Annotated in this window: 42 protein-coding genes, 1 tRNA gene and 5 pseudogenes (1 of these 48 running past the window's edge); 29 read left to right on the top strand and 19 right to left on the bottom strand. The window is 66.8% G+C overall.

Annotated features, from left to right (window positions below; genetic code table 11):
* From ASG92_RS29615 to ASG92_RS06810, 7 genes and pseudogenes are all read left to right on the top strand, one after another.
* Positions 1-410, top strand: a pseudogene (locus ASG92_RS29615) (ABC transporter substrate-binding protein); the annotation flags it as partial.
* Between the two features lies 1 nt (position 411).
* Positions 412-615, top strand: a pseudogene (locus ASG92_RS29610) (sulfonate ABC transporter substrate-binding protein); the annotation flags it as partial.
* Positions 616-667: 52 nt separating this feature from the next.
* Positions 668-1393 (top strand): ABC transporter ATP-binding protein, encoded by a 726-nt coding sequence (locus ASG92_RS06830; protein WP_056626272.1) that lies wholly within the window; start codon positions 668-670, stop codon positions 1391-1393.
* Positions 1383-2465, top strand: coding sequence for an ABC transporter permease (locus tag ASG92_RS06825; RefSeq protein WP_240987031.1), 1083 nt, complete (start codon positions 1383-1385; stop codon positions 2463-2465). The genes ASG92_RS06830 and ASG92_RS06825 overlap by 11 nt, the downstream gene beginning before the upstream one ends.
* Positions 2466-2708: 243 nt before the next feature.
* Positions 2709-3005, top strand: a complete 297-nt coding sequence (locus ASG92_RS06820; RefSeq protein ID WP_056626270.1) for a hypothetical protein — start codon at positions 2709-2711, stop codon at positions 3003-3005.
* Between the two features lie 122 nt (positions 3006-3127).
* Positions 3128-4426, top strand: coding sequence for a uroporphyrinogen-III C-methyltransferase (gene cobA, locus ASG92_RS06815; RefSeq protein WP_056626269.1), 1299 nt, complete (start codon positions 3128-3130; stop codon positions 4424-4426).
* Between the two features lie 101 nt (positions 4427-4527).
* Positions 4528-5994 carry an FAD-dependent oxidoreductase gene (locus ASG92_RS06810; RefSeq protein WP_056626267.1) on the top strand — a complete coding sequence of 489 codons (1467 nt, stop codon included), beginning with the start codon at positions 4528-4530 and terminating at the stop codon, positions 5992-5994.
* Between the two features lie 448 nt (positions 5995-6442).
* On the opposite strand, the gene ASG92_RS06805 is transcribed toward ASG92_RS06810, so the two are convergent.
* The 3 genes and pseudogenes from ASG92_RS06805 to ASG92_RS06800 all read right to left on the bottom strand — a co-directional run bounded on the left by ASG92_RS06805 (position 6443) and on the right by ASG92_RS06800 (position 7926).
* Positions 6443-6733: a hypothetical protein gene (locus ASG92_RS06805; protein ID WP_056626265.1), complete on the bottom strand. Its 291-nt coding sequence runs from the start codon at positions 6731-6733 to the stop codon at positions 6443-6445.
* A 173-nt stretch (positions 6734-6906) separates the two neighbouring features.
* A pseudogene (locus ASG92_RS29605) lies at positions 6907-7029 on the bottom strand (AI-2E family transporter); the annotation flags it as partial.
* Positions 7030-7122: 93 nt separating this feature from the next.
* The gene (locus tag ASG92_RS06800; protein ID WP_056626263.1) at positions 7123-7926 is read right to left on the bottom strand and encodes an IclR family transcriptional regulator; all 804 of its coding nucleotides are present in this window, start codon (positions 7924-7926) and stop codon (positions 7123-7125) included.
* Positions 7927-8107: 181 nt separating this feature from the next.
* Between ASG92_RS06800 and ASG92_RS06795 the strand changes: the two genes are divergently transcribed.
* The 4 genes from ASG92_RS06795 to ASG92_RS06780 all read left to right on the top strand — a co-directional run bounded on the left by ASG92_RS06795 (position 8108) and on the right by ASG92_RS06780 (position 12276).
* Entirely contained in the window at positions 8108-8830 is a 723-nt protein-coding gene (locus tag ASG92_RS06795) for a CoA transferase subunit A (protein WP_056626261.1), read from the top strand.
* A 62-nt stretch (positions 8831-8892) separates the two neighbouring features.
* On the top strand, positions 8893-10323 hold the full coding sequence (locus ASG92_RS06790; RefSeq protein ID WP_056626260.1) for a TIGR00366 family protein: 1431 nt from the start codon (positions 8893-8895) through the stop codon (positions 10321-10323).
* An 88-nt stretch (positions 10324-10411) separates the two neighbouring features.
* A complete protein-coding gene (locus ASG92_RS06785) occupies positions 10412-11080 on the top strand; it encodes a CoA transferase subunit B (protein ID WP_056626258.1) in 669 nt (222 codons plus the stop codon).
* Positions 11077-12276: an acetyl-CoA acetyltransferase gene (locus ASG92_RS06780; protein WP_056626255.1), complete on the top strand. Its 1200-nt coding sequence runs from the start codon at positions 11077-11079 to the stop codon at positions 12274-12276. Before ASG92_RS06785 ends, ASG92_RS06780 begins: the two co-directional genes overlap by 4 nt.
* A gap of 101 nt (positions 12277-12377) precedes the next feature.
* On the opposite strand, the pseudogene ASG92_RS29600 reads toward ASG92_RS06780, so the two are convergent.
* From ASG92_RS29600 to ASG92_RS06765, 4 genes and pseudogenes are all read right to left on the bottom strand, one after another.
* Positions 12378-12504, bottom strand: a pseudogene (locus ASG92_RS29600) (AI-2E family transporter); the annotation flags it as partial.
* 72 nt (positions 12505-12576) lie between these two features.
* Complete coding sequence (locus ASG92_RS06775; protein WP_056626254.1) at positions 12577-13152, bottom strand: hypothetical protein; 576 nt, start codon at positions 13150-13152, stop codon at positions 12577-12579.
* 266 nt (positions 13153-13418) lie between these two features.
* A complete protein-coding gene (locus ASG92_RS06770) occupies positions 13419-14099 on the bottom strand; it encodes a FadR/GntR family transcriptional regulator (protein ID WP_056626252.1) in 681 nt (226 codons plus the stop codon).
* Positions 14100-14105: 6 nt separating this feature from the next.
* Complete coding sequence (locus tag ASG92_RS06765; protein ID WP_056626249.1) at positions 14106-15344, bottom strand: MFS transporter; 1239 nt, start codon at positions 15342-15344, stop codon at positions 14106-14108.
* A 142-nt stretch (positions 15345-15486) separates the two neighbouring features.
* Here ASG92_RS06765 and ASG92_RS06760 point away from each other — a divergent pair, with 142 nt between their 5' ends.
* The gene (locus ASG92_RS06760) at positions 15487-17145 is read left to right on the top strand and encodes a CYTH and CHAD domain-containing protein (protein WP_056626247.1); all 1659 of its coding nucleotides are present in this window, start codon (positions 15487-15489) and stop codon (positions 17143-17145) included.
* Between the two features lie 25 nt (positions 17146-17170).
* On the opposite strand, the gene ASG92_RS06755 is transcribed toward ASG92_RS06760, so the two are convergent.
* Positions 17171-18604, bottom strand: coding sequence for a PucR family transcriptional regulator (locus ASG92_RS06755; protein ID WP_056626245.1), 1434 nt, complete (start codon positions 18602-18604; stop codon positions 17171-17173).
* A 144-nt stretch (positions 18605-18748) separates the two neighbouring features.
* Here ASG92_RS06755 and ASG92_RS06750 point away from each other — a divergent pair, with 144 nt between their 5' ends.
* From ASG92_RS06750 to ASG92_RS06740, 3 genes are all read left to right on the top strand, one after another.
* Positions 18749-20179 carry a gamma-aminobutyraldehyde dehydrogenase gene (locus tag ASG92_RS06750; RefSeq protein WP_056626374.1) on the top strand — a complete coding sequence of 477 codons (1431 nt, stop codon included), beginning with the start codon at positions 18749-18751 and terminating at the stop codon, positions 20177-20179.
* A gap of 130 nt (positions 20180-20309) precedes the next feature.
* On the top strand, positions 20310-21674 hold the full coding sequence (gene gabT / locus ASG92_RS06745) for a 4-aminobutyrate--2-oxoglutarate transaminase (protein WP_056626373.1): 1365 nt from the start codon (positions 20310-20312) through the stop codon (positions 21672-21674).
* Positions 21675-21900: 226 nt separating this feature from the next.
* A complete protein-coding gene (locus tag ASG92_RS06740; protein WP_056626243.1) occupies positions 21901-22740 on the top strand; it encodes a universal stress protein in 840 nt (279 codons plus the stop codon).
* Positions 22741-22884: 144 nt separating this feature from the next.
* Here the strand turns inward: ASG92_RS06740 and rarD are convergent, their stop codons facing one another.
* Positions 22885-23949: an EamA family transporter RarD gene (gene rarD / locus ASG92_RS06735; protein ID WP_082579351.1), complete on the bottom strand. Its 1065-nt coding sequence runs from the start codon at positions 23947-23949 to the stop codon at positions 22885-22887.
* Positions 23950-24063: 114 nt separating this feature from the next.
* On the opposite strand from rarD, the pseudogene ASG92_RS06730 reads away from it, so the two are divergent.
* Both ASG92_RS06730 and ASG92_RS06725 read left to right on the top strand, forming a co-directional pair.
* Positions 24064-25061: pseudogene (locus tag ASG92_RS06730) on the top strand (DNA topoisomerase IB).
* Positions 25062-25164: 103 nt separating this feature from the next.
* On the top strand, positions 25165-26598 hold the full coding sequence (locus ASG92_RS06725; protein WP_056626239.1) for an FAD-dependent oxidoreductase: 1434 nt from the start codon (positions 25165-25167) through the stop codon (positions 26596-26598).
* A gap of 72 nt (positions 26599-26670) precedes the next feature.
* On the opposite strand, the gene ASG92_RS06720 is transcribed toward ASG92_RS06725, so the two are convergent.
* Positions 26671-27615 (bottom strand): sigma-70 family RNA polymerase sigma factor, encoded by a 945-nt coding sequence (locus ASG92_RS06720; protein WP_056626237.1) that lies wholly within the window; start codon positions 27613-27615, stop codon positions 26671-26673.
* Positions 27616-27702: 87 nt separating this feature from the next.
* On the opposite strand from ASG92_RS06720, the gene ASG92_RS06715 reads away from it, so the two are divergent.
* The 7 genes from ASG92_RS06715 (at position 27703) to ASG92_RS06685 (ending at position 40518) form a co-directional block, all read left to right on the top strand.
* Positions 27703-28089, top strand: coding sequence for a VOC family protein (locus tag ASG92_RS06715; protein ID WP_056626235.1), 387 nt, complete (start codon positions 27703-27705; stop codon positions 28087-28089).
* 207 nt (positions 28090-28296) lie between these two features.
* A complete protein-coding gene (locus ASG92_RS06710) occupies positions 28297-29694 on the top strand; it encodes a GAF domain-containing protein (RefSeq protein ID WP_056626234.1) in 1398 nt (465 codons plus the stop codon).
* Between the two features lie 196 nt (positions 29695-29890).
* Positions 29891-31414 carry an aldehyde dehydrogenase family protein gene (locus ASG92_RS06705; protein ID WP_056626233.1) on the top strand — a complete coding sequence of 508 codons (1524 nt, stop codon included), beginning with the start codon at positions 29891-29893 and terminating at the stop codon, positions 31412-31414.
* 108 nt (positions 31415-31522) lie between these two features.
* Complete coding sequence (adhP, locus tag ASG92_RS06700; RefSeq protein WP_200951899.1) at positions 31523-32545, top strand: alcohol dehydrogenase AdhP; 1023 nt, start codon at positions 31523-31525, stop codon at positions 32543-32545.
* 15 nt (positions 32546-32560) lie between these two features.
* The gene (locus ASG92_RS06695; RefSeq protein ID WP_056626230.1) at positions 32561-32992 is read left to right on the top strand and encodes a DUF779 domain-containing protein; all 432 of its coding nucleotides are present in this window, start codon (positions 32561-32563) and stop codon (positions 32990-32992) included.
* Between the two features lie 239 nt (positions 32993-33231).
* Positions 33232-38736 (top strand): peroxidase family protein, encoded by a 5505-nt coding sequence (locus tag ASG92_RS06690; protein WP_082579350.1) that lies wholly within the window; start codon positions 33232-33234, stop codon positions 38734-38736.
* A 234-nt stretch (positions 38737-38970) separates the two neighbouring features.
* A complete protein-coding gene (locus ASG92_RS06685; RefSeq protein ID WP_056626227.1) occupies positions 38971-40518 on the top strand; it encodes an amino acid permease in 1548 nt (515 codons plus the stop codon).
* 36 nt (positions 40519-40554) lie between these two features.
* On the opposite strand, the gene ASG92_RS06680 is transcribed toward ASG92_RS06685, so the two are convergent.
* From ASG92_RS06680 to ASG92_RS06660, 5 genes are all read right to left on the bottom strand, one after another.
* A complete protein-coding gene (locus ASG92_RS06680; RefSeq protein WP_056626225.1) occupies positions 40555-41193 on the bottom strand; it encodes a DUF2461 domain-containing protein in 639 nt (212 codons plus the stop codon).
* Positions 41194-41292: 99 nt separating this feature from the next.
* Complete coding sequence (locus ASG92_RS06675; protein ID WP_056626223.1) at positions 41293-43320, bottom strand: DUF6541 family protein; 2028 nt, start codon at positions 43318-43320, stop codon at positions 41293-41295.
* A gap of 7 nt (positions 43321-43327) precedes the next feature.
* Positions 43328-44533, bottom strand: a complete 1206-nt coding sequence (locus ASG92_RS06670) for a polysaccharide pyruvyl transferase family protein (RefSeq protein ID WP_157372130.1) — start codon at positions 44531-44533, stop codon at positions 43328-43330.
* 137 nt (positions 44534-44670) lie between these two features.
* On the bottom strand, positions 44671-46176 hold the full coding sequence (locus ASG92_RS06665; protein WP_056626219.1) for a catalase: 1506 nt from the start codon (positions 46174-46176) through the stop codon (positions 44671-44673).
* Between the two features lie 27 nt (positions 46177-46203).
* Positions 46204-46671, bottom strand: coding sequence for a Fur family transcriptional regulator (locus ASG92_RS06660; RefSeq protein ID WP_056626217.1), 468 nt, complete (start codon positions 46669-46671; stop codon positions 46204-46206).
* 76 nt (positions 46672-46747) lie between these two features.
* On the opposite strand from ASG92_RS06660, the gene ASG92_RS06655 reads away from it, so the two are divergent.
* The gene (locus ASG92_RS06655; RefSeq protein ID WP_056626215.1) at positions 46748-48019 is read left to right on the top strand and encodes an MFS transporter; all 1272 of its coding nucleotides are present in this window, start codon (positions 46748-46750) and stop codon (positions 48017-48019) included.
* A gap of 48 nt (positions 48020-48067) precedes the next feature.
* Positions 48068-48937 (top strand): zinc metalloprotease HtpX, encoded by an 870-nt coding sequence (htpX, locus tag ASG92_RS06650; protein WP_056626213.1) that lies wholly within the window; start codon positions 48068-48070, stop codon positions 48935-48937.
* Positions 48938-49086: 149 nt separating this feature from the next.
* Here htpX and ASG92_RS06645 read toward each other — a convergent pair whose 3' ends face one another.
* From ASG92_RS06645 to ASG92_RS06630, 4 genes are all read right to left on the bottom strand, one after another.
* On the bottom strand, positions 49087-49572 hold the full coding sequence (locus ASG92_RS06645) for a GNAT family N-acetyltransferase (RefSeq protein WP_056626212.1): 486 nt from the start codon (positions 49570-49572) through the stop codon (positions 49087-49089).
* A complete protein-coding gene (efeB, locus tag ASG92_RS06640) occupies positions 49569-50849 on the bottom strand; it encodes an iron uptake transporter deferrochelatase/peroxidase subunit (protein ID WP_082579349.1) in 1281 nt (426 codons plus the stop codon). Before efeB ends, ASG92_RS06645 begins: the two co-directional genes overlap by 4 nt.
* Positions 50846-52060 carry an iron uptake system protein EfeO gene (gene efeO / locus ASG92_RS06635; RefSeq protein WP_056626210.1) on the bottom strand — a complete coding sequence of 405 codons (1215 nt, stop codon included), beginning with the start codon at positions 52058-52060 and terminating at the stop codon, positions 50846-50848. Before efeO ends, efeB begins: the two co-directional genes overlap by 4 nt.
* Positions 52061-52307: 247 nt before the next feature.
* A complete protein-coding gene (locus tag ASG92_RS06630) occupies positions 52308-52799 on the bottom strand; it encodes a YajQ family cyclic di-GMP-binding protein (protein ID WP_056626208.1) in 492 nt (163 codons plus the stop codon).
* A 203-nt stretch (positions 52800-53002) separates the two neighbouring features.
* Here ASG92_RS06630 and ASG92_RS06625 point away from each other — a divergent pair, with 203 nt between their 5' ends.
* From ASG92_RS06625 to ASG92_RS06615, 3 genes are all read left to right on the top strand, one after another.
* A complete protein-coding gene (locus ASG92_RS06625) occupies positions 53003-53257 on the top strand; it encodes a hypothetical protein (RefSeq protein ID WP_056626205.1) in 255 nt (84 codons plus the stop codon).
* A 115-nt stretch (positions 53258-53372) separates the two neighbouring features.
* Positions 53373-53454, top strand: a tRNA-Tyr gene (locus tag ASG92_RS06620).
* 128 nt (positions 53455-53582) lie between these two features.
* A protein-coding gene (locus ASG92_RS06615) for a hypothetical protein (protein ID WP_056626202.1) crosses the window boundary here: on the top strand, positions 53583-53636 show its start. Its footprint extends 162 nt past the window's final position; only the first 54 of its 216 coding nucleotides appear in the window; it begins with the start codon at positions 53583-53585; the stop codon falls past the right edge of the window.

The following is a 53636-nucleotide window of genomic DNA, read 5'->3' as shown; positions in this document are numbered from 1 at the left end:
AGCTGTTCCAGGACGGCAAGCTCGACGGCGCGTGGCTGCCGGAGCCGTGGGCCTCCCGGCTGGTGCTCCAGGCCGGCGCGAAGGTCCTGGTGGACGAGAAGGACCTGTGGGACGGGTCGCTGACCGGGAAGCCGGGCGAGTTCCCCACCACCATCCTGATCGTGAACAGGAAGTTCGCCGCCGAACACCCGGAAACCGTGGAGGGGCTGCTCAGGGGGCACGTCGAAGCGGTGAAGTGGCTCAACGACACCCCGGCCGCGCAGAAGGCCGCCGTGGTCAATGCCGCCCTGAAGCAGGACTCGGGCAAGGCGCTGCCGCAGGACGTCATCGACCGCTCGCTGAAGAACATCGTGTTCACCGTTGACCCGCTGGCCGGAACCTTCACCAAGCTCCTGCAGGACGGCGTGGACNCTGCCGCAGGACGTCATCGACCGCTCGCTGAAGAACATCGTGTTCACCGTTGACCCGCTGGCCGGAACCTTCACCAAGCTCCTGCAGGACGGCGTGGACGCCGGCACCACTAAAAAGGCCGACATCAACGGCCTCCTCGACCTCACCACGCTGAATTCCGTATCCGAGGAAAAGACCTCGGCAGCAGGGCTGGGCCAGGACTAGCCGCAGCCCGCGCTCCACCGCACTCCGAACACCACGAACAAAGGACGGGACCATGCCAGTCGTACTGGAAAACCTGGGCAAACGCTTCGGCGACGGCGCCCCGGTGCTGGACGACGTCAACGCCACCATCGGCAAGGGCGAGTTCGTCGCCCTCCTCGGTGCGTCCGGCTGCGGCAAGTCCACCCTGCTGAACATCATGGCGGGACTGGAGGTCCCGACGTCGGGCGCTCTTGAGGTGCCCAGCGACGGCGCCGCCTTCATGTTCCAGGACTCCGCGCTGTTCCCCTGGCTCACCGCCCGGGAGAACGTGGAGCTGGCGCTGAAGCTGCGTGGCGTGGGCAAGGCCGAGCGCCGCACCAAGGCCGGCGAACTGCTGGACCTCGTGCACCTGGCCGAGGCCGGGGACAAGCGTCCGCACGAGCTCTCCGGCGGCATGCGCCAGCGCGTTGCCCTGGCCCGTTCGCTCGCACAGGACCGGCAGCTGCTCCTCATGGACGAGCCGTTCGCCGCCCTGGACGCCATCACCCGCGACCTGCTGCACGACGAACTCGAACGCATCTGGAAGGAAACCGGCCGCACCATCGTGTTCGTGACGCACAACGTCCGCGAGGCTGTCCGCCTCGGCCAGCGCGTGCTCCTGCTGTCCTCCCGGCCCGGCCGCGTGGTGCAGGAATGGAACGTCACCGAGGAACACCGTACCGACGCCGGTCTTGCCGGACAGCTGACCGGGGTCATCACCGCCCGGCTGCGAGAGGAGATCCGCCGCCATGCCAAATAATTCATCTCCCGTGGCCGAGACGCCCCGGGCAACCGAGTCCCCGCTGGTCGAGCCTGCAGAGTCCCCGCTGGTCGAGCCTGTCGAGTCCCCGCTGGTCGAGCCTGCCGGGACCCGGATTTCGGCAAGCTCAATCAGCGACCACGATTCGGCAGGCTCAGTCAGCGAGCACGAAGAGACGCGCAAGGTGCACGCCGCCCTGACCCGGTCCTCCACCGGCTCCGCGGACCTTCGCGAACTCGAATCCGGGCTGGACTCGCTGCAGTCGGACGCCATCCGCAAGGCGCGCGTCGACTGGAGCCGCATCCTGCTGCCGGTGGCCGCCGTCGTGGTGCTCATCATCATCTGGCAGGCCTACGTCTCGCTCGGCCTCAAGCGCCGCGACCTGGTGCCCGGCCCGTTCGATGTGGCGGAGCAGTTCGGCACGCTCTGGGCAGAGGGATCGCTGCAGGAAGCCGTGTGGACATCTCTGCAGCGCGGGCTCCTGGGCTTCCTCATCAGCGTTGCTATCGCCACGCCAGTCGGACTGCTGCTGGCCCAGGTGGCTCCGCTGCGCCGGGCCTTCGGTCCGCTCATCTCCGGGCTCCAGGTGCTGCCGTCCGTGGCCTGGGTGCCCGCGGCCATCATCTGGTTCGGCCTCACGGACGCCACTGTGTATTTCGTGGTGTTCATGGGCGCCATTCCGTCCATCATCAACGGCCTGATTTCCGGCGTGGACCAGATCCCGCCGCAGTACCGCAGCGTCGGCACGGTGCTGGGCGCCTCACGCCTGCAGATGGCCGTGCAGATCATCCTTCCCGCGGCCCTTCCCGGGTATCTCAGCGGGCTCAAGCAGGGCTGGGCGTTCTCCTGGCGTTCGCTCATGGCCGCGGAAATCATCGCGGTTGGCGGCACCATCGGCTTCGGCCTCGGCTCCATGCTGAACCAGGGCCGCGACCTCGCCGACATGACCATCGTGATGTCCGCGATCCTGCTGATCCTGGCCGTCGGCATCCTGATCGAACTCCTCGTCTTCGCGCCGATCGAGAAGCGCCTGCTCCAGCGCCGCGGCCTCCTCTCCGGCAGCACCCGCTAAAGCACCTCCGCAATACGCAACACGGAAAGCCCGACGGCGACCATCGCCGTCGGGCTTTCCGCTGTCTGTTTTGCTGCCTGTTCCGCGCGCCGCGATGGGACCCTCCCGGCAGGCGCCGGCCCCGCCAGCCGCTGCCGCCAAACCGCCGCTGCCGACGGACCCTTGTCCCCGTCGTACCGCGTGCCTAGACTCGCGACTAGGCGGGCACCCGGCCCATCCCGACAATGATTTGAGGCGATAGCCGTGGCACCAAAATTTGGCTTGCTGGCACTGGTTGAGGCGAAGCCCGGGAAAGAACAGGAAGTTTGGGACTTCCTCAACGGAGGCCGCGAGATAGTGCTCAACGAGCCGGGCACCAGGACCTGGTACGCGTTCCGTATCAGCGAGGACACGTTCGGCATTTTCGACACTTTTGACACCGAGGAGGACCGGCAGGCCCACCTCGACGGGGCCATTCCTGCCGCCCTGGGCGAACGCGGTCCGTCCCTGCTCGCCGTGGATCCGTACATCCGGCCGATTGAACTCATCGCCGTGAAGTAGCGGACCGCGCGGGGCCGGGCGGCCGGACGCTGCCCCCGCCCTATGTGACGCAGCGTTACCTTACGTGAACTGGTGTTTCCGCGCCGTTGGTCCGGTATATGACGCGGCCCTACCGTTGATTCATGGCAATTCAGGACATCTACCCGACGGCACTGCGCCTGCTCGGCCGCCCCGTGCTCGTGGTGGGCGGCGGACCGGTGGCCACGCGCCGCGCGAAGGGCCTGCTCGACGCCGGTGCCCGCGTCACCGTCGTGGCCCCTGACGCCTCCGCAGGGCTCCGCGAACTCGCCGACGCCGGCCTGCTCACCTGGGAGCCGCGCACCTATTCTTCTTCCGACGTCGACGGCGTCTGGTTCGTCCAGACCGCCACCGGTGATCCCGCCGTGGACGCCCGGGTGTCGGCCGACGCCGAGGCGCAGCGCGTCTGGTGCGTCAACGCCTCCGACCACGAGGCCTCCGCGGCCTGGACCCCCGCCGTCGCCGTGGTGGACGACGTCAAGATCGCCGTGAACGCAGGTGGAGACCCGCGCCGCGCCATGGCCCTGCGCGACGCCGTCGCCACCGCGCTCGAAACCGGCGACCTCCCGCTGCGCCGGCGCCGCGTGCCCAAGCCTGATTTCGACAAGCCCAATCACCGGGGTTCCGTCGCCCTCGTCGGCGGCGGCCCCGGCGACACCGGGCTCATCACCGTGCGCGGCCGTCGGCTGCTGGGCCAGGCCGACGTCGTGGTCGCAGACCGCCTGGGCCCTCGAGAACTGCTCAACGAACTGGCCCCGGATGTCCGCGTAATCGAGGTCGGCAAGACGCCGGGCCACCACCCCGTGCCGCAGGCCGGGATAAACCGCATCCTCGTGGAGGAAGCCCTCGCCGGCCACCGCGTGGTGCGCCTCAAGGGCGGGGATCCCTACGTCCTGGGCCGCGGCGGCGAGGAAGCAGAGTTCTGCCGCCACCACGGCGTCGAAGTTGAAGTGGTTTCCGGCGTGACGTCCGCCATTTCCGTGCCCGCCGCCGCCGGCATTCCCGTGACGCACCGCGGCCTGGCCAAGGGCTTCAGCGTGGTGACCGGCCACGAGGAACTGTCCGAGGTTCCGGCCCGCGCCGACCACACCGTGGTGCTCCTCATGGGAGTGGGCCAGTTGCGCGAATCCGCGGCCGCCCTGGTCCTCGCCGGTCTGCCCGGGGACACCCCGGTTGGTATTGTGGAGAACGGCTACCTGCCGAACCAGCGCGTGACGATCGGCACTGTCGCGACCATCGCCGACCAGGCCGAGGCCACCGGCGTCGCGAATCCTGCCGTGATCGTCATAGGTGACGTTGTCCGCGTGAGCCCCTTCGCGCCGTCGCACTTCAAGACCGCTGACTACAGCACCACCAGCCCCAACAAGCCCCGTACGAGCACCACCCGCGTTCTCACCCCCTAGCCCCCGTTCCCCAACTGGGTAGCAGTACACGCCGTTCTGAGCCGTCAAAACGACGTCTGCTGCTACCTAGTTGGGCGGGACCGAAGAAAAGGAACACAGCCGTGTCAACCAGCACCACCGTAGGAACCGCTGCCCGCCCGTTGCGTGTGGCCGTCGTCGGGTCCGGCCCGGCCGGCGTCTACGCAGCGGACATCCTCACCAAGAGCGAGGCCGTCAAGAGCGGCGAGCTGACCGTGAGCATCGACCTCTTTGACCGCTACCCGGCCCCCTACGGCCTGATCCGCTACGGCGTTGCGCCGGACCACCCGCGCATCAAGGGCATCGTCAACGCCCTGCACAAGGTCCTGGACCGCGGCGACATCCGTTTCTTCGGCAACGTGGACTACGGCACGGACCTCTCCATCGAGGACCTGCGCACCCACTACGACGCCCTCATCTTCGCCACCGGCGCCATCAAGGACGCGGACCTGAACATCCCGGGCATCGAGCTGGACGCCTCCTACGGCGGCGCGGACTTCGTTTCCTGGTACGACGGCCACCCGGACGTGTCCCGCGAATGGCCGCTGGATGCCAAGGAAATCGCCGTGATCGGCAACGGCAACGTGGCCCTGGACGTGGCCCGCGTCCTGTCCAAGCACGCCGACGACCTCCTGGTCTCCGAGATCCCGGACAACGTCTACGCCGGCCTGAAGTCATCTCCCGTCACGGACGTCCACGTGTTCGGCCGCCGCGGCCCCGCCCAGGTCAAGTTCACCCCGCTGGAACTGCGCGAGCTGTCCCATTCCAAGGACGTGGACATCATCCTGTACCCGGAGGACTTCGAGTTCGACGAGGAATCCGACCGCCAGATCCAGAGCAACAACCAGACCAAGACCATGGTGGGCACGCTCACCAACTGGATCGCCGAGCAGCCCGAGGACCTCTCCGAGCTCAAGGCCTCCCGCCGCCTGCACCTGCACTTCCTGCACAGCCCGGTGGAGGTTTACGACGACGCCGAGAACCCCGGGCGCGTCAGCGGCATCAAGTTTGAACGCACCGAGCTGGACGGCACGGGCAACGCCCGCGGCACCGGCGAATACATCGACTACCCGGTCCAGGCCGTCTACCGCGCGATCGGCTACTTCGGTTCCGCCCTGCCGGAGATCGAGTTCGACCACAAGAAGGGCGTGGTCCCGAACGCCGGCGGCCGCGTCCTGGACTCGTCCGGCGAGCACGTTCCGGGCATCTACGCCACGGGCTGGATCAAGCGTGGCCCCGTGGGCCTGATCGGGCACACCAAGGGCGACGCCCTCGAAACCGTGACGTACCTGCTCGAAGACCGCGAGAACCTGCCGGTTGCCGAGGCACCCGCCGCCAGCGCCGTCGTCGACCTTCTGGAAAGCCGCGGCGTGCAGTACACCAGCTGGGAAGGCTGGCTGGCCCTGGACGCGCACGAACTCGCCCTGGGCGCCGAGGCCACCGCGGCCGGCGGATCGCACGGTGTCGAGGTCAAGCGCGAGCGCATCAAGGTTGTGCCGCGCGAGGACATGGTTGCCATCTCCCGCGACGGGGTTGCCGCCAGCGTCTAGTTCATTGCAGTGCCGCGGGGTCCCTCCCCGCCCGTTAGCCGGGCGGGGAGGGACCCCGCGTCGCTTTAACGTCCGCCAGGTTCCGCCACCTGGGTAGCAGCTGACGTCGTTTTGACGGCTCAGAACGGCGTGAGCTGCTACCTAGTCGGGGATGGGGCCCCGACCTGCGGAGGCTGTCGCTTGCCTGCCGGGCGGGTTCACGGAACTCGCCTGTCATACTGCGCCGGCGCATGACTCACATCCTGCCGAACTTTGACCGAACCAGGGCAAAGATGCCGTAGCAAATGAAGCCGGCGCCGATGGCCAGATGGCGCCAACCACCATGTGGAGCAGGGCCATCACGGCAAAGCCTAAACGCGCGACGACGTCCAGCACCTTGGTGTTCGACGCCGCCTCTGCCGCGTCGGCCGCTTCGCCGATGGTGGACTCCTCGTCCGCCGGGGCCCGATTAGCCGTTCATGGGCCCTTCGGCGTGGATTTTGTCTGCTCCCTCACCCACGAGTTTCACCGTGCAGCGAACCACCAGGCTGTCCGGTGCCGTGTCCACATCCACCAGGGCATCGCCGGCGCTGAGGACGGTGAAGACCTCCGAACCGGGCTCAACGTCAAAGCCCTTGGACTTCGCAGCCTGGGTGGCGTTGTCCAGGGCCTCCCGCTTGAGCCCGCTGACGTACGCAGCGTCGTCCTCGCGCGCCGAGTCGCCGAATGCCCAGCCGAACAGTGTTCCAGTTGATCCCATGGCGTTGATTTTACGCACAGGAAGGCCGATATAACGGGCTATCGTAACGTTAGTAAGTGTGCTTACCATGCATGCACCGTGACTTTGGTGCGGCAGGCGGCCTCCGGTGAAGCCGGGGCTGCGGAAGCCAACTGTTCCTGACGGCCCAAGGTGCGGCCCGCCGTCGTGCGTTGCTACGTCGGCTGGCTGTTGGCAGGGGACAGGTCCGGGTGCATGGGTTCGAGGCCCGGATCTTCCGCCGTCCACACCTGGATGATCGCCCAGGTCACCGCTGCCAGCGGCACCGAAAGGACGGCGGTCTTTGACAAGGAGGGCTACAAGGGCCGGAACGTTGTAGAACGGAACTTCAATACCTTCAAGCAATGGCGTGGCCTGGCAGGCATCGTCGGCTAATTTCCAGAGGGTGCCGGGGCGCCGATTTGCAGGCGAGTAGTGATCCTGTGGGCCTCCTCGAGCAGCAGCCTACCGAGGAGCTCCTGCCGTTCCGGACGGAAGCGCGGTTCGATACCAGTGAGGGACAGGGCGCCCGTGGGCCGCGCCTGCTGGTCGAAAACAGCGGCCCCCATGCCCCAGCTTCCCTCGAGCACCAGCCCGGGGTTCACCGAGTATCCCTTGAGCCTGGTCTGTTGCAGGCTGCCGCGAACGACGGCGGCACTGTGGCCGGCGGCGAACCCGCCCGCGTGTTCCTCCCAGCGTGAGAGCAAGGTCTCTTGTTCGTCGTCGGGAAGGAACGCCATGATGGCGATCCCTGCCGACGCGACGCCGAGCGGGAAGCGGACTCCTTCATGCAGCACGAAGGAGCGGACGGGGAAGCTCCCTTCCTCCCGGAGCACGCACACAGTTTCCTGGCCGCGGCAAATCGAATAGAACGCACTCTCCCCCGTCTCTTCGGCGAGGCGCCGAAGGCTGGGACGGGCAATGTCCTCGAAAGGGAAGCGCGACGCAGCCACTGCACCCAGGAGGAAGACTTCAGGTCCCAGGATCCAGTTGCCGGTGTGCGCATCATGGTCCAGCAGCCCCTCGGCCGCGAGGGAAGCAAGGAGCCGGTGGACCGTGGGCCGGGTAAGCCCCGATTCACGGACCAGCCCCGCGATGGAGATTCCCTCCGGTTTCCTGCCCGCGATGCGCAACAGGGCCGCCACCCGGCGGACCACTTGGGTGCCTTGCACATTTTGACTTGGCGTGTTGGTCATCGGGCCTCCACTCTCAGAATTCCTCCACAATGTGGACCCCTCAAGGATACAGTCCACACTGTGCGGAATCCCGCGCACTCGCTGATTTTTTCCCTTGACCCTCATTCCTGTGCCACCGTAGGCTCCTGTGACAGACCCCAATGTCCACTTAGTGGATACGAAGACTCAATGAGGAGTTTCCATGGCCAAACTTCAAACTTCCGCAGCCGCCGCGCTGCAGGACTTGCTCCACGACGGCATGACGCTAGCGGTCGGCGGCTTCGGCCTCAGCGGCATCCCCGCCGACCTGATCGACTCCGTCCGCGATTCCGGTGTCAAGGATCTGACGGTTGTTTCCAACAACATGGGCGTGGACGGAAAGGGCTTGGGCGTCCTCATCGAAGCCGGCCAGGTCCGCAAGGTTATCGCCTCTTACGTGGGCGAGAACAAGCTCTTCGCCGAGCAGTACCTGTCCGGCCTCCTGGAGGTCGAGTTCACACCGCAGGGCACGCTCGCGGAGCGGCTCCGCGCCGGAGGTGCCGGCATCCCCGCGTTCTACACGCGGACCGGCGTCGGGACCCTCGTGGCGGAAGGCAAGCCGCTGGAAGTGTTCGACGGCGTGACGTACGTCCAGGAGCGCGGCATCGTGGCCGACGTTGCGCTTGTCCACGCCCACACGGCGGACACAGACGGAAACCTGATCTACCGCTACACAGCCCGGAACTTCAACCCTGTTGTGGCCACCGCCGGCGTCGTGACTATCGCGGAAGCCGAGTACATTACGGAACCCGGCACCCTTGACCCCAACCACATCGTCACGCCTGGCGTGTACGTCCAGCGGCTCGTCCAAGCGAACGCCCGCGTCAAGGACATCGAGCAGCGTACCGTCCGCACTCGAGCCGAAGCGATGCCTGTCCCCGCCTGAGCGACACCTCACCCTGCAACGGTCACACACTCAACGGAAAGAGAAACCTGATCATGAATACTATGCAACTCAAGCAGCAGGACGTCCCGCAGAAGGGTCTGGCCCGACTGGCGCAATGGCTCGCCGGGTGGACGCAGAAGTGGTTTCCGGACGCCTACATTTTTGCCCTGGCCGGCGTCGTGCTGGTCGCTGTGGCGGCACTGGCTATAGGGGCTTCCCCTAAAGCTATTGTCGATTCCTTCGGCAACGGCTTCTGGGACCTGACAGCCTTCACCTTGCAGATGGCCATGGTGGTGCTGACCGGCTATGTTGTAGCCACGTCGCCACCGGTTGCGCGGATGATTGATCGCTTGGCGCACATTCCGAGCAATGCCCGCACCGCCGTCAGCTTTGTCGCTGTGCTGGCCATGTCTGTATCCTTCCTTAACTGGGGGTTGAGCCTGATCTTCGGCGGCCTCCTGGCGCGAGCCATTGCCCGCCGCAAGGATCTCGTCGTCGATTACCGCGCCCTCGGCGCGGCCGCCTTCATGGGACTCGGCGCTGTCTGGGCTTTGGGACTGTCCTCCTCGGCGGCCCAGCTCCAGGCGACCAAGGCCTCCATTCCGCCGGCGTTGTTGAAAATTACGGGAGTCCTAGACTTCGGCACCACCATCTTTACCTGGCAGTCCCTGCTGACGCTGGCCGTCCTGATGCTGCTCACCACCGTCATCGCCCATTTCTCGGCTCCTCGGGGCAGCGCCATAAGGACGGCCGCCGATCTGGGTGTTGATCTGGACGACCGGCCCGAAGACTCCGAGCCACGGTCGCGGCCGGGCGAATGGCTGGAATACAGCCGAATCCTCCCCATCCTCGCGGGTGTTCTCACCTTGGGCTGGCTTATCTCGCAGGTTCTGACCCTGCCCGTTCTTAGCGTGGTCAGTTCGCTCAACGCCTACCTCCTGGTCTTTTTGGTGCTGGGGCTGGTGCTGCATGGCACTCCCCGCAAATTCCTCCAGGCCGTGACCAAAGCAGTGCCAGCCACGGCCGGAATTTTGGTGCAGTTCCCGCTGTACGCGGCGATGGCTGCCATTCTGACCAAAGCCACCGGGGTAGGGGGCCTCTCCGTCTCCGAGCATCTGGCGCACTTCTTCACCAGCATCGGCGGCAACGGGGGTTTCGCCGTCATCATCGCCATCTACACGGCCGTTCTCGGCATGTTTGTGCCATCCGGCGGAGGAAAGTGGCTGGTCGAGGCGCCCTACGTGATGCAGTCCGCGACGGATGTGAACATGAACCTTGGCTGGACAGTACAGATATACAACATCGCAGAAGCGCTGCCCAACCTGGTCAATCCATTTTTCATGCTGCCGCTGCTGGCGGTTCTGAAGTTGCGAGCCCGGGATCTGGTGGGCTTCACCTTCCTGCAGTTCCTGTTCCACCTGCCGGTTGTGTTGCTGCTGGTCTGGCTGCTGGGGATGACCTTCCAGTTCGTGCCGCCCGTAATACCGAACTAGCCGGGTGGTGGCCAAGGTGGAAGATTTCGCCATTGCCCACCGCCAAGAACCAAATCCGCAGCCCCGAAACCATCTGAGGAGAACCCCCGTGGCCTGGACCCGGAATGAAATGGCCGCCATCGCGGCCGAGGAACTCAACGACGGCGACTACGTCAACCTCGGCATCGGCATCCCCACGCTGGTGGCCAACAACCTGCCCGCGGGCGTGCGCGTGGTCCTGCAGAGCGAGAACGGCCTGCTCGGCATGGGCCCGTTCCCCTACGAGGGCGAGGAAGACGCCGACCTTATCAACGCCGGCAAGCAGACCGTCACCGTCCTTCCCGGCGGCAGCATCTTCGACTCCGCCACGTCCTTCGGCATGATCCGCGGTGGCCACGTCAAGGTGGCCATCCTGGGCGCCATGCAGGTCTCCGGCGCCGGCGACCTGGCCAACTGGACCATCCCCGGCAAGATGGTTAAGGGCATGGGCGGTGCCATGGACCTGGTGGCCGGGACACCGCGTGTGGTGGTCCTCACCGAACACAACGCCAAGGACGGCACCGCCAAGATCGTCAAGGAGTGCACGCTCCCGGTCACCGGGCTGAGCTGCGTGGACCGGATCATCAGCGACCTCGCCGTTTTTGATTTGGAAAAGTCCGACGGCGGCCGGCAGCTGACGCTGACCCGCCTCGCCCCGGGCGTCACCGTCGAGGAGATCCGCGAGAAGACAGGGGCGGCATTCAACGTCCAGTTCGAAAATGAAGGAGTGGCAGCATGAGCCTGAAAGAACAGTTTGGAAAAGATGTCCTGATCACCGGATGGGGTCACAGCCGCTTCGGCAAGCTCACCGACGAGACCCTCGAGTCCCTGATCGTCCAGGTGGCCACCGAGGCGATCGGCAACGCCGGGATCGAACCCGGCCAGATCGATGAAATCTACCTCGGCCAGTTCAACTCCGGCATGATGCCGCTGGCCTTCCCGTCCTCCCTCGCGCTGCAGGTGTCCGAGCAGCTGGCCAACGTGCCGTCCACCCGCGTGGAAAACGCCTGCGCCTCCGGCTCTGCGGCATTCCAGCAGGGTACCAAGTCCCTGCTGGCCGGCACCGCAAAGACAGTCCTGGTCATCGGCGCCGAGAAGATGACCCACGCCGGCGCCGACGTCGTAGGAGCCGCCCTGCTGGGCGCCGACTACGACATGGCCGGCAAGCCCTCAACGACGGGCTTCACGGGCCTCTTCGCCGAGGTGGCCAAGCACTACGAGAAGCGCTACGGACCGGTCTCCGATGTGCTGGGTTCCATCGCTGCGAAGAACCACCGCAACGGCGTCGACAACCCCTATGCCCAGCTGCGCAAGGACCTGGGCGAGGAGTTCTGCCGGACAGTCTCGGACAAGAACCCCGTGGTCGCCGACCCCCTGCGTCGTACCGACTGCTCCCCGGTGTCCGACGGCGCCGCCGCCGTCGTGCTTTCCGTTGGCCCGACGTCGGGCGCTGCCACTTCCGCGGCCACCGCCCCGGTGCGGCTCGCGGGATTCGGACACGCAAACGATTTCTTCCCTGCGGAGCGCCGCGACCCCACCGAGTTCGCCGCCACGCGGGCATCCTGGCAGCGGGCGTTCGGGATGGCCGGCGTCGGGCTTGAGGACCTGGACTTCGCCGAGGTGCACGACTGCTTCACCATCGCCGAACTGCTGATGTACGAGGCAATGGGCCTGACCCAGCGAGGGGAAGGCAAGCGCGCCATTGAGGAAGGCTGGGTCTTCAAGGAGGGCAAGCTGCCCATCAATGTCTCCGGAGGACTCAAGGCGAAGGGCCACCCCGTCGGTGCCACCGGGGTCTCGCAGCACGTCATCGCCGCCATGCAGCTCACGGGCACGGCCGGAGATATGCAGCTGGCCAACCCCCGCCGCGGTGCCGTGCAGAACATGGGCGGCGTGGGCATCGCCAACTATGTGAGCATTTTGGAGGTTGTTTAGCGGAGACCCGCTGGAACTCCCCAGATTTGATGCCCGATGTCGGGGGGGGGGGGGGGGGGGGGGGGGGGGGGGGGGGGGGTCGTGGAGGGCATCATTTATATGGCAACGCCGCCCGGCAGGCCCCGCCGCCGCAGCACGTTGACCGAACGGGCCGATGGCGGCAGCCAGAATCAGCGCGATCACGACCGGAATGGCCAGGAGCCTGACCTGCAGGAGGCCGTAAGTGGCCGCGGCGGACTGATGTGTCTGGGGATGGTGAAACCTGGCGAAACACCACGGACAGGCAGGACGCCGCCTGCCTCAAAACTCGGCGTTGACGAACCCGATGACTATCGCCGTCCACCAGCATGCCTGCGAAATGGTCAGGCAGGACAGCATGTGGAACCGCTGGCCCGGGGTCAGTGCACCGAACGTGGTGGTGGGCGGCATGACCAGCAGGCGGCGCATGAGGGGGATCAGCATGATGCCGTTGAGCATGAGGACGAGTACGGCAACGAGCTTAATCAGCGTCAGGGGATTGGCCAGGTTGGGGCTCAGGAACACCCCTGTGAACAGCAGGCCGACTATGCCCGTCCAGATCAGGGGACTCGCGGCATCGTCCAGCCGAATGGTTTCGAAGAGTTTTCGCCTGCCGATGAGCCACAGGAAACCGTGCCTGTCCACCAGCAGGATGGCGCCAAAGGCGACCACCATCGCGAGGATGTGCGAGGCAACGGAAAAGACCCGGAGGGGTCCCTCGGCGGTTATGTACATTCCCGTCACCAAGGCCAGCGTCCAGGCGGCAGTTGCGCCCACGCACAGGATGGCGACCAGGCGCCGGGACGACTTGTGGGCGAGGGGCGGCATTGCACGGCCGGCTGATGCGCTGTAGGTCATGGTGTACCTCCAAAGGCTTGAAGGACTATCTCCACGGCCCGCCCGGAGTTGCCATTGGGTAAACCGCTGGCTTGAGCATCAAACGCCGATACCGTGAAAACCTTGGGAAAACCCTAGGAAAACGGCCTCAAAGCCTTCGGGAAGCCCCCAATCTGCGGGGTTTCGGGCCCGGTTTAATCGGTTTCGGGCCCGGCTAACCGTTCGGCAGTGTAATCGCCTTCGGTAAGCAATCCGCCCGGCCGCCGGCGCCCGCCCGGGAACCGGCGCTACTCCCGGAGCCACTCCGCGCAGGAGTTGAGGTTCCGGTGCACGCTGGCCACGGCGGCGTCGCCGTCGTGAGCTTCGACGGCGTCCACCAGCTCGCCATGGCCCTCGTGCGGCAGCCCGTTGAAGCCGCTGCGCCGCTGCTGCTTCAGCAGGTCGTTGTGGAAGACGTCGCCGAAGCTGACGTAGAGCTCGTGCAGGAGCGGGTTGCCGGAGGCCTGTGCCACCCGTTCATGGAAGCCCCAGTCCGCGCGGGCCCAGCGCGCATAGTCGGCTGCGTGCCACGCGTCTTCGCGTTCGGCGAGCAGCGCGCGCATGGCGGCGACGTCGTCGGCGGTTGCGTGCCTGGCGGCGAGGCGTGCCGCCTGGGTGTCCAGCCCCACCCGCACTTCGAGGATGTGCTCATCAGTGTGGTCCTGGTACAGCCGCCGGGCCGCGCCCGAGATCTCGCTGGTGGCGCGGACGTAGGTGCCGTCCCCGCGGCGCACTTCGAGCATCCCGCTGTGGGCCAGGGCCTTGATGGCCTCCCGCAGCGTTCCGCGGGATACGCCCAGCCCGGCCATGAGCTCGGTTTCGGACGGGATGCGCTGTTGCAGCGGCCACTCGCCCGAGTGGATCATCTCCCGGAGTTTGGTGGTGATTTCGTCCGCCAGGGGCGGGCGGTGCGAGGTGCTCAGAGTCATGGCGTCCTATTCTTTCATTCCAGCAGTGGCCGGCGTCCTGGCCGTGCGGCCGCCGCTCAGGAGGTGGGCCACGACGATCTGGGCCAGGGCGATGGCCAGCAGCAGCGCCAGCGGCAGCGTCCAGCCGCCGGTAGCGCTGTGCAGCAGGCCCATGCCGAACGGGCCGACCGTAGCCAGGAGGTAGCCGGTGGACTGCGCCAGGGTGGAGAGCGCCGTGGTCTCGGCCGTGCTCTGTCCGCTGCGGCTGATTATCACCATGACCAGGGGGAAAATGCCCAGGCCGAAGCCCAGCAGGACAGCGGGGATGACCGCCAGCGCAACGGGCAGGAGAAGCAGGGCTGCTACCCCGACGGCCATGGCGAGGGTGGCCAGATAGAAGGCCGGGCGCAGCATGCCGGGGCGGGATCCGATGGCGATCAGGACCATGCCGGCCGGGACGGAGACGAGCTGCATGAGCCCGTACAGCAGGCCGCTCTCCGCCGCGCTCAGCCCCATCGTGGTCAGCATATAGGGGAACCAGCTCAGCAGCGCGTAGGCGAGCAGTGCCTGCAGCGTGAAGATCGCGGTGATCAGGAGCCCTTTCCTGGTGCGCAGCAGCGGCCACGGAGAGACATGGCCGGCAGTTTTCCGGACGCTGTTGCGGTGCGCGTGGAGGGCCACCGGCACGAAGCCGAGGAAGGCGGACACCGCAAGGATCCCGATCGCGCCCAGACCCGCCGACGGCGAGCCCAGCAGCTGGGCCAGCGGTACCACCACAATTGCGGTGACCGTGGCGCCGCTGGTCATGGTCACGGTGTACAGCCCGGTCATGAGGGACGTGCGCCGGGCAAAATGCTCACGGATGAAGGACGGCATGGCAACGTTGCAGACCGCGAGGCCGGACATCCCCAGCACCGTGCCGGCCACCAGCATGCCGGTCGACGGAATGCCGCGGACCAGCAGCCCGGCCGCCAGCATCGCGAGGGCCAGCAGGATGGACTTCTCGACGCCGAGCCTCCCCGTGAGCCACGAGGTGCCCGCCCCCGCCACCGCGAAACACAGCGTGGGAATGGACGGAATGATCGACGCGACCAGCGGTCCGTAGCCCAGGACGAGCTGAAGGTCGTGCAGCAGCGCCGACGCCCCGGTGATCCCGGCGCGGAGGTTGAGTCCGATCAGCACGAGTGCAATGACGCCGGTGACGACGGCGGCACGCGGCCTAGGCAGGCCGGTTGCCGCGGGGGAAGCTGTAGAAGTGATGGCCATTCCTTAAGGTTAGACGTTTGACGTTTGATGTCTAGGGTTTTGTGGCGAAACTCTCGCCGCGCTGCGGTCCTGGGAATAGACTCAGGCCACCGAGACATCCGGGCCGCAGCGGCCCGCCGCTGGGAAAGGACGCCGTACGGCCATGACTGCCGAGGGCACTGAAACCGAGAAGAAGTACGACGTCGACGCCGCGGCTCCGCTGCCGGCCCTCCAGGACATCCCGGGGGTCGGGCGCGTGGCGGAACCCCACAAGGCACACCTGGAAGCGGTCTATTTCGACACAGAGGACCTGGCGTTGGCCGCCCGCCGCATCACGCTGCGGCGCCGGACCGGCGGGTCCGACGCCGGCTGGCACCTCAAGCTGCCGTCGGCGCCGGCGCCTCCGTCAGCTTCGGAAGCCGGGCAGCGACGGGAGATCCACGCGCCGCTGGGCCAGCCCGACGTCGTGCCTGACAAACTGCTGGCGCACCTCCACGTCTACCTCCGGGGCTCCGGTTTGGAGCCGGTGGCGCGGCTGGACACCCGGCGCACCACCGTCGCCCTCTACGGGCACGACGGCGTGCACCTCGCCGACTTTGCCGACGATCACGTCGACGCCGAAGTGATGGCAGGGGCGGGGCTGGCCGAAGGGGGTCAGGAAGCGGCAGATCAGGCCGGGGCGGATCAGGCCGCAGCTGCGCGGAAGCGGCAGTGGCGCGAATGGGAACTTGAACTCGTCCACGGGCGGCCGGATCTTTTTCCCGCCGCCGCGGCTTGCCTGGCCGCGGCAGGCGCGCGGCCCGCGCCGCATGAGTCCAAAGTGGGCCGGGCGCTGGGGGAGGCATGGCCGCAGCGCCTGGAAGCGGCGCACGACGACGGCGCCGCCAGAGCGGGAACGGCGCAAGCCGCAAAGAAGCCCGGCAAAAACAAACCCGGCAAGAAGTGGCCGGCGTCCGCCGTCGTTACCGCGTACCTCGGCGGGCAGATCGAGGAACTCCTGGCGCAGGATCCCCGCGTCCGGTTGGAGGAACCGGACGCGGTGCATGCCATGCGGTCAGCCACCCGCCGGGTGCGGTCGGCCCTGGCGGTCTACCGCAAACTCTTCGGCGGCGCCGCGGTCCGCAGGCTCAGGGACGAACTGCAGTGGATCGGCGGCATCCTCGGTGCTCCCCGCGATGCGGAAGTCATGCTTGAACGGCTGCGGCAGCACGCCGCCGAGCTCCCGCCGGAGCAGGCCGGGGACCTGGTGAAGGCGCGCGTGGAACGGGAACTGGGCACCAGGTTCAACGCCGGCTACCGGAAGGCACAGGACGTCCTGCTGACCGATCGCTACTTCCGCCTCCTGGACGACCTCGAAGGCTTCCGCGACTACCCGCCGGTCCGGCCCCTCGCGTCGTCGCCGGCGCGAAAGGTGGCAGGCAAGCTGGTGAACAGGACGGTAAGGCGACTGCGCCGCGCCCACAAGGCAGCAGCCCGCTCCGCGGAGGGCCCGGCCCGCGATGCCGCGCTGCACCAGGTGCGCAAGGACGCCAAGCGTGTCCGGCATGCCGCGGAATCGGTTGACCCGGTCTACGGCAAGCGTGCCGCGAAACTCGCTAAGGCCGCGCACAAGCAGCAGACGATCCTCGGCGATCACCACGACAGCGTCATCGCCCGGGACCTGCTGGGAAAGCTCGGATCGCCCACAGATCTGCCGGAACCCGTGGCCTTGGCCTACGGGTCCCTGCTGGAGCTGGAGGAACGCATCGCCGCCGACGACGAGTCCAAATACCGCAAGGCCCGCAGGAAGGCCGGCAAGCTCCTGAAGCGCGGCGTCAAATAGCGCGTCTGTTGGTTCGGCCCGGACGTCAGGAGTGCCGTGCCCCGAGCCGCGAGACGGCCAGCGCCAGCCACAGCTGGACACGGTCGGCGGTGACGGAGGGGTCGTAGCCGGTGAGCTCGGTGATCTGCGCGAGCCGGTACCGGACCGTGTTCCGGTGCAGCGTCAGGGCCTCCGCCACGGCTGCCACCGAGCCGTTGTTGTTCAGGTAGCTCTCCAGCGTGGCCATCAGCTCGGCACCGTGCGCGGCGTCGAAGGTCCGCAGCGGCGTCAGCGATTCGTTGGCCATGTCCGCGAGCGGCACGTCCTCGCTCGCGAGCAGCAGCGATGTCAGGCTGAGCCGTTCGGGCTCGTTGACCGGCAGTCCGTGGCTCGCGGCGTCGCGCGCCTCGAAGTAGCTCCAGCGCAGGCCGTTGGGCTTCGTGTAGGCGCCGCCGATGCCGATCGTGGCGTGGATGGCGGCCTCGGCCAGGTGATCGCTGAGGCTCTTGGCCAGCGCCGTGGCGCCGCGGCCGTCGTCGGGAATCACCGTGATCAGGTCCTTCCCGACGACGGCGGTCACCGCCTTCTCGAGGGCCCGCGGCAGCGATGAGGTAACGAGCTGCTTGTGGTGCGCCTCGGAGCCGGCCAGGATCACCACGTTCTTGCGGGTGCTGTTGATGCCCGTTCCCGCGAGCCGCCGGGTGGCCTCGCTCGGGTCCAGGGTTCCGTGAATCACGTCCTCCAGTACCTGACCGCAGAGCGCGCGCTCGGCCTGGCGCTGCTTCACCATGTTGTTGAGTTCCACGCTGATGAGGTTCTGCGCGTATCCCACGATGCCCGAATCCTCGAACGGCTGCTTCACCCAAAGCGTGCACGCGTCCCGGCGTCCGGTGGGAATCGGATAGGACGCCCAGGAACCTGCCGACGGCGACTCGGTGCTGCTGTTGTAGAGCTGTGCCGTGAACTGGGTCAGGACAATATCCGTGCGCAGCATTCCGCCCAGGTGCCTGAGGAGCTCGGCCAGGCCGCCGCCGGTGAGCAGGGCACGGGCCAGGATCTGGTGACCGGCGATGAGCCGCTCCAGCTTCGAGTAATGGTCGGCCGACTGCGCGTCGGCCACCAGCTTGCCGATCGCGATGAACGGCGTCTCATACGGGACTTCCACCACGGGCAGCCCCCACCGGTTGGCTTCCGCGATCAGGGCCGGCGGAACGGCGTCGTGCGTCAGTCCCACGCCGAACCCGATCCCCACCGCGCCGGCGCGCTGGACCTGGCGGACGAAGCGCCGCTGTTCCGGCGCGCTGCGCAGCCGCATGCCGGTGGTGAGCACCAGTTCGCCGCCGTTGAGGAAACGCTGCGGATCCTCCTGCTCGGTGACCGCCACCCAGTGGATGTCCTGGTGGGACGTGGTCTCGGCCAGTCCGGCTTTCTTGAGCCCCAGGGAGTGCACGGCGAGCAGCGCCGCCAGGGAAATTGCCATGCCATCAAGCGTAGCCGGATGCTGGCCGATCGCACTAAAGCTTCCGGCCAAGGGTGTGCAGGTGGCTATTCCCCGGCTTGCCGGGCTGGCATAGGCTCGAAGCAGCCGCATCACATCATTCAGTACGAAAAGAGGTTGTACACCGTGGTTCAAACCTTGCAGAACTTCATCAACGGCGAATTCGTCACGCCCGCCGGCACCGGACTGCTTGACATCGTGAATCCCACCAACGGTGAAGTGGTGGCCAAGTCGCCCGTCTCCGTCGCGGAGGACGTCGACGCCGCCATGACGGCCGCCAAGGATGCCTTCAAGTCCTGGAAGCACACCACGCCCGGCCAGCGGCAGCTCATGCTCCTCAAGCTCGCGGACGCCATCGAGGCCAACAGCGACGAACTCGTCGAGGCGCAGCACCGCAACACCGGGCAGGTCCGTTCCCTGATCGCGTCCGAGGAAGTTGCCGCCGGCGCCGACCAGCTCCGCTTCTTCGCCGGCGCGGCCCGCATCCTTGAAGGAAAGTCGGCCGGAGAGTATTTCGAGGGGCACACCTCCTTCGTCCGCCGCGAACCGATCGGCGTTGTGGCCCAGGTTGCGCCGTGGAACTACCCGTTCCTCATGGCCATCTGGAAGATCGGCCCCGCGCTCGCCGCCGGCAACACGGTTGTGCTGAAGCCCTCTGACACCACGCCGGAATCCACCCTGGTGCTGGCAAAGCTGGCCAAGGACATCTTCCCGGCAGGCGTCCTGAACGTCATCCTCGGCACCGGCGAAACCGGCGCCATGATGGTGGAGCACAAGGTCCCCGGCCTCGTCTCCATCACCGGCTCCGTCCGCGCCGGCATCGCCGTGGCGTCCGGCGCCGCGAAGGGCCTCAAGCGCGCCCACCTGGAGCTTGGCGGCAAGGCCCCGGCCATCGTCTTCAAGGACGCCGACATCAAGAAGAGCGCCGCGGCCATCGCCGAGTTTGCCTTCTTCAACGCCGGCCAGGACTGCACCGCCATCACGCGCGTGCTGGTCGAGGACTCGGTGCACGACGACGTCGTGGCAGCCATGGTGGAGCACACCAAGACGCTGCACACCGGTTCGCAGAACGACGAAGACAACTACTTCGGCCCGCTGAACAACGTCAACCACTTCAAGGCGGTCAGCGCCGTCGTGGAGTCGCTGCCGGAAAACTGCCGGATCGAGACCGGCGGCCACCGCGCCGGCGACAAGGGCTTCTTCTTCGAGCCCACCATCATCACCGGCGCCAGGCAGACCGATGACATCGTGCAGAAGGAAACCTTCGGCCCCGTCATCACCGTGCAGAAGTTCAGCACGGAACAGGAAGCCGTGGACATGGCCAACGACGTCGAGTACGCCCTGGCGTCCAGCGTCTGGACCAGCGACCACGGCACCGCCATGCGGCTCAGCCGGGATCTCGACTTCGGCGCTGTCTGGATCAACACCCACATCCTGCTCACCGCCGAAATGCCCCACGGCGGGTTCAAACAGTCCGGCTACGGCAAGGACCTGTCCATGTACGGCGTCGAGGACTACACGCGCATCAAGCACGTCATGAGTGCACTTGATGCATAACTCAGACGCATAACTCAGGCGCATAACAACTCCGGCGGTCGAGCCTGTCGAGACCCCCGTCACGAAACAAGAGCACCCGGTGGTCGAGCTAGTCGAGACCCGGACCGGCACCCACCAGAAAGGCATTCCCATGACCACCACCGCAAGCGAAATCACCTACCGTCTCGAGCAGAAGCGGCGCGTCCAGGCCGACTTCCCGGGCCCCAAGTCCGTGGCACTGTCCGAACGCCGCAAGGCAGTGGTTGCCGCCGGCGTCGCCTCCAGCGTTCCGGTTTACGTCGCGGACGCCGACGGCGGCATCATCCACGACGTCGACGGCAACTCCTTCATCGACCTCGGCTCGGGCATCGCCGTGACGAGCGTCGGCGCGTCCGATCCCGCCGTCGTCGGCGCCGTGAAGGAAGCCGTGGAGCACTTCACCCACACCTGCTTCATGGTCACCCCGTACGAAGGGTACGTCGCGGTCGCCGAGCAGCTGAACCGCCTCACCCCGGGCGACCACGAGAAGCGCACTGTCCTCTTCAACTCCGGTGCGGAGGCCGTGGAAAACGCCGTCAAGGTGGCGCGGCTCGCTACCGGGCGGGACGCCGTCGTCGCTTTTGACCACGCCTACCACGGCCGCACCAACCTGACCATGGCGCTGACCGCCAAGGCCATGCCGTACAAGACCAACTTCGGCCCGTTTGCGCCCGAGGTCTACCGCATGCCCATGAGCTACCCGTACCGCGAGGAAAACCCGGAGATCACCGGTGCCGAGGCGGCCAAGCGCGCCATCACCATGATCGAAAAGCAGATCGGCGGCGAATCGGTTGCCGCGATCATCATCGAACCGATCCAGGGCGAGGGCGGCTTCATCGTACCGGCCGACGGCTTCCTGCCGGCGCTGGCAGCATGGGCCAAGGAGAAGGGCATCGTCTTCATCGCGGACGAGGTCCAGTCCGGCTTCTGCCGCACGGGCGAATGGTTCGCCGTGAACCACGAGGGCGTCGTCCCGGACATCATCACCATGGCCAAGGGGATCGCCGGCGGCATGCCGTTGTCCGCGATCACCGGCCGGGCCGACCTGCTCGACGCCGTCCACCCGGGCGGCCTGGGCGGAACCTACGGCGGCAACCCGGTGGCGTGCGCCGCTGCGCTGGCCTCCATCGGATCCATGAAGGAATACAACCTCAACGGCCGGGCGAAGCACATCGAGGAACTGGCGGTGGGCCGCCTCCGCGAGCTCGCAGCTGAGCTTTCTGAGCGTTCCGTGATCGGCGACATCCGCGGGCGCGGCGCAATGCTGGCCATCGAGCTGGTCCAGGCCGGGTCCAAGGAGCCGAACCCGGAGCTCACCAAGGCTGTGGCGGCCGCCTGCCTCAAGGAAGGCGTCATCATCCTGACCTGCGGCACGTATGGCAACGTCATCCGCCTGCTGCCCCCGCTGGTCATCAGCGACGAACTCCTGACGGACGGCCTCGACGTGCTGGCCGCGGCCATCAAGGCCAACGCGTAGTCACTGCGTAGTCACCGCGTAGAAGCGCGAACGGGCAGATAACGCCCCCAGCAGGCGCTGAACAGGGCATTATCTGCCCGTTCGCGGGCACTTTTCCAGGTGCCCGGCCCGCCGTCGTTTCCGCGGGTAGAGTCAGTCTCACCACTGCACCAGATAACGCAGGCCGGGCAGCGACGCCGGGATTCCGGGCGGCACTGCCCTGCCCTGACCCGAAGAGGGGTTTCCCATGCGATACGTAGTCGGCTACACACCCACCGAGCGCGGCGCGGACGCCGTCGCCCTGGCCTCATCCATGGCGATGGCCCAGGGAGCCTACCTGGACCTTGTCTATGCAGTGAAGAAGGGCGCCCCGAGCGCCGCCGAGCAGGAGGTGCTGACGGCCGAACGGCAGGGGCTAGGCCAGGTCCCCGAGGGCCTCGAGGTCAAGTTCCATGTCCGGGAAGGGGACTCCTTTGCCGGCGGGCTCATAGACGCCGCGGTGGAGTTCAAAGCGGGCCTGATCGTGGTGGGCGCGGCGAGCAACGGCTTGTTCAAACGCTATTCGGTGGGCAGCGTCGCCAACGCCCTGCTGCACGCCTCGCCCGTTCCCGTGGCTCTGGCGCCACGGGGGTACCAGCGGAAAGCGCCGATGACACGGCTGACGCTGGCCGTGGGCCAGCGCGCCGGGGCCGACGCCGCGATCGACGTCGCCATCGATGCGGCCAAGAGGCGCGGCGTTCCCCTGCGCCTGGTGTCGCTCGTCGAGCTGGACGCCGCGGGTGATGCCGGCGAGGCGATCAACGCCGCACACATCCATGCCAACACCGTGCTGGCCGACGCCGCCGGAAGACTGCCTGGCGGACACGGCGTCAGTGTGATCGTGGCCCACGGCCGCACCATCGAGGAAGCCATTGACGGTCTCGAATGGGACGAGGGGGAGGTCCTGATAGTGGGCTCCTCGCGCCTGGCGCAGAAGAACCGCATGTTCCTCGGCAGCACGGCCAACAAGGTGCTGCGGGCCCTGCCGGTGCCCATGGTGGTTGTTCCGCGGGATTACGAACGGGTCGGCCCGGCCCACGAACTCTGAGCCCTCCCCTGAGCGCGAACGAACACTTAAGGCCCTCCCCTGAGCGCGAACGGACAGATAATGCCCCCAAACCGCGGGAAAATCGGGCATTAAGTGCTCGTTCGCGCTTCGGCGGGTGAGGGCAGGCGAGGAAGCGGCGGGGGCTTAAGTGTTCGTTCGCGCTTCCCGCAGGGACTGCCTCTTGGCGACGGAGTTCTTTCGGGCGACGGCCAGCATGTCCACCGTGAGCACCAGCAGGGCCAGCCACACGACGCCGAACCCGATCCACCGGTCCAGGGTCATGGCCTCCTGGAACACCGCCAGGGCAACGACGAACTGCAGCACCGGCGCGAAGTACTGCAACAGCCCGATGGTGGTCATGGGCAGCCGGCGGGCGGATGCGCCGAAAAACAGCAGCGGCACCGCGGTAATGACGCCGGATGACACGAACAGCCAGAAGTGCCCGGCGCCGTGGCTCGCCAGCGACGCGCTCCCGCTGACCGCCAGGAAAATCATGGTGGCGGCGGCCAGGGGAGCGAGGACGATGGTCTCCACCGTGAGGCTGGTGATCGCGTCGACGCGCGGCCCCACCCGCTTCTTGACGAACCCGTACAGCCCGAAGCTGACGGCCAGCGTGAGTGCAATCCACGGCAGCTTGCCGTAGGAGAACGTCAGCACGATCACGGCAATGAAACCGATTCCGACGGCGGCCCACTGCAGGGGCCGGAGCGTCTCCTTGAGCACGAACACGCCGAGCAGGACGGACACGAGGGGGTTGATGAAGTAGCCGAGTGAGGCTTCGACGGCCTGCCCGGTGGTCACGCCGTAGGTGTACGTCAGCCAGTTGACCGCAATCAGCCCGGCCGCGATCGCCAGGGTGAGAAGCACGGAACGGTTCCGGAACGCCGCACCCAAGACCCGCCAGGTCCGCGTGACGGTGATCAGCAGCGTGCAGAAGAGCAGGGACCAGACAACCCGGTTTGCCACGATTTCGACGGCGCTTGCCGGCTGGAGCACGAAGAAGTACAGGGGAAGCAGGCCCCACAGCCCGTAGGCGCCGATGCCGAACAGAACACCCGCCGTCGTCTCCTTGTCCACGGCCTTCAGGCCGCCCGGACCGCCGGAAGGGCCAGCGCCGGGCCGGACCACGTCGGAAGGCGCTGCGCCGGGACGGGCGGCAGCGGGGACAGCGGAGGATACGGATCCGTTGGGCGTAGGCACAAGAGCAATAACACCACCCGGACGGCAGGTATTCCGTCTGCGCGGAAGCGTGTTGGCCTACCGCGCCGGATTAGTCAGTAGGCTTGCCACTATGAGCATGACGCACCGGCAGGAATCGGCCCGATGAGGCTCCGCCACAGCAACGCTTCCGGGCGCGGCTACCGCAGGGTGGCGGCCGGAACCGGCTTCAGCTACCGGGACCTCGACGGGAACACGCTGCCGCCCGGGCCCGTGCGGGACCGCCTCGAAAGCATCGGCATTCCGCCGGCCTAGACGGACGTGTGGATTGCACCGTTTGAGAACGGCCACATCCAGGCCACGGGGTTGGACGCCGTGGGGCGCCGCGAGTACATCTACCATCCCGAGTGGCGGGAGCGGAAAGACCGGGTGAAATTCGACCGTGCGCTCCAGCTCGCGGAGTCGCTGCCGGCGGCGCGCCGGCTCGTCACCATGGATCTCCGGAGCGACGGCGTCACCCGGCAACGCGTCCTGGCCGCCGCCTTCCGGATGCTGGACAGCGGATCGCTGCGTGTCGGCTCCGAGCGCTACACCAACGAAAACCGCAGCCACGGCCTGGCCACCCTCCTCTGCGCCAATGTCCGTGTGCGCAAGGACAGCCTGCAGCTCAGCTTTCCGGCCAAGAGCGGCAAGACCTGGGAGTCCGAAATCGCGGACCAGGACCTCGCCGCCCTGGTCCGGGTGCTCAAACGGCGCGGCGGCAACGCGCGGCTGCTGGCGTACAAGGAGGGGCGGAAGTGGCATCCGCTGACCAGCGCCGACATCAACGGCTACGTGAAGAAACGCACGGGCTCCGACTTCACGGCGAAGGTCTTCAGGACACTGCGGGGCACGGCCGCCGCGGCCGCCGGCCTGGCTCAGGGCGGACCGCAGAAAACGGTGGCTGGGCGGAAGAGCGTCATCAGCACCGCCATGCAGGACGCGGCCGCAGTACTGGGGAACACGCCTCGATCGCCCGGAAAAGCTACGTTGACCCCCGCCTGCTGGACCACTTCTCGTCCGGCGAAACCATCGACCCCAAGAGGCTGGACTCGGTGGAATCGGAGCTGCGCGCCCTGCTCTACCGCGAGGGCGAGGTGGTGGCACTGCGCAGCGGCGGCTGACGCCCCGCGTCACGCGTTCACCGCGGAATGGCGCGGACAATTAGAATTGACCATTGTGCGCCCTGTTGATCGGGCGCAGTCTCCCGTTCCAGAAGGGCTCCCGGTGTCCAACTCAGCTGAATCCGCCGCCAAACGGCCGCTCCGCGTCGCGATCGTCGGCGCCGGACCCGCCGGTGTCTATGCTGCGGACATCCTGACCAAGTCCAACGAGGTCAAGGGCGGGGACTTCGAGGTCAGCATCGACCTTTTCGAGGCCTACCCTGCGCCGTACGGCCTGATCCGCTACGGCGTTGCCCCGGACCACCCGCGCATCAAGGGCATCGTCAATGCCCTGCACAAGGTCCTGGACCGCGGCGACATCCGCTTTCTGGGCAACGTGACCTACGGCCGTGACCTGAAGCTGCACGATTTCCGGGCCTTCTACGACGCCGTGATCTTCTCCACGGGGGCCATCAAGGATGCCGATCTGGACATCCCGGGCGTCGAACTTGAAGGCTCTTTCGGCGGCGCCGACTTCGTGTCCTGGTACGACGGCCACCCGGACGTGCCCCGCGAATGGCCGCTGGACGCCAAGGAAATCGCCGTGATCGGCAACGGCAACGTGGCCCTGGACGTGGCCCGCATGCTGGTGAAGCACGCGGACGAGCTGCTCGCCACGGAAATTCCGGACAACGTCTACCAGGGCCTGAAGAACTCGCCCGTGACGGACGTCCACGTCTTCGGACGCCGCGGCCCGGCCCAGGTGAAATTCACGCCGCTGGAGCTGCGTGAACTCAGCCATGCCGAGGACGTGGACATCGTTCTCTACCCCGAGGACTTCGAGTTCGACGAGGCCTCCGACGACGCGATCCGCAGCAACAACCAGACCAAGACCATGGTGAACACCATGACCAACTGGCTCGTGGAGGAGCACGCCGAGGCTGAGGAGCCGTCCTCCCGCCGCCTGCACCTGCACTTCCTGCACAGCCCGGTAGAGATTTACGACGACGCCGGGTCCGGCAAGGTGGCGGGCATCAAGTTCGAGCGCATGCAGCTGGACGGCACCGGAAACGTCAAGGGCACGGGGGAGTTCATCGACTACCCGGTGCAGGCCGTGTACCGCGCCATCGGCTACCACGGCTCCGCGCTGGACGAGCTGGAGTACGACGCCAGGCGCGGCGTCATCCCCAACGAGGGCGGCCGCGTCCTGGATGCCGACGGCAACCCCGTTCCCGGCATCTACGCGACCGGCTGGATCAAGCGCGGACCTGTGGGCCTGATCGGGCACACCAAGGGCGATGCCCTGGAAACCATCGGCTTCCTCCTTGAGGACCGGCTGACGCTGCCCCCCGCCAAGAACCCCGACCCGGAGGCTATCATCGATCTCCTGGAAGAACGGGGCATCGAGTACACCACGTGGGAAGGCTGGAACAGGCTGAACGCGCACGAAGCAGCCCTCGGCGCGGCGTGGTCGGAGTCCGGGGCGTCCGACGGCGTCGTCCGTGAACGCATCAAGGTGGTCCCGCGCGAGGAAATGATCGAGATCTCCCGCGGCTAGCACCCACCAACAACAGCGCGAACGAACAGTTGAGGCCCGCAGCGGCGGGCCTCAACTGTTCGATCGCGCTTCTTACCTGTCCACAAACGCCAGCTCCAGCCCGCTGAGCACGGCGGGATCCGCCAGGATATCGATCCGCGCGATCCTGCCGCCCTCCAGGGTGAAGCCGAACACGACGCGCGGCTGGCCGCCCGGGGCCCACACGGCGCCGGCGGCGCCGTCGATGAGCGCCAGTTCGGCGGCCTGCGCGCGGCCGGAGAACGTGACCGCCACCGCCTGCGCCCCGTCCGCGCCCTCGGCGCCGAAACCGGCGGCCGCGGCGTCCACCCGGACCACGGCGTCGGGGTCCAGCAGCGCGAGGAGGGCGTCAAAGTTTCCGTTCCGTGAGGCGTCCAGGAACGCCTCGACGACGGCCCGCTGACGCGCCCGGCCGGCGTCGGGCTCTGCAGATTCGTGGACCGCCGCTGAGCCCTGGACCTCTGCGCCCTGGACCCGGCGGCGCGCGCGGCTCGCGAGCTGCCGCACCGCTGCGGGGGAGTGGCCGGCAATGACGGCGATCTCATCGAACGGCACGGCGAACAAATCGTGCAGGACAAACGCCAGCCGTTCGGCGGGGCTCAGCGTTTCCAGCACCACGAGCAGGGCCAGGCCCACCGAGTCGGCGAGCTCGGCCTGGTGCTCGGGATCGCCCGAACCGCCCCGGTCCCCGGCCAGTTCCGCGGCACCCCGGGCCAGGCCTGCGGAACTTCCGGGCAGGAGCGGCGCGTCGTCGGGGAGCGGGTCCTCGCGGCGCGACGTCCGCGACCGCAGCATGTCCAGGCACACCCGGCCCACCACGGTGGTCAGCCAGCCGCGCAGGTTCTCGACGCCCGACGTGTCCGCACGGCTAAGCCGGAGCCAGGACTCCTGGACGGCGTCGTCCGCTTCGCTGAGCGAGCCCAGCATCCGGTAGGCCACCGACCGCAGATGTCCCCGGTGCGCCTCGAACCCCCGGGCGAGCAGCTCGTTCTGGTCCATGTCACATTCCTCCGCCTTGTTCCGTCATTGTATTGACGGAACCCAACCGGCAACTGTGACAGCGCCCATCAGGCAAGGAGACCTCCCATGGAATTCGCAAAAACCATCATCTACGTATCCGACGTCGCGGAATCGCTGGCGTTCTTCGACAAGGCATTCGGGCTGGCAACCAAGGTCAGCTACGGCACGAACTACGGGGAATTGGAGACCGGCGGGGCCACGCTCGCCTTCGCGTCGTACGACGCCGGCCAGTCCCACCTCCCGCAGGGCCACCGCGCGGGCCGCTCCACGGACATGGGCTTCGAGGTCGCGCTGCTCACCGAAACGGTGGAAGAGGACTTCCGCCGGGCGGTCGACGCCGGAGCGGAACCCTTGCTCGAACCCTCCGCCAGGCCGTGGGGCCAGACCGTGTCCTACCTCCGCTGCCCCGACGGAACCTTCGTCGACCTGAGCTCTCCGGTAGCGTCCCAGTAGCGCCACTTTCTCCGCCCCGGTGTTCCGCCCGGTTCCCGCCCGGAGCGACCGGGCGGCCTCCGCCGGGGAGTGACGGGGAGTGACGGGGGAGTCCGCGCGAGGTTAGACTGGGCCGACATAGCGCGCGCACCTTGATGGGCCGCGCCCGGCGGCAGCCCCGCCAGAAGGCGGCGGCAGGCGCGAGCAAGTGTGTCACACAGGAGTTCGATGAAGAACCTGATCCAGCCGGCAACACCCGGAGGCGAGTCCGCGGAGCTGACCCAGCGGCGCGCCCTGGCAGGCCACGAATATCTGGACGGGCAACTGGACGCCCGCGGCACCATGCCCGAGGTCCACGCCTTTCCGCAGGCGCAGGAGATTCCCGGCCTCCGCCGCCTGATCCGGGAATCCTGGCAGCGCTCGGCGAAGCTGAAGGCCAACCCGGACGTCCCCGAGGCGCCGCTGGCCATGGACCGGGAAGAGCTGGAGGAATACCGCCGCCAGCACCCCCTCGCCACCATCATGCCCGTGATCCAAAAGCTCCTCATCCAGCCCAGCCACGACAGCGGCCTGCTGGTTGCCGTCGGCGATGAAATGGGCCGGCTGCTGTGGGTGGAAGGCGACCCCGTGATGCGGCGCCGCGCAGAGGGCATGATGTTCGTTCCGGGCGCGGACTGGTCCGAGGCCAAGGTGGGAACCAGTGCTCCGGGAACGGCGCTCGCCCTGGGCCGCGGCATCCAGATCTCCGGCGCCGAGCACTACAAACGTTCCGTCCACCCGTGGAGCTGCACGGCCGTTCCGTTCCAGGACCCGGATTCGGGTGCACTGCTGGGCGTCGTGGACATTACCGGCACGGAGTCGGCCGTGGCACCCCACACGCTGTCCCTCGTGGAGGCCACCGTGGCCGCGGCGCAGGCGCAGCTGCGCGTCGAACGGCTCCAGCTGGCGGCCGCCCAGGCGCGGACGCCGGCACGACGGCGGAGCCCCGGTTCCCTTGCCAAGTCCGGCTCTGCGCCGGAAGGCAGCCTGTACCGCAACAGCCTGCAATTGCTGGGCCGGGACCAGGCCCTGCTCAGCTTTGAGGGCCGGACCGTCGCGCTGTCGGCACGGCACAGCGAAATCCTGGCCCTGCTGAGCACCCACCCGGACGGCCTCAGCGCCGAGGAACTCAGCACGCTGCTCTATCCCGGCGACGGCTCCAGCATTACCCTGCGCGCCGAGATGGTGCGCCTCCGCAGGGTCCTCCAGCAGCTCAGCCCTTCGGCGGTGCCGGAGTCCCGCCCGTACAAGCTGACCATGAACCTCGTGCCGGACAGCGGCCAGGTGCTGAACTGCCTCCAGCGCGGCGCCCACAGGATCGCCCTCGAGATCTACCGCGGCGCCGTGCTCCCTCGGTCCGAGGCGCCGGGCGTGGCGGAGCTGCGCGACCGCGTGTCCGCGCTGCTGCGCGAGGCCGTCCTGACGGACGGCAGCGCCGAGGCGCTGCTGAAGTATGCGGAACTGCCGGAGGCGAGGGACGACGTCGGCGTCCGGCTGGCCGCCCTGAAGCTCCTGCCGCCGCGCTCGCCCAAGCGCGCCGCCGTCGTCGCCGATCTTGAACGGCTGGAAACGGAACTGAGCGCCTGACCGGCACATCGGGAGCGCAACTTTCCACGTGAGCTGACTCCTCCCCACCTGCCCCCTGGCCTCGCAAGCTCGGCCAGGGAACCCTGCAGGCGTGGCCCCAGGTTGCAACCTGCCTGCAACCTTCCCCCTCCTACGCTGGGTGCAACGGCGATCACCATGCGGATCGCCACGAGGTTGCAGAGCAAAGGAGCCAGCAATGACCGTTTACGCACAGCCCGGTACCGAGGGTTCGAAGGTCACGTTCAAGGACCGCTACGAGAACTGGATCGGCGGCGAGTGGGTTGCCCCCGTCAAGGGCCAGTACTTCGAAAACATCACGCCCGTCACCGGGAAGGTCTTTTGCGAGGTGGCCCGCGGCACGGCCGAGGACATCGAGCTGGCCCTGGACGCGGCGCACAAGATTGCGCCGTCCTGGGGCAAGACGTCCGTCGCCGAACGTGCGGCGATCCTGAACAAGATTGCCGACCGGATCGACGAGAACCTCGAAATGCTGGCCGTCGCCGAATCGTGGGACAACGGCAAGCCCATCCGCGAGACGCTGAATGCCGACATCCCGCTCGCGGCTGACCACTTCCGCTACTTCGCATCCGCGGTCCGTGCCCAGGAGGGACGCCTTTCGCAGCTCGACGACGACACCACGGCCTACCACTACCACGAGCCCCTTGGCGTGGTTGGACAGATCATCCCCTGGAACTTCCCCATCCTGATGGCCGTCTGGAAGCTGGCACCGGCCCTCGCAGCGGGCAACGCCGTGGTCCTCAAGCCCGCCGAGCAGACGCCGTCCTCCATCCTGGTCCTGATGGAACTCATCGGCGACCTCCTGCCGGCCGGCGTGCTCAACGTGGTCAACGGATTCGGCGTCGAGGCGGGCAAGCCGCTGGCCTCCAGCCCGCGGATCCGCAAGATCGCCTTCACCGGCGAGACCACCACGGGCCGCCTGATCAGCCAGTACGCCAGCCAGAACCTGATTCCGGTCACGCTTGAACTCGGCGGCAAGAGCCCGAACATCTTCTTCAACGACGTCGCCGAGTCCAACGACGCTTTCTACGACAAGGCACAGGAAGGCTTCACGCTGTTCGCCTTCAACCAGGGCGAGGTCTGCACCTGCCCGTCCCGCGCCCTCATCCAGGAGGACATTTACGATTCGTTCATGGCCGACGCCGTGGCCCGCGTGGAGAAGATCATCCAGGGCAACCCGCTGGACACCGAAACCCAGGTCGGCGCCCAGGCCTCCAACGACCAGCTGGAAAAGATCCTCTCCTACATCGACATCGGAAAGCAGGAGGGCGCCAAGGTGCTCACCGGCGGCGCCCGGGCCGAACTGCCCGGGGACCTGGCCGGCGGCTACTACGTCCAGCCCACCGTCTTCGAAGGCCACAACAAGATGCGGATCTTCCAGGAGGAAATCTTCGGCCCGGTGGTGTCCGTGACGCGCTTCAGCGACTACAACGACGCCATGGGCATCGCCAACGACACCCTCTACGGCCTCGGCGCCGGCGTCTGGTCCCGCAACGGCAACGTCGCCTACCGCGCCGGCCGCGAGATCCAGGCCGGCCGCGTGTGGGTCAACAACTACCACGCCTACCCGGCCGGCGCCGCGTTCGGCGGCTACAAGTCCTCCGGCATCGGACGTGAAAACCACGCCATGATGCTGGATCACTACCAGCAGACCAAGAACCTCCTGGTCAGCTACAACGAAAACAAGCTCGGATTCTTCTAGATCTTCCAGGCCGCAGCGCCGGCCACCCTGGCCACTGCTCAGGAAGGCAGCACCACCCGTCACGACACCCAGTTCAACCAACGCTCTAACGACGCAAGGATTTCGCCAATGACGACGACAATGCAAGCAGCCGTAGTAACCGAATTCGGCAAGGACCTCCAAGTCCTGACCATCCCCGTTCCAACGCCCGGCCCCGGTGAGGCGCTGGTCAAGGTACTGACCACAGGCGTCTGCCACACCGACCTCCACGCCGCCGAAGGCGACTGGCCCGTCAAGCCCTCACCCCCGTTTGTCCCCGGCCACGAAGGAGTCGGCGAAGTGGTGGCCCTCGGAGAAGGCGTCACCGACCTCGCCGTCGGAGACATGGTGGGCAATGCCTGGCTCTGGTCCGCCTGCGGCGACTGCCAGTACTGCCGCACCGGGTGGGAGACGCTCTGCGAGGCCCAGAAGAACGCCGGCTACAGCGTGGACGGCTCGTTCGGCGAGTACATGCTGGTGGACACCCGCTTCGCAGCCCGCATCCCGGCGGGTTCGGACCCGGTGGAAGTCGCCCCTGTGCTGTGCGCGGGTGTGACGGTCTACAAGGGCCTGAAAATGACCGAAACCAAACCTGGCCAGTGGGTCACGATTTCCGGCATCGGCGGCCTGGGCCACATCGCGGTCCAGTACGCCGTGGCCATGGGCCTGCGCGTTGCGGCCGTCGACATCGCTGACGACAAGCTGGCCCTCGCCAAGCAGCACGGCGCCGAGCTGACCGTCAATGCCCTGCACGAAGATCCGGCCGAGGTCATCCAGCGGGAAACCGGCGGCTGCCATGGCGTCCTGGTCACGGCAGTCCACCCCTCGGCGTTCGGCCAGGCGATCGGCATGGCCCGCCGAGGTGGAACGATCGTCTTCAACGGCCTGCCGCCGGGCGACTTCCCGGCGCCGATCTTTGAGATCGTGCTCAAGGGCCTGACCGTCCGCGGTTCCATCGTGGGCACCCGGCAGGACCTGGAAGAGGCCCTGGACTTCTACGCGCAGGGCAAGATCCACCCCACGGTTTCGGTCCGCGGGCTGTCCGAGGTCAACGCGGTCTTCGATGAGATGAAGCACGCCAAGATCGACGGCCGCGTGGTGCTGAGGTTCTGATGGGCGGATTCGGCGATGACTGAAGCCGGTCGTGACGCCGCGGTGACGCTGCCCGGAGAGGACTTCTCCCGGGTGGCGCTCACTGCCGAGGCCGTGCAGCTGCTCAGGAAACTATGGACGCAGCACGGTCCCCTCATGTTCCACCAGTCCGGCGGCTGCTGCGACGGCTCCTCGCCTATGTGCTTCCCGGCCGGGGAGTTCCTGACCGGGGACGCGGACGTCCTGCTGGGCCGCTTTGATATTTCCGACGGCGGCGGGGCCCGTCCCGGAACGGCAGGAAGCCCCATGGCGCTGGAGTTCTGGATGTCCAGGGAGCAATTCAACTACTGGAGCCACACTCACCTGACCGTGGACGTGGTGCAGGGCAGGGGGAGCGGCTTCTCGGTGGAAGCGCCGGAGGGAAAGCGTTTCCTGATCCGATCGACGCTCATGGACTGGCCGGTGTGACCGGCCGGACCGGAGAGTAGCTTGTGACGCTCTGAAGTCCCGCTACCTGAAAGCCCGGGCGGGGCCGCTATCCGGCGGCCCCGTCCGGGCCTTGCAGTTTAAGGCTCCGGTTGGGAACCCCCAATTTAGGTGGATCAGGACAAGTGGGAACAACTACGCATGGAGCGCATCCACAAGGTTTCCATGGGCAGGCCAACGCACGATGGCACGGTTACATACCTCCTAGCGGCAGGTGTCCCATGAAGCTTTTAGCGCGCAAGGACGGCGGATCCGCGGAAAAATCTGCGGCCGGCGCCAGCAAACCCTTACATCGCGGTCTCCGATTCGGCAGGCCAGGAAAGACCTCCGCCCCCTTCCGGCTGATAGCAGCGGCAACGTCGCTGGTGCTCCCGATCGCCGTCGGGCTGCCCGTGGTGGGGGCCCCGGCGGCGGCCGCCGTTGTTGGTGAAGGTTTCACCGTCACCCCGTCGGATCTGTCGTTCATCCTGAAGCAGATCAAGATCGCCGAGGCCCACGTGGCCAACACCACCTCAGCCACCGGCCCTTGCGGGGCGCTGGTCGGCACCGGCCCCAACCAGCTCGCCAGCCCTCTGTTGTCCTACGGGCTGCGGACTGTTGACGGCAGCTGCAACAACCTCCAGGCCGGCCAGGAGTTCTTCGGCGCTGCTGACCAGCCCTTCCCGCGCCTGGGTTCCAAGTCCTTCCGGGATGCGGAGTCGGGATCCCTCTTTGGGCCTCCCACGCAAACCAGCTACGCGCAGAAGTCAGGCAACGTGTTTGACTCGCAGCCGCGCACCATCAGCAACTTGATCGTTGACCAGACCTCCACCAACCCCGCCGCCATCCAGGCGGCCGGCTTCCCGGTCAGGACCCAGGGCAACGAAGGTGTGGTGCCCTGCACCACGGATCCCGACACAACGGTGGACCCGCCCGTTGCCGGTGTTCCGGCCGGATGCGTGCCGTCCCACAACACCCTGTTCATCCCGAACGTGACCACTGACGTCGGGCTCTCGCCACCCTACAACTCGCTGTTCACGCTCTTCGGACAGTTCTTCGACCACGGCGTGGACCAGACGGTCAAGAGCGGCGGATCCGTGTTCGTGCCGCTGAAGGCCGATGACCCGCTGGTGGCCGGTCCGGACCACGTCTTCGGCAACGCGGACGACCTCAACCCGAACCTGCGCTTCATGGTACTGACCAGGGGCAAGAACCAGGCCGGCCCCGACGGCGCGTTCGGCACCGCGGATGACATCCAGGACGCCAACAACACCGACTCGCCCTGGGTGGACCAGAGCCAGACGTACACGTCCCACCCCTCACACCAGGTCTTCGTGCGGGAGTACGTCAACAACACCGCCGGCCGTCCTGTCTCCACCGGCAAGCTCCTCGGCGGACCTGCCGGCCCCATTGCGGGCGGCATGGCCACCTGGGCGACGGTCAAGGAACAGGCCGCCACGATGCTGGGCCTGCAGCTCACGGACAAGGATGCCCTTGATATTCCGATGATCGCCTCGGACGCCTACGGCAAGTTCATCCCGGGACCCGCGCGCGGCCTCCCGCAGTACGTCACGGACACCGGCCTGGTCGAAGGCGACACGGCAGCCCCGGTGGCCGTTCCGGCAAACGCCAAGCACTTCGACACGCCGTTCCTGACGGACATCGCGAACAACGCAGTGCCGAACCCGGGTTTCACTCCCGATCCGGATTCCGTGGTCACGCCGGGCCTCGTGCCTTGCGTCCAGCCGGGCTTCCCGACGGGCTGTGTTAACCAGTACGACGACGAGATCCTGGACATGCACTTTGTCGCAGGTGACGGACGCGTCAACGAAAACATCGGCCTGACGGCCATCCACCAGATCTTCCACTCCGAGCACGACCGCCTCATCGGTGACATCAAGAACATTCTCACCAAGGACGGGGGCGCAGTCACCGGCACGGCCACCGGCCGGGCCGCCCTGGCGGAATGGAAGCTGGCGCTGGGTGCGGACGGCTGGAACGGCGAGCGCCTGTTCCAGGCAGCCCGGTTCATCACCGAGATGGAATACCAGCACCTGGTCTTCGAGGAGTTTGCCCGCAAGATCCAGCCGGCCATCAACCCGTTCGAGCCGTTTGCCTTCACGCAGACGGACATCAACCCCGCCGTCAAGGCTGAGTTCGCCCACGCCGTGTACCGCTTCGGCCACTCCATGCTGACTGAGACGATTGCCCGGACCAACGAGGACGGCACGAGCAATGACATCTCGCTGCTCAACGGGTTCCTGAACCCGCCCGCCTACACCAACGGCGGTACGGCAGGCCAGCTCACGTCCGAGCAGGCTGCCGGCAGCATCATCATGGGCATGTCCGACCAGGCCGGCAACGAACTCGACGAGTTCGTCACCGACACCCTGCGGAACAACCTGCTGGGCCTCCCGCTCGACCTCGCCACGATCAACATGACGCGTGCACGGTCCGAAGGTATCCCCACGCTGAACGTCCTCCGGCGTGAACTGTTCTCCTCCACTAACGACGGTGCACTCACGCCGTACAAGAGCTGGGTGGACTTCGGCGAAAACATGAAGCACCCGGCATCGCTCATCAACTTCGTGGCGGCATACGGCCAGCACGACTCCATCAAGAACGCCACCACCCTGGCGGACAAGAGGGAGGCTGCACGGCTGCTCGTCAGCCCTGACGCCCTTGCCGGCGACGTCGCACCCGCCGACGCAGCGGCATTCATGAACAGCACGGATGCCTGGGCCAACGACGGAGCCAACTCGAAGACGGGCGTCGACAACATCGACCTTTGGGTGGGCGGCCTCGCGGAGATGACCACTCCGTTCGGCGGACTGCTCGGCTCGACGTTCAACTACGTCTTTGAGAACCAGCTCACGGACCTGCAGAACGGTGACCGGCTGTACTACCTGGCCCGCACCCCCGGCATGAACCTCCGGGCGTCCCTCGAAGGCAACTCCTTCGCCGAGATGATGATGCGGAACACGAACGTGCACACCCTGAAGGCTGATGCCTTCGCCACCGCGGACTGCAAGTTCCAGCTGGGCAACCTCGCCGGAACCCAGCTCGGCTTCACCACCTCCGGTAACACCGTGGCCGACGATCCTGCATCCGACTGCAACGAGTCGGCGCTGCTGATCCGGCAGCCCGACGGAACCATCCAGTACCGTTCGTTCAACACTGTTGATCCTTCCGGCATCAACGGCCAGAGCGTGTTCAACGGCACTCCCGGGGTAGACCGGGTCCGTGGCGGCAACGACAACGACACCTTCTGGGGTGGCGAAGGCAATGACGTCATCGAGGGCGGCTCCGGTGCGGACGTTCCGCTCGGCGGCGAAGGAAACGACATCATCACCGACCTCATCGGCGACGACGTCCTCAAGGGCGGTCCGGGCAACGACGCGATCGACGGCGGCCCCGGGCTCGACATCCTCATGGGCGGCGACGGCCAGGACTTCATGAACGGCGGCGCCAATTCCAACGAGACCTTTGCCGGTGAAGGCAACGACTTCATCATCGCCGGCCAGGGCCTGGACGCGGTGTTCGGCGACGGCGGAGACGACTGGCAAGAGGGCGGTGACCAGCCCGACCTGCTGATCGGTGACTCCAGCAACCTGTTCTTCCTGGACGACTCCCAGAAGCCGGGCCACGACGTCCTGTTCGGCCAGGGCGGCGACGACGACTACGACATGGAAGGCGGCGACGACATCGGCCTCGCAGGTCCCGGCGTTGAGAAGGTTGCCGGAGCCTCCGGCTACGACTGGGAGATCGGCCTCCAGGATCCCCAGCCGCAGGACGCGGACCTCAATCTGCCCATCCTGCCGCTGGATATCCTCCAGGTGGGCGTCCGCGACAGGTACAACGAAGTCGAGGCGCTGTCAGGCGGTCCGCTGGACGACAAGCTCCGCGGTGACGACGTTGTTCCCAGCCAGGTTGGCGGCGCAGGGTTCATCGGTTGCAGCGTTCTTGACCAGGACGGCGTCAACCGGATTGCCGGCCTGAACGAGCTGATCCCGACACTGCCGACTCCGTTGGCTGACGTGGTGGCGGCATCGGCTTCAAAGGACTGCCCGATCCTGAGCGGCACGCACGTCTGGGGCGATGGCAACATCATCCTCGGCGGCGGCGGCAGTGACACTCTCGAAGGCCGCGGCGCCAACGACATCATCGACGGCGACCGTTACCTCAACGTCCGGCTGAGCGTCCGGGATGCAAGCGGCGCCGAGATCGGCAGCGCCACCAGCATGGCCGCGAAGTACCTGCGGGACGCAGCAGGAGCGCTGACCGGCCCGACACTCCAGGAAGCGGTCTTCGCGGGCACGGTGGACGTCGGCAACATTGTGGCAGTCCGCGAGCTCCTGTCCGCCGGCGGCGGAACGGACACGGCAGTGTTCTCTGACGTCGCGGCGAACTACACGGTGACCACCACCGGAGGAACCGGCGAACTGGGTTCACCCGGTTCCGTGACCACTGTGGTCCACAACGGCGGCGGCATCGACGGTACCGACACCCTGAGGAACATCGAACGCCTGGTGTTCTCTGACAGTGTCACTCCCGCCACGCCCGTCCTCGGCGCCCTGATTGCCGGCAACACCCAGGTGACGGTCAACTTCACACCGGCAGCAGGGGCAGCGGCCACCGCCTTCCAGGTGCGGGTCGTCGATGCGGCCAGCGCCCAGGTCGGGGACATCCGGATCGCAGATGCGGGTACGACCAGCCTGGTCGTGGACGGACTGACGAACGGAACGGCGTACCGGTTCCAGATAGCAGCTGAGAACGCCATCGGAACCAGCGCTTTCTCGGCACTGTCCAACCCGGTGACCCCGGCGGCTCCCGTTTTCGCGGCTGCTCCGGCGATCGGTACGGCAACGGCCGGCAACGCGCAGGTAACGGTTCGGTGGACGGCCCCCGCGGCAGTCCCCAATGCCACAGCCGTCACGCAGTACCGGGTGCGCACGTTCGTCGGGACGAGCGCCACTCCGACCCGTGAGACAACGGTCGGGAACGTCACGAACACCGTGCTGACCGGCCTGATCAACGGAACGGGTTACACCTTCGACGTCGCGGCGATCAACTCGGCAGGAACGGGTGCACCCTCCGCCCGTACCCCGCTGATCACGCCGCGGACCGAGTTTGTGGCCCCGACGATTACGGCCAGGACGCCTGCCTCAGGCGCCACGTCCGTCAGCCAGGCGGCCAACATCACGGCGACCTTCAGTGAGGCAGTGACAAACCTTACTACGGGAACGGTGGTTCTCAGGCTCAACGGCAGCCCGACGCCCATCCCCGCAGCGGTCACGTACAACAACACTACGAGGACGGTGACGCTCAATCCGAACGCGACCCTCCTGCCTGACCGTACATACAACATGGCATTCTCATCGATCCGGGACACCGCTGGAAACTCGATGTCCCCCTCGCCGTGGCAGTTCACCACTGGTCCGGCCCCAACCGTAGTCGCGGCCACTCCGTCAAATCGCGCGACAAATGTCAGGCGGACGGCGAACATCACGGTCAGGTTCAGCGAACCGGTTAGGCTGCCCACAGCTGGGACCGTTGTCCTGCGGCTGGGCGGTAGCGTGGTCCCGGCGGTGGTTAGCTATAACGCTACGACGAGGACAGCGACGCTGAACCCCTCAGCGACTCTGCTGGCCAACCGCACGTATACGATGGCCGTTTCGGTCCGCGACCTGGCCGGTAACCAAATCTCCACTCCACCGTGGACGTTCACAACGGGGACGGCCTTATAGCGGCACCGTAATCCAGTAGGCCGGCTGGGGGGCTCCCTCAAGGAGCCGCCAGCTGTTCCTCCCAAGACCCCACGCCCGACCCTCCACCACACCGCGCAGCCGCAGCGCGGGGAGGGCCGGGCGTGGTTTTGCGTGCACAGCGTCTCACCATGCGGGACAAATGTGGCCGTCCACTGGATGGACACTACGATTGATAGGTCTGTTTCCAACCCCAACCAGGATTGTGGACTCCCTATGAATCTTTTGCGGACCAAATCTATCGAGCAGTCAATGGCCGACGCCGATGAACCCGGACGTAAGCTGAAGCGCTCCCTGAGCACGTGGGACCTGATGATCATGGGCGTGGCAGTTGCTGTCGGCGCCGGCATCTTCTCGGTCGGCGCAAAGGCTGCGGCTAACTTCGCCGGCCCCGCCGTGACGGTCTCCTTTGCCGTCGCCGCCGTCACGTGCGCCCTGGCAATCATGTGCTATGCGGAGTTCGCCACCGCCATCCCGGTGGCAGGGTCAGCCTACGTCTTCACCTACGCGACCATGGGCGAGGTGCTGGCCTGGATCATCGGATGGAACCTCATCCTGGAGCTGTTCACTGCCGCCGCCGTGATTGCCAAGTACTGGGGCATCTACCTCAGCAAGGTCTTTGCCCTGATGGGCGTCGACATTCCGCCCGCCATCTCGCTTGGCGGAGTCGACCTTTACTGGGGTGCCTTCCTCATCGTCGCCATCTTCACCGTGTTGCTGGTGCTCGGAACCAAGCTTTCCGCGCGCGTGGGCAACATCTTCACACTGATCAAAATCGGCGTCGTGATCTTCGTGATCGTTGTCGGCTTCAGCTACGTCAAGCTCTCCAACTACACTCCCTTCGTTCCCGCCTCGGAGCCCACGGCCAGCGCTGGGGCGGCGGACGTGATGAAGCAGTCGTTCTTCGGATTCCTTACGGGCGCGGCCCCGGCGCAGTACGGAACGCTGGGCATCTTTGCCGGGGCGGCACTGGTCTTCTTCGCCTTCATCGGCTTCGATGTGGTGGCCACCTCCGCGGAAGAGGTCAAGAACCCGCAGAAGACCCTGCCGCGCGGAATCTTCGGCGGCCTGGCCCTGGTCACGCTGCTGTACATCCTGGTGTCCCTGGCCCTGACGGGCATGGTGTCGTACAAGCAGCTCGCGGAAGTCAAGAACCCCACGCTCACCACTGCCTTCGAAGCCGTCGGCAACACCGATGCCGCCAAGGTCATTGCCTTCGGCTCGCTGGTGGGCCTAACCACCGTGATCATGGTGCTCCTCATGGGCCTCTCCCGCGTCGTGCTCGCCATGAGCCGCGACGGCCTGCTGCCGCGGTCGCTGTCCAAGACCAGCGAAAAGCGTGCAACGCCGGTCCGCCTGCAGGTCATCTGCGGTGCCGCTGTCGCTTTGGTTGCCGGGCTGACCAACGTGGACCTGCTCGAGGAAATGATCAACATCGGCACCCTCTCCGCGTTCGTGATGGTCAGCCTGGGAATCCTGGTGCTGCGCAAGAAGCGCCCGGACCTGAAGCCTGCCTTCCGGGTGCCGTTCGGCAAGGTGCTGCCCGTCCTTTCCGCCGTTCTCTGCCTCTACCTGATGACCAATCTTGCCGTGGAGACTTGGATCTTCTTCGGTATCTGGCTTGTCCTGGGCCTGGCTATCTACTTCGCCTACGGACAGCGGCACTCCCGGCTCAATGAGAAGTTCGCCGGCGCCAAAGCCGCGGTGGACGGCCCGGCCAAGAGCCTCGAGGACGATGAGGACGACGTCCTGACGAAGGTCTGATCTGCTGCAGTCCCACCAGGCCGGGCGGAACGCCGTTCACGGAGCGGCGTTCCGCCCGACCCAGTCGACCAGCGGGCGCAGCTTGTCCCATAGCCGCGCGATCTCGTCTTCGGCGTCCGGGGAGGACAGCCAGTCCGGCTGACCCAGAGCGACGCTGGCGGAGAGTGATTTGTGCTTGAGCAGCTCCGCGCGCGGGTGCTCCCGGGGGAAGCCCCGCGGCACGGTCTTGAGCTTTTCACCTTCAACCGTGAACCCTGCTGCGGCGATGGCGTCCACAATGTGCTGCAGCTGCTGGCCGGTGCCTGTCGCATCGACGGAATTCCGGTAGCGGGCCAGCTGGGCGGGTGAATGGGAGTGGTAGCCCCCGCCCACGAGCAGGCCGTCAGCGCTCAGCTGCAGGTAGTAGCCCACCCCTTCTTGAAACGAGGCGAACGCCCCCTGGGCGGTCTTGTAGGGTGACTTGTCCTGCGAGAACCGGATGTCGCGGTTCGGCCGAAAGATCTTGCTGGGTCCGAACTGCGGTTCCAGCCGGGCCAGGAGCGCAGTGAGGGGCTCCTTAACGGACTCCTGGTACACGGTCGAGTGGGCCTGCCACCAGTCCCGGGTGTTGTTCTCTTCCAGTTCGGCGTAGAAGGCCGCCGCGGTGGCGACGGGGATGCCCTCGAATGTGCTCATGACTGAAGACTAGGCACTGGAACCGCTGCGGGCCACCGGCGTGGCCGCGTATGTGGAAAACGGACCGCTCGCCCCATTTGTCCGGCTAGCGGCTACCGGCTAGCGGCAGGCGGTGATCCGGTACAGGGCGCGGCCGTCGGCGGACGCGATCTTTTCAAAGCCCAGGTCGGTGGGCACATGGTAAAAACCGGGCCAACGCTTCAGGCTGGCACTGCCGTGCGCCGCGCCTGGCGCATCCTCATAAAAGTGCGTGGCTCCGACCTTGCGCAAGGCCTCGCAGATCGACTTGTCTGTCCTGAGCCGATTGAAGCCGGTGCGGAGCAGTTCCTTGGCCGGACTCCCGGACGTCGGGGCGCCCAACTGCGTGTACACCACATGCCGTCCGGTGAGGGTGTAGAAGTATGTTTCGCCGTTGAACGGGTCACCGATTACCACTGCGTCGGCCGGAAGCATTGCGCCGGCGCGCTCGATGAAGGCCTGTTCGCCTCTTGAGAGGACGCCGGTTCCGGGATTGTCGGACACCACGTAGTTCTGTGCGGCCACCGCCACCCGCTCCACCGACCGGTAGCTCCCCGATCCCGAGTAGATTCCGTAGATCATGACGGCAACGGACAGGGCGGCGAGGATCGCGGGAACAGGCCACCTGCCACCGGTGCGGGCCGAGGGCAGCCGCGTCGACACTGCACGCTTGGCTGCCCTTGCCAGCACGGCGATGGCCAGGGCCGCCAGCAGGCTGCCCGTCATCGCGATGAAGGGGGCGATCCTTTGCGTGTCCTTGTACCAGAAGCCTGTCAGCCACCGTAGCCCGTTTTCCGGTCCAGCGGCCAGCACATAGAGTGCCACAAAGGCCAGCCAGGAGATGGCGAGTGGCCTCGCCCCCCTGACAAAGACAGCCACTGCAGCGCCAACGATCACCAGCAGCCCCACCGCGAGGTTGAAATCGTCCGGGGCCGGCGGGGACAGGGCCGGAAACCGCGGAAGGTCGAAGAAGGCAAGGCGCAGTGAATCCGGGATTTCGGCACGCACCGCCCGCCGGTAGGCCATCACGCCCGCCAGCAGCCGCGAGTTGGCCAGGACAGAATATGCCGCCACCGCCGCTACAACCGCCGCCGCGGCCGCAGCTACCGCACGCCAGGGACTGCGGCGCGCACCCCGCACTAGTGGCGGCAGCAAGCCGGCCGCGACGAAGGGAAGGACGGCAACGGCGGTGGCAAAAACGGCACTGGGGTGCGCGGCGACGCAGCCGCCGAGGAGTGCGGCCAGAATTACGGCGAGGAGGACATGCTCCCTGGCCTGCATTCCGGCCCGTTCTGCGGAGGTCAGGCGCCGCAGAAGCACCACGGTCACGGCCAGGGTGGCCGGGACCAGGGCGGTGGCGAGACCGTTCGGCCACTGGCCGCTACGGAGGAGTTGGGAGAACGGAAAGCTGACGAACGAGGCCGCGATCAGCGGCGTCAGTGCCCAGGCCGCTGGATGCCGCGGCAGGACGACGGCGGCCAGGAACGTGAGGCCGATCGGCCAGATCATGCCTCCGATGACGATAGAGGACAGATTGGCTGTTTCCGTTACGCTGCCCGGGACGAGCGCCACCGCGCTGTGCCAGCCTGCGGGGTAGTACGTCGGCTGGCCGGCACCGAATATCGGGGCTATGCCCCACGGCGAGGCGCTGCCGGATTCCTGGATCCACCGCAGGACGTTCAGATGGAAGATCGGATCCCAGCCCTGCGAGGCTGTGGCCGGGTCGCCGATTCCGCGGAGCAGCGCCAGGCAGGTCACCGCCGAACCGATCGCCACGCCCGCACCGACCGCAATTTTCGCCGGCAAACCGAGGCCTGCGGGCGACAAGGGCGTGCTGAAGCTGAACCGCCGGCCCGCCAGCCAGGCGGCAAGGATGGGCGGCAAAGCCATAACGGCGGCAGTGGCGGCGTTCCAGGGCACGCCCACGGAGTCCGCCAAGAAGCTCCCGGCGAGGAAGATCAGCAGGGTGATGGCCGGACTGAGAGCGGTGGCCGCGGGCCAGCCCGGCTTCAGCGGCAGGAGCACCAAAAGCCCCGGCAGGAAAAACGCGGCGACGAGGAGCACAACGGTCAGAGCATGTGGAAGCAGCTCAAGAAGCCAATCGAGCATGGGCGTGTCAGCGCGCTCCGGGCCGGATCTTGTTCCTCAGCGGGGCGGCCAGGGCTTTGTTGAAAAGCTTGGCGGCGCCGGCTGTCAGGGATCCGGCCTGGCCGGTCAGCGGCGGATAGATGCTGCCGGCCTCAGCACGTTTCTGCGCCACAAGTGCAGGCAGCTCATCCCGCAGGGTTCCCCGGTACTGAGGCATGTCCGGCTCCTCAGAGTCCGTGGTGAGCGACCAGCCACTTCCCAGCGCGGTCAGTGACTCGTGTTTGACGTCGTAATAGCCCTTCTTCATACTGACGGCGACGCCGCGGGCACCCGCGGCGGCCGCAAGCAGGTGGAAGTGGAACCGGCTCGTGATCCAGGTCTGATTGCGTGAGAGGGGCAGGCCGTGTGTCCAGATGTGCGAAAACGGCAAGAACCGTTCCTCCGGGATGAGGTCGGCCAGCAGGTCATAAGCGGCGCGGTCTGCGCCGGGAATGGCCTCGACGTAATACGCCTGAGTGCCCTGCTGCCGGGCCCTTTCCACGGCCTTGCGTGCCGACGCCACCGCCGTTTCGAAACGCTCCGGGTCGGCGGTGTCGCTTTGGATGCACACGAACAGGCCCGACAGGGCTTCAGTCCGGGCAATTTCCTCAGACACGCCGAGAAAAGCATCATCCAGGCCCCGGGGTACTCCATAGGCCTCGGCGCCCGCCTCATCCCGCGATGTGACGTGGCTGAAGCCTTGAAATAACGGCATCTCGGCCGGGGCGGACGTCACCATCGGCATGAGTCCCTGGCCCGTTGCGATGAGCCGGGCGCCGGTCAGATCGTGGACTGCCCGCATTCCCAGGACCAGTCCGGCGTGATGGGACCAGTTCTCGTTGATGAAGCCGCCGCCGATCAGGTGCAGCGATTCTGCTTCGCGCATCTTGAGGATGCCAAGGTCGTAGGAGGGCGAGCCCAGCTCCGTCACCCGCGCCCTGATGGTTTCCGCCGCAGTTTCAATCGGGACCTCGGCACTTTCGTGCACCAGCCGCCACAGCGTATTCGTGACCCGCAGGCGCGGATGAAGTCCGTCGAAGAGGACCTGCGCGAGGCCCGGCTGGGGGCAATCAAGCCACACCTCGGCGTCCGGCCGCTCAACGGCAAGATACCTAAGCCATGCGGCGGCGATGAACTCGTCGCCGAAATTGGGGTTGCCCGAAGGGCCGATCAGATAAATGAGGCCCGACTGCATGCTGACGACTATATCGCCCCGCGGGCGGGGACGTGCGCCTGGCAGCCGGTGCCGGCGGATGATGACGCGTGCAGCGGGACGCAAAGAACCCCGCCGCGGCAGTGCCGCAGCGGGGTTCCTGTCAGGCCGAAAGGCTATTAGCCGATCTTGTTGGCGGCCTCAGCGTCGGAGCTGGCGGCCGGGGCTGCGCCCAGGTTGGCGCGCAGCTTGGCGCCGAGTTCGGCGTCAACGTTGGTCCAGTACTGGATGGCGCGCTCCTTGATGCCGGGGCTCTTCACGCCGCCCACGGCGCCGGTGATGGTGTCCAGCAGGCGGGACTTCTCGCCGTCGTTGAACACCTCGCGGTACAGCGCGCCGGCCTGGACGAAGTCGCCGTCCTCGGCGTGCAGGGAGTGCGCGGCAAGCGTCAGCGCGCCGTCGTTCTCCCAGCCGCCGGCCGGGCTCTGCGGCTCAACAGCTGCGGGGCCGCCCACCGAGTTCGGGGCGTAGACCGGAACGGACGGGGCGTTGAAGTGGTAACGCCCGGCGCCGTCCTGGCTGTAGTTGTTGACCTGGTTCTTCGGCTGGTTCACCGGGATCTGGGCGTGGTTGGTGCCCACGCGGTAGCGGTGTGCGTCGGCGTAGGAGAAGATGCGGGCCTGCAGCATCTTGTCCGGGGACGCGGCGATGCCCGGCACGAAGTTCGACGGCGCGAAGGTGGCCTGCTCGATCTGCGCGAAGTAGTTCTCCGGGTTCCGGTTCAGCTCCATGGTGCCGACCTTGATCAGCGGGTAGTCCGCGTGCGGCCACACCTTGGTGAGGTCGAACGGGTTGAAGCGGTAGGTCTTGGCATCCTCGTACGGCATGACCTGGACGTGCAGGTCCCAGGACGGGAAGTTGCCGGCGGCGATGTTTTCCTGCAGGTCGCGGATGTAGAAGTCCGCGTCCGAGCCTGCCAGCGCCTCTGCTGCGTCGCCGGTCATGGACTTCACGCCCTGGTTGGACTTGAAGTGGTACTTGACCCAGAAGCGCTCGCCCTCGGCGTTGATCCACTGGTAGGTGTGCGAGCCGTAGCCCTGCATTTCGCGCCAGGACGCCGGCAGGCCGCGGTCACCCATGAGCCAGGTGACCTGGTGCGCGGACTCGGGGGAGAGGGTCCAGAAGTCCCACTGCATGTCGGCGTCGCGCAGGTGGGTGCCCGGAAGGCGCTTCTGCGAGTGGATGAAGTCCGGGAACTTGATGCCGTCGCGGATGAAGAACACGGGGGTGTTGTTGCCGACGAGGTCGTAGTTGCCCTCGGAGGTGTAGAACTTGACGGCGAAGCCGCGGGGATCGCGCCAGGTGTCGGGGGAGCCGTTCTCGCCGGCGACCGAGGAGAAGCGGATCAGCATTTCGGTCTCCACACCCGGCTGCAGGAACGCGGCCTTGGTGTACTTGGAGACGTCCTCGGACGTGGTGAACTTGCCGAATGCGCCGCCGCCCTTGGCGTGCACAACGCGCTCCGGAACCCGCTCGCGGTTGAACTGGGCGAGCTTCTCCACGAGGTAGTGGTCGGTCAGGATGATGGCACCGTCGGCACCGGTTGCCTTGGAATGGGCGTCGGACGTGACGGGAGCACCGGACTGTGTCGTGGACACGGCGGGCGCAGAGATGTTCGAAGTCATCTTTCTCCTTTTTTTATTGATTACTTGTCAGTTGCGTTCAGAAGGAAGTTTTTGGGCCCGCTGGCAGTCCCCGCAGATGCCCTGGTACATCACATCGGCGATCTGGATGGTCATGGGATGGGAGTTCTCGTTCCAGTGCGGGGTGAGGCACGGGGCATGGCCCACGGCACAGTCGACGTCCTCCACCCGGCCGCAGCTGATGCAGATGGCGTGGTGGTGGTTGTCGCCGACGCGCGTCTCATACAGGGCCGGGGAGTGCGGCGGTTCGAAGCGGCGCAGCATGTGCAGGTCGGTGAGGTCGCCCAGCACAACGTAGACGGACTGGGCGGTCAGCTCCGGAAGTTCCTCGCGCGCCGCGGCCAGGATGCTGTCGGCCGGGGAATGGGGGTGATGCTCGACGGCGGCCAGCACCGCCAGCCGCTGTTTGGTCACCCGGCGGCCGTGGGCGCGCAGGGCCGCGGCCCATGCTGCGTGGCTTTCCGGGTGTTCGGTCATGGTTCCATTGAACCACTTATTTTGACTAGATCACAATAAGGCTGGGCTAAGTTCCCTGCGCGGCTACAGTTGCCGGGTGGGGAAACTACTGGCAGACATCACTCCGCTGCGCGAAAGCCCGGCCTTCCGCCGGCTGTGGGCCGGCTCGGCAATATCCAACATCGGAAGCCAGCTGACGCTGGTGGCCGTCAGCCTGGAGGTCTACCGGCTGACCCATGACAGCCTCTACGTGGGGCTGCTGAGCATCTTCGCGCTGTTTCCGCTGGTGGTCGGCGGGCTGCTGGGCGGCTCGATTGCCGACTCGCACGACCGCCGCAACGTGGCCCTTTTGTCTTCCTCGGTGATGTGGGCGGCCGTGGGCGGGCTTGCTCTCCAGGCCTGGCTGCAGCTGGGAAACGTGTGGCTGCTCTACGCGCTGGTGGCCGTGCAGAGCGGCGCCCAGGCCATTAACCAGCCGGCCCGCAGCGCCATCATTCCCGTCCTGGTCCGCAAAGAACTCCTCCCGGCGGCGAACGCGCTCAGCATGGTCACGTTCGGACTGGCCATGACGGCAGGTCCGCTGCTGGCCGGCGTGCTCGTGGCCACGGTCGGATTCGGCTGGACCTACACCCTGGACCTGGTGAGTTTCGCGTTCGCCTTCTGGGCACTGCTGAAGCTCCCACCCATGCCGCCCGGCAGGGAGGCGGGCCGGGCCGGGCTGCGGTCCGTCGTGGAGGGCTTTCGGTTCCTGGGCACCCGCCCCAACCTGCGCATGACGTTCGTCATCGATCTCGTGGCCATGATTCTCGCCCAGCCGCGGGCGCTGCTGCCGGCGGTGGGCGCCCTCATGGTGGGAGGCGGCGAAACCACTGTGGGCATACTGTTGGCCTCCACGGCCGTTGGCGCGTTCCTGGCGGGGCTGTTTTCCGGACCGCTGGGCGGCATTCGGCGGCAGGGAAGTGCCGTGGTCTGGTCCGTCATGGGGTGGGGAGCATCCATCGCGGCGTTCGGTCTGGTGGTGGTCCTGGCCGGGAGGTCGGGCGCAGGGGGCGTCACGGCCTGGCTGATTCCCGCCGCATTGTGCTGCGGCCTGGCGGGCATCGCGGATTCCGTGAGCGCCGTTTTCCGCACCACGATCCTGCAGTCAGCCACGCCCGACCACCTGCGCGGCCGCCTGCAGGGCGTCTTCATCGTGGTGGTGGCCGGCGGCCCCAGGGTGGGCGACATGTTGGCCGGCGGCGGCACTAAAATTCTAAGTGAGGGCTGGGTCCTGCTGATCGGCGGCCTCCTGTGCATGGCGGTTGCCTGGGCGGCGGCGCGTTGGCAGTCCGGCTTCTTGAAGTACGACGCCGGGAACCCGGTTCCGTAGCGACGCCGGCGGAGTCAGGACCTGAAGTCACGACCTGTGGAGGCAAAAGTGCACAAACACTACAACGGCCTGAAGACCGCGGCGCTGTTCGGCGTGCTGTGGGCGGTGCTGTTGGGCCTGGGCGCCCTGATCGGCGTCAACTCCCGCAGCGCGGCACCCATTTGGATCATGGCGCTGATCGGCATCGGGACCACCACCTACGGGTATTGGAACAGCGACAAGATCGCGCTGAGGGCCATGCAGGCCTACCCGGTGGCCCAGGCCCAGGCCCCGCAGCTGTACGAGATGGTCGGGGAACTCTCGGCCCGCGCCAATCAGCCGATGCCCCGCATCTATGTCTCGCCCACCATGGCTCCCAATGCCTTTGCCACGGGCCGGAACCCCCAGAATGCCGCCGTGTGCGTCACCGAGGGAATCCTTCAGATGCTCACTCCACGGGAGCTCCGCGGGGTGCTGGGCCACGAGCTCATGCACGTCTACAACCGCGACATCCTGACGTCCTCCGTGGCCGCTGCCGTGGCGGGCGTGATCACCTCGGTGGGGCAGATGCTGCTGTTCTTCGGCGGCGGCGACCGCCGCAACTCGAACCCGCTTGCCCTCATCGCCATGGCGCTGTTGGCACCGCTCGCGGCGTCGCTCATCCAGGTGGCCATCTCGCGCACCAGGGAGTACGACGCCGACGAGGACGGCTCGCAGCTCACCGGCGATCCGCTGGCGCTCGCCTCCGCCCTGCGCAAGATCCACCAGGGGGTCCAGGTGGCACCGCTGCCGCAGGACCAGAAACTGGTCAACACCTCCCACCTGATGATCGCGAATCCCTTCCGCGGCGGCGGGATGAGCAGGCTGTTCGCCACCCACCCGCCCATGCAGGACCGGATCGCCCGGCTGGAGCGGATGGCAGGCAGGTCGCTCGGCTGAGCGCCGCCGTCGTACTTCCTGGCTGGCGACGCGCAGATGACCTGGCGACGCGCAAACTGCTTGGCGACGCGCACATTACCTGGCGCGGCCGGAATATCCGTAGCGCGGGGCAACGCGCGCGTCGCCAGACACGGGACCGCGTCGGCAGATCAGAGCGGCCGGGCATAGCAGACGGAGAGCGGCTCGCCAGCGTAGGGGCCGAAGTTGTCGATCAGCCGGTAGCCCTCGCGCTCGTAGAACCTGATGGCATCTGGCTGGGCTGTCCCGGTCTCGAGTTTGAGTTCACCCAGCCCAAGACCGGCCGCCTCGGCTTCCAGGCTGCGGAGAACCGCCGTGGCCACCCCGCTGCCGCGGTGGGCCGGCAGCACGTACATCCGCTTGATTTCGGCGGACTCCGCATCCAGCAGCCGCAGCGCACCGCAGGCCGCCGCCGCGCCGTCGGAATCCCGTGCCACGAGGAACACGGTGATGTCCTCTGACGTGGGTGCCGATCCCGGCTCGTGATCGTCGCAGCCGTACCGGGCGTCCAGTTCGGCCCGCTGCATGGCGCGCAGCCGGGTGCCGTCGTCGCCGTCCCAGGGCTCGGCTGCCACTGTGAATTGCCGGTCTTGGATGACGCCGTGAGTTCCGGTCATGCCTTGAAGAGCCCTTCGCCGATGTAACCGCCGGGCTGCACTCCAGGAGGAACAGCGAACAGGCCCGAGCCGGTGTGCTGCAGGTATTCTACGGACAGCGTGTCCTGCCGTGCCATGGCCATCTGCATGGGCACGTAGTTGGTGCGGGGATCCTTCACGAAGGCAATGAAGAACAGGCCGGCATCCAGGTGGCCGAGTCCGTCAGAACCGTCAGTGAAGTTGTAGCCGCGGCGCAGCATCCGCACGCCCTTGTTGTGCGAGTGGTGCGCCACCCGGACGTGGGAGTCCTTGGCGATCAGCGTCTCGTCGTCGCGGCCTTTCGCCTCGAAGTCAGGGGCCGTGAACTCGGTGCCTCCGGACAGCGGGGCACCCTCGGCCTTGGTCCTGCCGATCAGGCCTTCCTGTTCACGCAGCGAGGTGCGGTCCCAGATTTCCACGTGCATGCGGATGCGGCGTGCCACCAGGTAGCTGCCGCCTTCCATCCATGCCTCCGCTGCCTTGCCGCCGCCGGGCACCCAGATGTGCTCGTCGAGGAGCTCCGTGTCTTCGGCTTTGACGTTGCTGGTGCCGTCCTTGAACCCGAAGAGGTTGCGCGGAGTCTGCTGGGCGCGGGAAGTGGAGGACGTCCGGCCGAAGCCCAGCTGGGACCAGCGCACTTTGGTCTTGCCGAACCCGATGCGGGCAAGGTTCCGGATGGCGTGGACGGCCACTTGAGGATCGTCGGAGCAGGCCTGGACCACCAGGTCGCCGCCCGTCCGCTGTTCCTGGAGATCGTCGCCGGGGAAGTGCGGCAGGTCGATCAGCGCCGCCGGCCGGCGCCCGTCCAGCCCGAACCTGGCCTTGCCGTCCTTCTCGAAGAGCGTGGGGCCGAACCCGAAGGTGAGGGTCAGCCGCCCGGCGGTCAGGCCCAGGGCCTCGCCGGTATCCTCCGGCGGCGCGTCATAGGGGCCGCTCACTGCTCCGGTGGCTCCGGCTTCGCGCCCGGCCGACATCGCCGCGGCGGCTTCCGTCCAGTCCTTGAGCAGCTGGATAAGTTCGCCGCGGTCCTCGGTGATGACATCGAAGGCGGCCATGTGCAGCCGGTCCTGGGCCGGCGTCGTGATCCCGGCCTGCCGCTCACCGTAAAAAGGGACGGTGTCACTTACCGGATCCGTGGATCCGGCGGCGCCTGCGGCCAACGCATCGTGGCCCAGGAACCCGGCGGCGAGTCCGGCGGCGGCACCCACGCCGCCGACGCCTGCCAGCGACAGCAACCCGCGGCGCGTTACCTGGCTCACAGGACCACCGCCGACGTCAGCTTCGAAAGGGGCTCGCCCAGGGCGTCCACCAGCGCGGCAAGCCGCTGCACCTGGGCCGGGGAGAGCTCGTTGTAGTACTTGAAGCCGCCCCCGGTGGCGTGCTTCTTCAGCTCGGCCTGCAGGGCGGTGAACTTGGTGTCCAGTTCGGCCGCCAGCGCGGCGTCCTTCTGGCCCAGGACGGGCCGCAGGTTTTCAAAGGCGATCCTGGCGCCATCAATGTTGGCCTGGAAGTCCCAAAGGTCCGTGTGGGACCAGATTTCTTCCTCGCCGGTGACCTTTCCGGTGGCAACTTCGTCCAGGAGTTCCTTGGCTCCGTTGCCAAGCTTGTCCGCGGTCAGGGTCACGGTGCGGGTCCGCTGGTAGAGGTCTTCGGTGTCCGCCACCAGCTGCTTGGACAGGGCAGCCCGCTCGGAAGCGGCCATCGGCTTGTAGCCGGCGGGGGCAAAAAGGTCCTTCTCTGCACGGTGCCAGCCCGTCCATTTTTCGCCCGGTTCAAGGTCCGCTTCGCGCAGGTCCAGCTTGGGGTCGAGGTCGCCGAAGGACTCGGCCACGGGTTCGATCCTTTCCCAGTGCATGCGGGTATCGGCGTACAGGCTGCGGGCCTTGGCGGCGTCTCCTGCGGCGAAGGCGGCCGCGAACGCCTTGGTGCCGGTCACCAGCTGCTCCGTCTGGTCCTTGACGTAGGCGGTGTACTGCGTGACCGCGGTGTCACTCAGCTTCCGGAGGTTGGCGTCGGCCGTGACCGGCTTGCCGGAGTCGGTGACGGTGAACGCGGCCCGGATTCCGTCGCCCTGGAGGGCCGGCTTGCATGCCGTGGTGTAGGACCCTGCGGGCGCGTTCACCACGAGGTTCCGGGTGATTCCCGGTGCGATGTTTTCCGCTTCGGCCACAATTCGAAGCCCGTCCTCGGCGAGGAGGTAGAACTCGGTGACCTGGTCGCCGTCGTTCTTGACGGAGAAAGTGATGTTGCCGCTGGGTGCCTCCGTGGTGGAGACGTTGCAGTCATCTTTGGTGCTTGAGACGGCAATGCTGCCGCCGTCCGAAGAAGGCGCGGGCGACGCTGTCCCTGCGCAGGAGCTCAGGACGAAGGGGAGCAGGGCGGCGCCAGCCAGCAGGCTGAGTCCGGAGGCGCGGCGTGCCGAACGCGCACGCCCGGTGCTTGCCGGCAGGGAAGAGTGAGACGCAGTCATGGTGTCCTTGGGGATGTCGGTGCGGGGATGTCATTGGGGAGGTGCTGCGCGCGCCTTGGGTCTCGAGAGGTCCCCGATCGAGGTAAGGCTCGCCTAAGCAGGAAGCCGGACTTCCGGAGTTCTACGCAGCCATCCTGGCCGACAGCGACCTCGGCCTCGCGCGCGGCGATCTGCTGGTGACCATGCGGGCACCCGGCCCTTGGCGTCTGTTCTGGCCCCTTGCGTGTCGACTGACCTCCGGCGTGTCCTAGCTGCGGAAGTTGACGAACTGGAGGTCGGCCTCGTCAAAGTCCTTGAGCAGCGCCATGGTGGCCTGGAGGTCGTCCCTCGACTTGGACGTGACGCGGAGCTCGTCGCCCTGGATCTGCGACTTGACGGACTTGGGGGCTTCATCGCGGATCAGCTTGTTGATCTTCTTGGCGAGGTCCTGCGCGATGCCTTCCTTGATGGAGGCCTCCAGCCGGAATTCCTTGCCGGATGCGTACGGCTCGCCGGTGTCCAGGGACTTGAGCGAAATGCCGCGGCGGATCAGCTTGGACTGCAGCACGTCCAGGACGGCAAGGACGCGCTCCTCGGAGTTCGCCTTCATCAGGATCTTGTCGCCGCTGAAGTCGACCTCGGCCCCGACGCCCTTGAAATCGTAACGCTGGGCCAGTTCCTTCTGCGCCTGGTGCAGCGCGTTCGCAACTTCCTGTTTGTCTACCTTGCTTACGACGTCGAATGTGGACTCGCCTGCCATGACTCTCCTTATGCTGGTGGGTGCTTCGCCCGGGCGGTGCGGGCCCGGGGAGGGCCTGAATATCTGGATTCCAGCGTAGTACGGTTGGCCCGGATGTGAAGTTGCCGCCGCATTCACAGTTCACTCACAGCGGAGGCGGGGCGGGAACGAAGCTTCGGCGGGCAAAGTTGTAGCAGTTGGAAGCCGCTCCGAAAGGAAAGCAAATGACCCACAAGGCCGCCCGCTACGTCACCCGGTCCACGTCCGCCGCCGCAGGAACAATCGCCACCGCCGCCTCGTCCGTGGCCGCCGCCGCTGTGGCGGCGTCCATTATTCTCAGCCCCGTCGCCGACGCATCGTCCCGGCTCGACGGCGTGCACGCGGACCTCCAGCGGGCGGTGCAGCTCAACCAGATCACCGAGGACCAGGCCATCCGGTTCGAGGCCAAACTCGCCGGCCGCATCCTCGGAGAAGCCTGAGATTCCGGGCTTTTTGGGCACGCCGGGCCCCGATTCGATTCTTGGGCGGAAGTTCTGTAAGGTTGTCTTGCCGCGGTGCTGAAACAACAACCGCGGTGATCTTCTTTTGAAGTTCGGCAGATTACCCGAGCGGCCAAAGGGGGCTGACTGTAAATCAGCTGGCAACGCCTACGGGGGTTCGAATCCCTCATCTGCCACCCATGTGGTGAGTCGAGACATCCTTTACGGATGAGTCGAGTCACCGTTGACACCCCGGTCTTCGGACCGGGGTGTTTTTCTTTGTCTGGGTTGGTAGTCCCGAGTGGGGTCGATGGTGAGTTCCCGGATGATCTCTCCGGTGGCTGTGTCCGGCATGGCCGTCGCCGCGGCCAACGGGCGT

Origin of the sequence: Arthrobacter sp. Soil736 (assembly GCF_001428005.1) — a bacterium.
Classification (GTDB): Bacteria; Actinomycetota; Actinomycetes; order Actinomycetales; family Micrococcaceae; genus Arthrobacter.
Note: the sequence above shows the minus strand (reverse complement) of the source record. Positions and strands in the feature narration are given on the sequence as shown.

Coding starts and splice junctions, on each gene's coding strand:
- ASG92_RS06790 (WP_056626260.1), top strand. CDS start 8,893: ATGCAACTCAAGCAGCAGGACGTCCCGCAGAAGGGTCTGGCCCGACTG.
- ASG92_RS06720 (WP_056626237.1), bottom strand. CDS start 27,615: ATGGACCAGAACGAGCTGCTCGCCCGGGGGTTCGAGGCGCACCGGGGA.
- ASG92_RS06630 (WP_056626208.1), bottom strand. CDS start 52,799: ATGGCAGGCGAGTCCACATTCGACGTCGTAAGCAAGGTAGACAAACAG.
- ASG92_RS06670 (WP_157372130.1), bottom strand. CDS start 44,533: ATGCAGTCGGGCCTCATTTATCTGATCGGCCCTTCGGGCAACCCCAAT.
- ASG92_RS06765 (WP_056626249.1), bottom strand. CDS start 15,344: ATGGCCATCACTTCTACAGCTTCCCCCGCGGCAACCGGCCTGCCTAGG.
- ASG92_RS06825 (WP_240987031.1), top strand. CDS start 1,383: ATGCCAAATAATTCATCTCCCGTGGCCGAGACGCCCCGGGCAACCGAG.
- ASG92_RS06660 (WP_056626217.1), bottom strand. CDS start 46,671: ATGACCGAACACCCGGAAAGCCACGCAGCATGGGCCGCGGCCCTGCGC.
- ASG92_RS06675 (WP_056626223.1), bottom strand. CDS start 43,320: ATGCTCGATTGGCTTCTTGAGCTGCTTCCACATGCTCTGACCGTTGTG.
- ASG92_RS06705 (WP_056626233.1), top strand. CDS start 29,891: ATGACCGTTTACGCACAGCCCGGTACCGAGGGTTCGAAGGTCACGTTC.
- ASG92_RS06695 (WP_056626230.1), top strand. CDS start 32,561: ATGACTGAAGCCGGTCGTGACGCCGCGGTGACGCTGCCCGGAGAGGAC.
- ASG92_RS06795 (WP_056626261.1), top strand. CDS start 8,108: ATGGCCAAACTTCAAACTTCCGCAGCCGCCGCGCTGCAGGACTTGCTC.
- ASG92_RS06625 (WP_056626205.1), top strand. CDS start 53,003: ATGACCCACAAGGCCGCCCGCTACGTCACCCGGTCCACGTCCGCCGCC.
- ASG92_RS06645 (WP_056626212.1), bottom strand. CDS start 49,572: ATGACCGGAACTCACGGCGTCATCCAAGACCGGCAATTCACAGTGGCA.
- ASG92_RS06805 (WP_056626265.1), bottom strand. CDS start 6,733: ATGGGATCAACTGGAACACTGTTCGGCTGGGCATTCGGCGACTCGGCG.
- gabT (WP_056626373.1), top strand. CDS start 20,310: ATGACCACCACCGCAAGCGAAATCACCTACCGTCTCGAGCAGAAGCGG.
- ASG92_RS06755 (WP_056626245.1), bottom strand. CDS start 18,604: ATGGCAATTTCCCTGGCGGCGCTGCTCGCCGTGCACTCCCTGGGGCTC.
- ASG92_RS06800 (WP_056626263.1), bottom strand. CDS start 7,926: ATGACCAACACGCCAAGTCAAAATGTGCAAGGCACCCAAGTGGTCCGC.
- ASG92_RS06770 (WP_056626252.1), bottom strand. CDS start 14,099: ATGACTCTGAGCACCTCGCACCGCCCGCCCCTGGCGGACGAAATCACC.
- ASG92_RS06665 (WP_056626219.1), bottom strand. CDS start 46,176: ATGACTTCGAACATCTCTGCGCCCGCCGTGTCCACGACACAGTCCGGT.
- ASG92_RS06830 (WP_056626272.1), top strand. CDS start 668: ATGCCAGTCGTACTGGAAAACCTGGGCAAACGCTTCGGCGACGGCGCC.
- ASG92_RS06740 (WP_056626243.1), top strand. CDS start 21,901: ATGCGATACGTAGTCGGCTACACACCCACCGAGCGCGGCGCGGACGCC.
- ASG92_RS06775 (WP_056626254.1), bottom strand. CDS start 13,152: ATGACCTACAGCGCATCAGCCGGCCGTGCAATGCCGCCCCTCGCCCAC.
- ASG92_RS06760 (WP_056626247.1), top strand. CDS start 15,487: ATGACTGCCGAGGGCACTGAAACCGAGAAGAAGTACGACGTCGACGCC.
- ASG92_RS06680 (WP_056626225.1), bottom strand. CDS start 41,193: ATGAGCACATTCGAGGGCATCCCCGTCGCCACCGCGGCGGCCTTCTAC.
- ASG92_RS06685 (WP_056626227.1), top strand. CDS start 38,971: ATGAATCTTTTGCGGACCAAATCTATCGAGCAGTCAATGGCCGACGCC.
- efeO (WP_056626210.1), bottom strand. CDS start 52,060: ATGACTGCGTCTCACTCTTCCCTGCCGGCAAGCACCGGGCGTGCGCGT.
- ASG92_RS06690 (WP_082579350.1), top strand. CDS start 33,232: ATGAAGCTTTTAGCGCGCAAGGACGGCGGATCCGCGGAAAAATCTGCG.
- adhP (WP_200951899.1), top strand. CDS start 31,523: ATGACGACGACAATGCAAGCAGCCGTAGTAACCGAATTCGGCAAGGAC.
- ASG92_RS06710 (WP_056626234.1), top strand. CDS start 28,297: ATGAAGAACCTGATCCAGCCGGCAACACCCGGAGGCGAGTCCGCGGAG.
- ASG92_RS06780 (WP_056626255.1), top strand. CDS start 11,077: ATGAGCCTGAAAGAACAGTTTGGAAAAGATGTCCTGATCACCGGATGG.
- ASG92_RS06715 (WP_056626235.1), top strand. CDS start 27,703: ATGGAATTCGCAAAAACCATCATCTACGTATCCGACGTCGCGGAATCG.
- cobA (WP_056626269.1), top strand. CDS start 3,128: ATGGCAATTCAGGACATCTACCCGACGGCACTGCGCCTGCTCGGCCGC.